General features: G+C 68.1%; 57 protein-coding genes, 2 tRNA genes, 1 other RNA gene and 1 pseudogene (2 of these 61 cut by a window edge). 27 read left to right on the forward strand and 34 right to left on the reverse strand.

The genetic code is table 11. The features are described from left to right. Positions 1–150, reverse strand: the start of a protein-coding gene (locus tag C9992_RS03870; RefSeq protein WP_106814233.1) for a hypothetical protein. Its footprint begins 156 nt before the window's first position; 150 of the gene's 306 nt are visible here — the first part of the coding sequence; its start codon is at positions 148–150; its stop codon lies beyond the left edge, outside the window. Between the two features lie 504 nt (positions 151–654). On the opposite strand from C9992_RS03870, the gene C9992_RS03875 reads away from it, so the two are divergent. From C9992_RS03875 to C9992_RS03890, 4 genes are all read left to right on the forward strand, one after another. Next, complete coding sequence (locus C9992_RS03875) at positions 655–1215, forward strand: hypothetical protein (RefSeq protein ID WP_146145288.1); 561 nt, start codon at positions 655–657, stop codon at positions 1213–1215. Between the two features lie 297 nt (positions 1216–1512). Continuing rightward, positions 1513–2019: a hypothetical protein gene (locus C9992_RS03880; RefSeq protein WP_146145289.1), complete on the forward strand. Its 507-nt coding sequence runs from the start codon at positions 1513–1515 to the stop codon at positions 2017–2019. 94 nt (positions 2020–2113) lie between these two features. Then, positions 2114–2199, forward strand: a tRNA-Asp gene (locus C9992_RS03885). Between the two features lie 101 nt (positions 2200–2300). Continuing rightward, positions 2301–3797 carry an ApeA N-terminal domain 1-containing protein gene (locus C9992_RS03890; RefSeq protein WP_146145290.1) on the forward strand — a complete coding sequence of 499 codons (1497 nt, stop codon included), beginning with the start codon at positions 2301–2303 and terminating at the stop codon, positions 3795–3797. Positions 3798–5243: 1446 nt separating this feature from the next. On the opposite strand, the gene C9992_RS03900 is transcribed toward C9992_RS03890, so the two are convergent. The 4 genes from C9992_RS03900 to C9992_RS03915 are packed head-to-tail and all read right to left on the reverse strand — an operon-like array spanning position 5244 to position 9809. Further along, positions 5244–6653: an aldehyde dehydrogenase family protein gene (locus C9992_RS03900; protein ID WP_106814238.1), complete on the reverse strand. Its 1410-nt coding sequence runs from the start codon at positions 6651–6653 to the stop codon at positions 5244–5246. A 21-nt stretch (positions 6654–6674) separates the two neighbouring features. Next, the gene (locus C9992_RS03905; protein ID WP_106814239.1) at positions 6675–8120 is read right to left on the reverse strand and encodes an APC family permease; all 1446 of its coding nucleotides are present in this window, start codon (positions 8118–8120) and stop codon (positions 6675–6677) included. A 34-nt stretch (positions 8121–8154) separates the two neighbouring features. Continuing rightward, the gene (locus tag C9992_RS03910; protein WP_106814240.1) at positions 8155–9459 is read right to left on the reverse strand and encodes a flavin monoamine oxidase family protein; all 1305 of its coding nucleotides are present in this window, start codon (positions 9457–9459) and stop codon (positions 8155–8157) included. A gap of 11 nt (positions 9460–9470) precedes the next feature. Beyond that, positions 9471–9809 (reverse strand): cupin domain-containing protein, encoded by a 339-nt coding sequence (locus tag C9992_RS03915; RefSeq protein WP_106814241.1) that lies wholly within the window; start codon positions 9807–9809, stop codon positions 9471–9473. 102 nt (positions 9810–9911) lie between these two features. Here C9992_RS03915 and C9992_RS03920 point away from each other — a divergent pair, with 102 nt between their 5' ends. Next, entirely contained in the window at positions 9912–10484 is a 573-nt protein-coding gene (locus C9992_RS03920; protein WP_106814242.1) for a TetR/AcrR family transcriptional regulator, read from the forward strand. Positions 10485–10657: 173 nt separating this feature from the next. Next, positions 10658–11854: a site-specific integrase gene (locus tag C9992_RS03925; RefSeq protein ID WP_327316788.1), complete on the forward strand. Its 1197-nt coding sequence runs from the start codon at positions 10658–10660 to the stop codon at positions 11852–11854. A gap of 133 nt (positions 11855–11987) precedes the next feature. Here the strand turns inward: C9992_RS03925 and ssrA are convergent. Further along, positions 11988–12358: a transfer-messenger RNA gene (ssrA, locus tag C9992_RS03930) on the reverse strand. A gap of 316 nt (positions 12359–12674) precedes the next feature. Between ssrA and C9992_RS03935 the strand changes: the two genes are divergently transcribed. Next, a complete protein-coding gene (locus C9992_RS03935) occupies positions 12675–13181 on the forward strand; it encodes a DUF2231 domain-containing protein (protein WP_106814243.1) in 507 nt (168 codons plus the stop codon). Positions 13182–13201: 20 nt separating this feature from the next. On the opposite strand, the gene C9992_RS03940 is transcribed toward C9992_RS03935, so the two are convergent. The 4 genes and pseudogenes from C9992_RS03940 to C9992_RS03955 form a co-directional block, all read right to left on the reverse strand. Further along, positions 13202–14155 carry an SDR family NAD(P)-dependent oxidoreductase gene (locus C9992_RS03940; RefSeq protein WP_106814244.1) on the reverse strand — a complete coding sequence of 318 codons (954 nt, stop codon included), beginning with the start codon at positions 14153–14155 and terminating at the stop codon, positions 13202–13204. Further along, the gene (locus C9992_RS03945) at positions 14152–14442 is read right to left on the reverse strand and encodes a hypothetical protein (protein ID WP_235007963.1); all 291 of its coding nucleotides are present in this window, start codon (positions 14440–14442) and stop codon (positions 14152–14154) included. Before C9992_RS03945 ends, C9992_RS03940 begins: the two co-directional genes overlap by 4 nt. A gap of 89 nt (positions 14443–14531) precedes the next feature. Next, the gene (locus C9992_RS03950) at positions 14532–16010 is read right to left on the reverse strand and encodes a phytoene desaturase family protein (RefSeq protein WP_106814245.1); all 1479 of its coding nucleotides are present in this window, start codon (positions 16008–16010) and stop codon (positions 14532–14534) included. Positions 16011–16195: 185 nt separating this feature from the next. Beyond that, positions 16196–16642 (reverse strand): annotated as a pseudogene (locus C9992_RS03955) (SRPBCC family protein); the annotation flags it as partial. Between the two features lie 189 nt (positions 16643–16831). Between C9992_RS03955 and C9992_RS03960 the strand changes: the two are divergent. Further along, positions 16832–17506, forward strand: a complete 675-nt coding sequence (locus C9992_RS03960) for an SIMPL domain-containing protein (protein ID WP_106814247.1) — start codon at positions 16832–16834, stop codon at positions 17504–17506. Positions 17507–17557: 51 nt separating this feature from the next. On the opposite strand, the gene smpB is transcribed toward C9992_RS03960, so the two are convergent. From smpB to prfB, 5 genes are all read right to left on the reverse strand, one after another. Continuing rightward, complete coding sequence (gene smpB / locus C9992_RS03965; RefSeq protein ID WP_106814248.1) at positions 17558–18034, reverse strand: SsrA-binding protein SmpB; 477 nt, start codon at positions 18032–18034, stop codon at positions 17558–17560. A gap of 99 nt (positions 18035–18133) precedes the next feature. Then, complete coding sequence (ftsX, locus tag C9992_RS03970) at positions 18134–19048, reverse strand: permease-like cell division protein FtsX (protein ID WP_106814249.1); 915 nt, start codon at positions 19046–19048, stop codon at positions 18134–18136. Then, the gene (gene ftsE / locus C9992_RS03975) at positions 19045–20187 is read right to left on the reverse strand and encodes a cell division ATP-binding protein FtsE (RefSeq protein ID WP_106814250.1); all 1143 of its coding nucleotides are present in this window, start codon (positions 20185–20187) and stop codon (positions 19045–19047) included. Before ftsE ends, ftsX begins: the two co-directional genes overlap by 4 nt. A 458-nt stretch (positions 20188–20645) precedes the next feature. After that, positions 20646–21089 (reverse strand): GNAT family N-acetyltransferase, encoded by a 444-nt coding sequence (locus C9992_RS03980; protein WP_106814251.1) that lies wholly within the window; start codon positions 21087–21089, stop codon positions 20646–20648. A 98-nt stretch (positions 21090–21187) separates the two neighbouring features. Beyond that, the gene (gene prfB, locus C9992_RS03985) at positions 21188–22297 is read right to left on the reverse strand and encodes a peptide chain release factor 2 (protein ID WP_106814252.1); all 1110 of its coding nucleotides are present in this window, start codon (positions 22295–22297) and stop codon (positions 21188–21190) included. A 25-nt stretch (positions 22298–22322) separates the two neighbouring features. Here prfB and C9992_RS03990 point away from each other — a divergent pair, with 25 nt between their 5' ends. Further along, entirely contained in the window at positions 22323–23672 is a 1350-nt protein-coding gene (locus C9992_RS03990) for an MFS transporter (RefSeq protein WP_106814253.1), read from the forward strand. Then, positions 23669–24001: a hypothetical protein gene (locus C9992_RS03995; protein ID WP_106814625.1), complete on the forward strand. Its 333-nt coding sequence runs from the start codon at positions 23669–23671 to the stop codon at positions 23999–24001. The genes C9992_RS03990 and C9992_RS03995 overlap by 4 nt, the downstream gene beginning before the upstream one ends. A 48-nt stretch (positions 24002–24049) precedes the next feature. Here the strand turns inward: C9992_RS03995 and C9992_RS04000 are convergent, their stop codons facing one another. Continuing rightward, on the reverse strand, positions 24050–25009 hold the full coding sequence (locus C9992_RS04000) for a helix-turn-helix domain-containing protein (RefSeq protein WP_106814254.1): 960 nt from the start codon (positions 25007–25009) through the stop codon (positions 24050–24052). A gap of 129 nt (positions 25010–25138) precedes the next feature. Here C9992_RS04000 and C9992_RS04005 point away from each other — a divergent pair, with 129 nt between their 5' ends. Then, positions 25139–28987, forward strand: coding sequence for a S8 family serine peptidase (locus C9992_RS04005; RefSeq protein ID WP_106814255.1), 3849 nt, complete (start codon positions 25139–25141; stop codon positions 28985–28987). Between the two features lie 504 nt (positions 28988–29491). On the opposite strand, the gene C9992_RS04010 is transcribed toward C9992_RS04005, so the two are convergent. The 4 genes from C9992_RS04010 to C9992_RS04025 form a co-directional block, all read right to left on the reverse strand. Next, entirely contained in the window at positions 29492–29872 is a 381-nt protein-coding gene (locus tag C9992_RS04010; RefSeq protein ID WP_106814256.1) for a pilus assembly protein TadG-related protein, read from the reverse strand. Positions 29873–29994: 122 nt separating this feature from the next. Further along, complete coding sequence (locus C9992_RS04015) at positions 29995–30465, reverse strand: TadE family protein (RefSeq protein ID WP_106814257.1); 471 nt, start codon at positions 30463–30465, stop codon at positions 29995–29997. Beyond that, on the reverse strand, positions 30440–30850 hold the full coding sequence (locus C9992_RS04020; protein WP_106814626.1) for a TadE/TadG family type IV pilus assembly protein: 411 nt from the start codon (positions 30848–30850) through the stop codon (positions 30440–30442). The genes C9992_RS04015 and C9992_RS04020 overlap by 26 nt, the downstream gene beginning before the upstream one ends. Before the next feature lie 28 nt (positions 30851–30878). Continuing rightward, a complete protein-coding gene (locus tag C9992_RS04025) occupies positions 30879–31067 on the reverse strand; it encodes a hypothetical protein (protein ID WP_200826236.1) in 189 nt (62 codons plus the stop codon). 142 nt (positions 31068–31209) lie between these two features. Here C9992_RS04025 and C9992_RS04030 point away from each other — a divergent pair, with 142 nt between their 5' ends. From C9992_RS04030 to C9992_RS04055, 9 genes are all read left to right on the forward strand, one after another. Further along, on the forward strand, positions 31210–32592 hold the full coding sequence (locus C9992_RS04030; protein ID WP_106814259.1) for a recombinase family protein: 1383 nt from the start codon (positions 31210–31212) through the stop codon (positions 32590–32592). Between the two features lie 85 nt (positions 32593–32677). Further along, complete coding sequence (locus C9992_RS04035) at positions 32678–32977, forward strand: hypothetical protein (protein ID WP_106814260.1); 300 nt, start codon at positions 32678–32680, stop codon at positions 32975–32977. Between the two features lie 56 nt (positions 32978–33033). Beyond that, positions 33034–33444: a hypothetical protein gene (locus C9992_RS17910; RefSeq protein WP_146145291.1), complete on the forward strand. Its 411-nt coding sequence runs from the start codon at positions 33034–33036 to the stop codon at positions 33442–33444. Positions 33445–33571: 127 nt separating this feature from the next. Beyond that, positions 33572–33775 carry a hypothetical protein gene (locus C9992_RS17915; RefSeq protein WP_146145292.1) on the forward strand — a complete coding sequence of 68 codons (204 nt, stop codon included), beginning with the start codon at positions 33572–33574 and terminating at the stop codon, positions 33773–33775. A 102-nt stretch (positions 33776–33877) separates the two neighbouring features. After that, positions 33878–34558 carry a hypothetical protein gene (locus C9992_RS17920; RefSeq protein ID WP_146145293.1) on the forward strand — a complete coding sequence of 227 codons (681 nt, stop codon included), beginning with the start codon at positions 33878–33880 and terminating at the stop codon, positions 34556–34558. A gap of 166 nt (positions 34559–34724) precedes the next feature. Further along, a complete protein-coding gene (locus C9992_RS04040; RefSeq protein ID WP_106814261.1) occupies positions 34725–35006 on the forward strand; it encodes a hypothetical protein in 282 nt (93 codons plus the stop codon). Between the two features lie 181 nt (positions 35007–35187). Continuing rightward, positions 35188–35430 carry a hypothetical protein gene (locus C9992_RS04045; protein ID WP_106814262.1) on the forward strand — a complete coding sequence of 81 codons (243 nt, stop codon included), beginning with the start codon at positions 35188–35190 and terminating at the stop codon, positions 35428–35430. 9 nt (positions 35431–35439) lie between these two features. Further along, positions 35440–36159 (forward strand): hypothetical protein, encoded by a 720-nt coding sequence (locus tag C9992_RS04050; RefSeq protein WP_106814263.1) that lies wholly within the window; start codon positions 35440–35442, stop codon positions 36157–36159. Positions 36160–36902: 743 nt separating this feature from the next. Then, positions 36903–38546, forward strand: a complete 1644-nt coding sequence (locus tag C9992_RS04055; RefSeq protein ID WP_106814264.1) for a phage tail protein — start codon at positions 36903–36905, stop codon at positions 38544–38546. Between the two features lie 49 nt (positions 38547–38595). Here the strand turns inward: C9992_RS04055 and C9992_RS04060 are convergent, their stop codons facing one another. From C9992_RS04060 to C9992_RS04070, 3 genes are read right to left on the reverse strand one after another with little or no spacing between them, the layout of a single operon-like run. Further along, the gene (locus tag C9992_RS04060) at positions 38596–38853 is read right to left on the reverse strand and encodes a hypothetical protein (protein WP_106814265.1); all 258 of its coding nucleotides are present in this window, start codon (positions 38851–38853) and stop codon (positions 38596–38598) included. Positions 38854–38873: 20 nt separating this feature from the next. Then, positions 38874–39341 carry a hypothetical protein gene (locus C9992_RS04065; protein WP_106814266.1) on the reverse strand — a complete coding sequence of 156 codons (468 nt, stop codon included), beginning with the start codon at positions 39339–39341 and terminating at the stop codon, positions 38874–38876. A 4-nt stretch (positions 39342–39345) separates the two neighbouring features. After that, positions 39346–39666 (reverse strand): hypothetical protein, encoded by a 321-nt coding sequence (locus tag C9992_RS04070; RefSeq protein WP_235007965.1) that lies wholly within the window; start codon positions 39664–39666, stop codon positions 39346–39348. Between the two features lie 43 nt (positions 39667–39709). Here C9992_RS04070 and C9992_RS04075 point away from each other — a divergent pair, with 43 nt between their 5' ends. Then, positions 39710–40138, forward strand: a complete 429-nt coding sequence (locus tag C9992_RS04075) for a helix-turn-helix domain-containing protein (protein ID WP_160150823.1) — start codon at positions 39710–39712, stop codon at positions 40136–40138. 3 nt (positions 40139–40141) lie between these two features. Here C9992_RS04075 and C9992_RS04080 read toward each other — a convergent pair whose 3' ends face one another. The 4 genes from C9992_RS04080 to C9992_RS04095 form a co-directional block, all read right to left on the reverse strand. Continuing rightward, positions 40142–40600, reverse strand: coding sequence for a hypothetical protein (locus C9992_RS04080; RefSeq protein ID WP_200826214.1), 459 nt, complete (start codon positions 40598–40600; stop codon positions 40142–40144). 67 nt (positions 40601–40667) lie between these two features. Beyond that, the gene (locus C9992_RS04085; RefSeq protein WP_106814270.1) at positions 40668–41534 is read right to left on the reverse strand and encodes a type II secretion system F family protein; all 867 of its coding nucleotides are present in this window, start codon (positions 41532–41534) and stop codon (positions 40668–40670) included. Then, positions 41531–42391, reverse strand: coding sequence for a type II secretion system F family protein (locus C9992_RS04090; protein WP_106814271.1), 861 nt, complete (start codon positions 42389–42391; stop codon positions 41531–41533). Before C9992_RS04090 ends, C9992_RS04085 begins: the two co-directional genes overlap by 4 nt. Next, the gene (locus C9992_RS04095) at positions 42388–43536 is read right to left on the reverse strand and encodes a CpaF family protein (RefSeq protein ID WP_106814272.1); all 1149 of its coding nucleotides are present in this window, start codon (positions 43534–43536) and stop codon (positions 42388–42390) included. The genes C9992_RS04090 and C9992_RS04095 overlap by 4 nt, the downstream gene beginning before the upstream one ends. Positions 43537–43644: 108 nt before the next feature. Between C9992_RS04095 and C9992_RS04100 the strand changes: the two genes are divergently transcribed. From C9992_RS04100 to C9992_RS04110, 3 genes are all read left to right on the forward strand, one after another. Then, positions 43645–43851, forward strand: a complete 207-nt coding sequence (locus C9992_RS04100) for a PLDc N-terminal domain-containing protein (RefSeq protein WP_106814273.1) — start codon at positions 43645–43647, stop codon at positions 43849–43851. Positions 43852–43941: 90 nt separating this feature from the next. Next, positions 43942–44023: transfer RNA gene (locus C9992_RS04105), tRNA-Leu, on the forward strand. Positions 44024–44059: 36 nt separating this feature from the next. Beyond that, positions 44060–44848 (forward strand): DedA family protein, encoded by a 789-nt coding sequence (locus C9992_RS04110; protein ID WP_407662208.1) that lies wholly within the window; start codon positions 44060–44062, stop codon positions 44846–44848. Between the two features lie 14 nt (positions 44849–44862). Here C9992_RS04110 and ku read toward each other — a convergent pair whose 3' ends face one another. After that, a complete protein-coding gene (gene ku, locus C9992_RS04115; RefSeq protein WP_106814628.1) occupies positions 44863–45798 on the reverse strand; it encodes a non-homologous end joining protein Ku in 936 nt (311 codons plus the stop codon). A 46-nt stretch (positions 45799–45844) separates the two neighbouring features. Between ku and C9992_RS04120 the strand changes: the two genes are divergently transcribed. Beyond that, complete coding sequence (locus C9992_RS04120; protein WP_106814274.1) at positions 45845–48433, forward strand: ATP-dependent DNA ligase; 2589 nt, start codon at positions 45845–45847, stop codon at positions 48431–48433. A gap of 6 nt (positions 48434–48439) precedes the next feature. Here C9992_RS04120 and C9992_RS04125 read toward each other — a convergent pair whose 3' ends face one another. Next, positions 48440–49351 (reverse strand): cation diffusion facilitator family transporter, encoded by a 912-nt coding sequence (locus C9992_RS04125; protein ID WP_106814275.1) that lies wholly within the window; start codon positions 49349–49351, stop codon positions 48440–48442. A 104-nt stretch (positions 49352–49455) separates the two neighbouring features. Between C9992_RS04125 and C9992_RS04130 the strand changes: the two genes are divergently transcribed. Then, positions 49456–51072 (forward strand): CocE/NonD family hydrolase, encoded by a 1617-nt coding sequence (locus C9992_RS04130; RefSeq protein ID WP_106814276.1) that lies wholly within the window; start codon positions 49456–49458, stop codon positions 51070–51072. Between the two features lie 9 nt (positions 51073–51081). Here the strand turns inward: C9992_RS04130 and rdgB are convergent, their stop codons facing one another. From rdgB to murI, 3 genes are all read right to left on the reverse strand, one after another. Continuing rightward, entirely contained in the window at positions 51082–51732 is a 651-nt protein-coding gene (gene rdgB, locus C9992_RS04135) for an RdgB/HAM1 family non-canonical purine NTP pyrophosphatase (RefSeq protein ID WP_106814277.1), read from the reverse strand. Next, the gene (rph, locus tag C9992_RS04140; protein ID WP_106814278.1) at positions 51729–52472 is read right to left on the reverse strand and encodes a ribonuclease PH; all 744 of its coding nucleotides are present in this window, start codon (positions 52470–52472) and stop codon (positions 51729–51731) included. Before rph ends, rdgB begins: the two co-directional genes overlap by 4 nt. Positions 52473–52573: 101 nt before the next feature. Next, the gene (gene murI, locus C9992_RS04145) at positions 52574–53425 is read right to left on the reverse strand and encodes a glutamate racemase (protein ID WP_106814279.1); all 852 of its coding nucleotides are present in this window, start codon (positions 53423–53425) and stop codon (positions 52574–52576) included. Positions 53426–53466: 41 nt separating this feature from the next. On the opposite strand from murI, the gene C9992_RS04150 reads away from it, so the two are divergent. Continuing rightward, entirely contained in the window at positions 53467–54819 is a 1353-nt protein-coding gene (locus C9992_RS04150) for a nicotinate phosphoribosyltransferase (protein WP_106814280.1), read from the forward strand. A 34-nt stretch (positions 54820–54853) separates the two neighbouring features. On the opposite strand, the gene C9992_RS04155 is transcribed toward C9992_RS04150, so the two are convergent. Further along, positions 54854–55120: a DUF3039 domain-containing protein gene (locus tag C9992_RS04155; protein WP_106814281.1), complete on the reverse strand. Its 267-nt coding sequence runs from the start codon at positions 55118–55120 to the stop codon at positions 54854–54856. Positions 55121–55179: 59 nt separating this feature from the next. Beyond that, positions 55180–56136 carry the 3' portion of a hypothetical protein gene (locus C9992_RS04160; RefSeq protein ID WP_106814282.1) on the reverse strand. It continues 609 nt past the right edge of the window, so only the last 957 of its 1566 coding nucleotides appear in the window; the start codon falls outside the window, past its right edge; the stop codon is at positions 55180–55182.

Consider the following 56136-nt stretch of genomic DNA (forward strand, 5'->3'; position numbering starts at 1 on the left):
GGCACTCAGCCTGTTGAGCGCATCTCGCTCTCCGCCCCACCGGTCGGCGAGACGCTTCGCGGCACGCGCGACCGTAGCGTCACGCTCTCGCTGGTCGATCTGCCTCTTGAGGGCCGCTTCCCGCTTAGCACTTCGACGTCCCCGCGTCATGTAACCAGGTTGTCACGCGATCCCAGTGCTTTCAACGCATTCGAAAGTGCCCACAGAAAGTGCCTGCGTGCATTGCAGTCTCTTCCCTTGGTCTATCTGCTCATATTCGTCAGCGTCGCCGGTGCCGCGTGACGGCAGTCGGCGCTGCATCAGTTGACCTAGCCTGGCGTGCGGAGTGCCCGGGCGGGCTAAACGTGCATCCCGCAAATCGCGCGGAGGTGCTGCGTGGCTCTCCACCCACAGCCGGCGCGGTGCCCGTCAGCTCGGCACGCGATCCCGGCCATGTGCGGTTCCGATATGGGCGGTTTGTCTCCCGAACCGGCAGTTCCGGTTGCGAAGGTCATCGCGATCCGAAACGCTCGGAGCATGCAGATCGTCGGAGTGCCGCCTGAGGATGCCCCCGACCCTCGTGTGGAAGCCGGTCGGCGATTGCTCGGCCTCCCATTCCCGCTTCTGGGACTCGCACCGCAACCGACGATCGAGGACGCTGACCGTCCGGCCATCATGGAGGCGACGGACTCCGAAGGGCGATCGCAGTTCGCGGTGAGTTTCTCGTACACCCTCTGGCGTAACCCCGACGATCATGCCGACCCCGTGAATCTGAAGCACCTCGAACCGGACGAGCAAGCAGCCATCGAAACCGTTCCGCCGTGGCCTCGCCCTGCCTGGCTGATCGAGACGCTAGAGATGATGCGGTATCCCCAACTTTGGGAAGCAGTTCGCACGTGCTGGAGCAGGGACCACTCCGAATACACCAACCTGGACCGGCAACTTGTCGATCATGCGAACCACATCCTCGTGAACCAGTTCCGGCAGGAGCTGGGGCTCGCTCCCGGACCCACCGAGGATGGTGCATGGAAGATCCGTCCATCGTCGGTCAACTCCGCCGCCACACTCGAGATCGACGGTGAGCATGTAGCGGCTTTCGAGATCAACACCGACCCCTTCGTCTACGCGGTCGGCGCCCAGCTGCGAGCTGACGTCGTCACGACAGTCGTCGTCGCACGGGATCACCTTCCCTACCTACGCTTGGCGCTACACACTCGCACGCCGGCAGCGTCCTAGGACGCACGCTCGAGGACCGGTATCCGTGCGCCCTGAACTAGCTGGGCTGGGAGCAGTGGCCGTCAATGACTACGGCCCTCTGCAAGCGATAGTCGTGGTCGGGTGGGTCCGCGGCACGGCATTCAAGTAGTGCCCGGGGTCGTTTTTCGTGGCGTCACGCGGGCATGCAACCGCGCTCCACAGAGCTACGCCGACCAAGCTCGGTTGGGCCTCGGAGACTCGTGGCACTACCTCAAACCCCACTGATATGCTTAGGGTAGTGGGATCCAGAACCCAGATCCACAACTTTTGGTATACTTGAGGGGTAAGGAGTTGATTATGCCCATCACCGAGGAAGTGCTTGCCGAACTGGTGCAGGACACGGTTGCCGCTCGACGCGTCGTTGAGCAGCGCATCCGCGACCTCGAATCGCAGATCGCCGACCTCGACCGCGAACGCGACGAACTTCTCAAGGAGGAGGAGGGACACAAGCTCGCGCTCGCCCGCCTGTTCCCGCATGCAGCCTCTGCCACATCTCCGAGCGGTGAGTCCAGCGGACAGAGCCCCCTCTTCCCCATCGATGAGGATCTGTCCCGGATCAGCCGCACCGACGCGATCGAGAAGGCTGTGCACGCGATCAATGCCGCTGAGGGTCGCCCGGCCAGCCCCGCAGAGATCGAGGATTACCTCAGCAACCACCACCGAAGCGACACCCGCGACCAGATCGGTGCGGCTCTGTCGTATCTGAGGGTCTCGGATCGCATCCAGCGAGTCGGGCGCGGCCAGTGGGCGCCCCTGTCGAACGCTGCGGAGGAGGCCTCATGAAGTGAGAAGGCCCGCCCCTCGCTGTCAACGATTAGGGGCGGGCCAAGGACTCAGTCCAGATGATCCCTGAGGTTGCACCCTCAGTGATCACTAGCCCCGTGTGGCGAAATGGCAAACGCACTGCACTGTCAATGCAGCTCCTGCGACGGATTGCGGGTTCGACTCCCGCCACGGGGACCATGTAGTTGCGGTAGCAGTTTACCGCGGACTACTCGACCTGACTAGCAAATCGATGGTGTTTCGTCGGTGTACACGTGACGATGGTTCGCCATGATGATTGCGTGGATGAAGCTCTTCTCAGCGAGCGGCGCGAGTGGACAGGGCATTGGTGGGCCCCGGAAACTCCAGAACAGCAGGTCCCGGGAATCCTGACCTTCGATCCGAAAAAAGGCGTGAGTCTCCGACTAATCGGCGGTTGGGAGTATCGCGTGATGGAGGGCTCTAACGGAGTCACGACTCTCGCGAACGAGTTCAAGACCTGGCCCATGCTCCACGGGATCGTGGACAAGAAGGGGGATGACCAGTTCGTCACGCTTCTTGGGGTGTGGTTCAAGACGGCGAGTTCGTTCAGCCCGTTCAACTGGTTTGAGCCGCCGAGGTGGATGGAACTTCGCGCACAGACGGCAGTTGTCGGGTGCCACTTGGTCGAGCCCCGGGAGGCGTGCTTCATCGCCTCGATGGGCACCATAGAGAATATGACGCAGTGGTCTCGGCACTCGGGTACAGCAATGCAGTACTTCAAGCCGGAAGTGGGAACTGTCGGCGGTCGCATCGAGATCACGCAACTGGCGCCGCTCGTGGCAGAACTGCCGACGGTGACAGCGAAGCTTCATCAGGTCTACTGGAGCCCATACGCCGATCAGCGTCGATCAGGGACGGTTGCGCGAATCCGCGAGAGTGCCACGATCGAGTTCTCATCGGCCGACGGTAAGCCGCTAGATGAATGGATTGACCTTCTCGCCGCGACCGGCGACTTGGTCTCGATGTCGACGCTCTCGCCCTGCGGGCTTATGTCCATCCGCATGTACCTACCGCCGACGCCCGAGATGTTTCCGGAGGATCACCCCCTTCGAGACCAACGCCACGAGGTGGAGATCTACACCGTGCGAGTCGTACGGCCCAAGCCCGAGGAGGAAGCTCACGAAACGTGGCAGATGGTCCTGACGCCTGACGATCTCGACTTCGCGCAGCTTCTCCCAAAGTGGATGGAAGTGCATGAGAGGTTTGCTTCTGCCCGAGGGATGATTCTCGGCCTCAGGTACGTCACGGGCGGATACGTCGAGACCCAGGTCGTGACGGCCGTTGCAGCAGCCGAGTCATTTCATCGGGCCCTCGAGTCGCCCCCGCCCATCCCGCCGGATGAGTTCGCGTCGTTGCGGAAGGGTCTGCTTGAGGACGTGCCACCCAAGTTCAAGAGTTGGTTGGCCGCACGGATAGTGCGCAACGAGCCGACTCTGAAGCAGCGGCTCACCGATCTTGCGACGAGACCCGGTGAGTTCATGAAGCACCTGGTACCTAACCCGGAGGCGTGGGCGAAGGCCGCAGGTGACGCGCGCAACGCGTTGGCGCACCTCGGCGCTTCAGGAGATCATGACCGGAACCACCTATACGCGCTGGTGCGCGTTACTGACGCGGTGGTCATCTTGAACCTGCTCTTCGAGCTGGGTATCCCCACGGCGCGTCTCGAGCAGGCGCTAAGCAGCCACCGCCAGCTGTCCCATGCAGCTTCGCTTGGCCGCGAACACTTCCCGGCTGCTCCGGCGACCGACGCCGGCTAGGCCGACGCTATGCGGCCGGGGTGAGGAGCAAGGCGATCCGGGGTTCACTTCGTGCCCCTCCGCGCCTGAGGCACGACCTCGACGCGCAGCGCCGATGCCAGCACCGCACACTGCACGTCGATGGGGCGGCGAGGAACGCCGCTCCGGGGTCTCCGGCGCTCAGGACGGACGAGGAGGCCGACTGGCGCAGCGTCTTCGCGAGGCGGGCGTCGACGGTGGAAAGATCGCGCGTACGTTGTTGCAGATGTTGCCTCGCCGCCCGCAGCGGGCCTAGCGCGACCGCAAATGCGATCAACGAACGAGATAGTGTCACGCACGTGCGCGTTATTCCATTCCTGCAGTCCATGGACGCGTGGGTGGTCGTCAGCCGGGTCGGCGATGTTGCGACACTAGTCGCGACAGCGATCGCCGTCGCCGGTATAATCACGGCGTTTCTGGTTCGACCGAGACTCAGGGTCTTTGCCGAGGTCCAAGCCGGCGATCGCCTGATGGTGTTCGTGTGGCATGAGAACGGATCTTCTCCTGCTTACAGCGTCTCGTGGCGTTGGGCGTCGCTGCGCGAGGACGGGACGACACTCGCGGCCGAGAGCGGGAGCACCTGGGGGGATAGTCCCAGCACCGTGTTTCTGGACGAGTATCGGCACATTGAGTTCGTCATCAACATCGAGCCGCTCATGGTCGAATCTTCGACGCTCCACCGGGTCGAGCTCCGCGCGCCTCTTGGGGTCCTATGTGAGGTGAGTTGGCGTCGGCCGCTACTACCGTGGTTACGGGCGCGTCGTGTCATCCGATGGTCACACCAAGATCGCATTGCCGGGCGCGCGCCCGTCGAACTAACCAAGAAGGCCGCGAGAGACGCGCTCCGGGCAGCGTTTCCGCACACGCCACCGCGAATCCCGCCCATGCAGAAGTTCTAGCCGGGGAGGTCTTTAGACGGTTTCATTGGCACGAGCATGTAGGTCTCATTGCGACCGGCGCGTTCGGCCAGTGTGCGCTTCATCGAGCGAGCCGGTGCCCTCCCGATGCTGTTCGATCTTGTGCGCGCATGACGAAGATCACCGCGCGGACAGGCTGGCACCCGCGTCCCGATCGGGGGCTACTCGGAGGGGACGGCCTGATCGGCGCCGCGCACGTCGTCAGAGTGACGACAGCCGCGGGCGCTCGCGGACCGTCTGGCGAGGCTACCAAGCACGGCGTACGCGAGTGGGTACCAGAGGACGACCGATCGAGCCGATGACGAGGACTCGCGGCTCCTTGATGCTCGGATCGGTCCCCTGTCCGAGCCTCGCACGGAAAGGGATCCGGCGCGGAGCGCAACCGATACCGAGGCGCTGGACTTCGTGCCGATAGCCCTGTTGCCGCTGCGACGGCAAGGAGTGAGGGGCCGCGGTCCCCACCGCGGCCCCTCTGGCCAACCCGGGAGTCACTCGGGTCGGACGTGTGTGTTCAGCGGCTGATGACCTTGGGGGCCGCGACCGCCTTGAGGCCGGCGACGCCGAACTCCTGGCCGTACCCGGACTGCTTGGTGCCGCCGAACGGCACGGCCGGGTTGAGGGCGCCGTGCTGGTTGATCCACACCGTGCCCGCCTGCAGTCGCTTGGCGACCTCGACAGCGGCGTCGGTGTCGCTGGCCCAGACGGACGCGCCGAGGCCCTGCTCCGACGCGTTTGCGCGGCGGATGGCGTCCTCGACGTCGGTGTATCTGATCACGGGAATGGCGGGGCCGAACTGTTCTTCGTCGACGAGTCGTGCACCGTCTTCGATGTCGGCGACGACCGTGGTGCGGTAGAAGAGGGGGCCGAGGTCGCCGGCAGGTTCGCCGCCCGTGACGATGCGGGCGCCGCGTTCGCGGGCGTCGTCGACCAGGTCGCGGACGATGTCGAACTGGCTCTGGTTCTGAAGCGGCCCCAGCAGGTTGCCTTCGTCGAGGCCGCGTCCCATCGGCATGGCCTGTGCCAGACCGGCGAGGGCGTCCACAACCTCGTCGTAGACCGAGTCGTGCACATAGAGGCGCTTCAGCGCTGCGCAGGTCTGCCCGGTGTTGATGAAGCATCCCCAGAACAGATTCTCTGCGATCGCGGACACATCGGCGCCCGGCAAGACGATCCCGGGATCGTTGCCGCCGAGTTCGAGAGTGAGGCGTGCGAGATTGCGCGCCGACGACTCGACGATGCGACGGCCTGCCTCGGTAGAGCCGGTGAACATGATCTTGTCGAGGCCCGGGTGCGATGCCATCACCGCACCCACCTCGCGGTTGCCGGAGACCACCGTGAGCACGCCGTCGGGCAGGTGCCGGTTGAACACCTCGACGAGCGCGAGGACGGAGAGCGGGGTGTAGCTGCTCGGCTTCACGACCACGGTGTTGCCCATCCGCAGCGACGGGGCGATCTGCCACACCGAGATCATCATCGGCCAGTTCCATGGCCCGATCGCACCGACGACACCGAGCGCGTCGTAGTGGACTTCGGCGCGGGCCGGTCCGTCCTCGAACACCACTTCCGGCTCGAGGACCGTGTCGGCGGCGTTGCGGGTCCAGGCCGCGCAGGCGCCCACTTCGAAGCGTGCGTTCGGGCCGTCCAGCGGCTTGCCCTGCTCGCGGGAGAGGATGGCGGCCAGCTCCTCGCTGTTCGCTTCGAGGTCATCGGCGATCGCGTGGAGGATGCGGGCGCGTTCTGCGTGGCCAAGCGCGTTCCACGCCGGCTGGGCGGCGCGTGCGGCGGCGATGATCGCCTCGAGGTCGGCCACGGTGTGGACGGGCGCGTACCCGATGGTGTCGCGGGTGGCGGCGTCGGGGATCGCCCGCCCCTCGGCTTCAGGGACGGTGATCGATTCGAGGATGGTCGCGGTGGCAGTCATGACGGATGCTCCGTTCTCGGGTTATTCGGCGGTGACGAACTGGTCGGGTCGGCGTTCGGTGATGAAGCCGGCCAGTAAGGCGATCGGCACGAACGCCAGGAGGATCACGGCGGTGATGACCTCGCCGCCGATCAGTGAGGTGAAGTTGGCGACGACGAGCGCCAGTACCCCGACGAGCAGCAGAGCCGCGATGGCCGGCGCGATGCGGGTCTGCCACGGGTCGGTGGCGTGGGTACGTACCGCGTAGACGACGACGGCGATCGAGCAGAGGACGTACAGCGTCACGAGCGCCGCGACGGCCAGGCCGCTGAACCAGGAGAACAGGGTCAGGATCGGGTCGAGGTTCAGGATCGCGAACGGGGCGATGAGCAACACGGCGGTGATGGACTGCACCCAGGCGGCGGCGTGCGGCGCCTGGTGCCGGTTGGTGTGCGAGAGCCGCTGCGGCAGCGACTTCTGGCTGCCGAGGGCGTGCAGGTACCGGTTGATGCCGTTGTGGAACGCCAATATGCCGGCGAACAGCGAAGTGACGAGAAGGATGTTCGCGACCACCCCGGACCAGCTGCCCAGGACGCCATCGAGGGCCTGGAACACGAACTGCGTCGAGTCGCCCGACATGACCGCGGTCTCGGCCGCCGCGACGGCGTTGTCCGAGCCGTAGTAGGAGATGAACATCCACGACACGAACGAGAAGAAGATCGCGATCACGCCGACCGAGAGGTAGGTGGCGCGAGGGACGGTGCGCTTCGGGTCCTTCGCCTCTCCCGAATAGATGGCGGTGGACTCGAAGCCGAACATCGACGCGACCGCGAACATCAGCGCGACACCGGGGGCGCCGGCCATGATGGCGCTGGGAGAGAAGCTCGCGGCGAAGTTGATGCTGCCATCTGGGCCGCCACCACTCGTGAACAGGGCGCCGAGCGCGAAGGCCAGGAGGATCGCGACCTCGAGCCCGACCAGCACCGCGAGCACCTTCGCGCCGAGCTCGATGTTGAGCGAGCCGAGCAACTGGACGACGGCGATCGTGATGATGACCGGCACCCACCAGGAGATGCTGACGCCGAGCGCGGCGAGGAGCCCGCTGACGCTCGCGCCGTATAACCCGTACATCGCGGCCTGCACGGTGCCGTAGGCGACCAGGGCCAGCCAGGCCGACCCGGTGCCGGTCCGCTTTCCCAGACCGGCGCCGACATAGGCGTAGAAGGCGCCCTTGCCGTCGACACGGCGGCTCATGGCGATGAACCCGATCGCGAAGATGACGATGATGACGCCGATCACCAGGTAGGCGCCGGGCGCCCCTGCTCCGTTGCCGAGCAGGATCGTGAGGGGGAGCGCACCGGCGATGCCGGTGAGCGGGGCCTGCGCCGACAGCACGAAGAAGAGGATGCCGAGCACCCCGACCGCGCCCTTGCGCAGGTCCGTGGATGCGGTGGTGGTCGGGACGGGGCTGGATTGCTTGAGCGACATGAGGATCGTCCTTGATCTCGTGCGGTGGTGAAGGTCAGACCGCGACGGGTTGCGCGGCGATGAGGATGGCGCGGGCGGCTTTGAGGGCGCTGTCGATCGCGCCGTCGATGAAGCCGCCCCAGCCGTCGGCGACGTCGGATCCGGCGATGCGGATCCGGCCGTGCGGCTGCTGGAGGGCCGGGAGAGACTCGGTGAGGAACCCGATGCGGTGCATCGGCCAGGTCTCCTGGGCGTATTCGTCGTCGACCCAGCTGTGGCCGACGCTTTCGAGCACCTTCGCGTCCGGAACGAGCCGATTGAGGATCCGCTGGACCGCGGCGGTGTCTGCGGGGTCGATGGCGTGGGCGTCGGGTCCGAAGCCGATCACGAACGTCTTGCCGTCGGCGACGTATTCGGACTGGAAGAAGTTGAGCGGCCAGTCCGCGCCGCCGAGTGCGACGAACGCGGGGTGCTCGCCCTCGATGGTGAACCACACCTTGGTGCCCAGACCGAGCTGTCCCTGTTCGGCTGCGGACTCCACGGCGACGGGGAGCGCGGGGGTGAACGCAATTCGCGGAAGTGTCTGGATCGGGACGGCCAGCACCACGCTCTCCGCCCGGTATTCGGCGCCGTCGGCGGTGGTGACGACCGCACCGTCGCCGTCCTGGTCGATACTGCGAACATCGGCGCCGAAGCGGAAGTCCGCGGCGGTGTCGGCCTGGATGGCCTCCGCGAGCGCCTTGGTGCCGCCCGCGATCTTGTAGGTCGCACAGGCCTCGAACATGACCTTCCAGTCGCCGTTGGTGATGGCGACCCAGCGCAGCGCCTGGGTGAATGCGGCATCCTCTATCCGGCCGTTGAAGTTCAACGTCCAGAACGACTCGAGCAGCGCGCGCTGCTCGGCGGGGATAGGCAGGAGGTCGATTTCGTCGAGGAGCGAAACGCCGTCGAAGTCGGCGAGGAGCGTGGAGTCCAGTGGCGCGAACGGCTGCGGGAACACCTCGCGCGAGCGGGCTGCGAGCAGCTCGTTGGGGCGATCGAGGAGCTCGAAGAGTTCGTCGGGGCTGCCCGCGACGGCGCGCGTACCGTTCCACCAGTACGCGTTCTGCGGCGTGGGACTGGGTGCCAGGCCGATGCCGTACCGGCGCAGCTCGGCCCAGACGTGCGGCTGGGTCCAGTGCACCCAGGTGCCGCCGAGCTCGAGGTTTAGTCCCATCCGCTCGTCGAGCCAAGTGCGGCCGCCGATCCGGTCGCGGGCCTCGAGCACTGCCACCCGCTTGCCGGCGTGGGCGAGCTCGCGGGCTGCGGTGAGACCGGCGAAGCCGGCGCCGATGACGATGACGTCGTGGATGTTGTCCATCTTCCGTCCGCTCAGGAATAGACGAAGAACTCGACGGTCGGCTCGAGCACGGTCCAGGTCGCCGGGACACCCTTGTTGAGCGACGCGGAGCCGCCGGCCGTGAGCTCGATCGGCTCGCCGCCCTCCGGCTCGATACGCACCCGGCCCTCGACGATGTGCACGGTCTCGTCGGCGTGGCCGACGACGAGCATCGGGCCGGGTGTCTCGTCGGGCGAGATGAACCAGTAGCCGGCGGAGAGGTCCTGCCGGTCGCCATCTCCGGGGCGTCGGATCCACTGGACCACTCCGACCTCGAAGGGCTCGGCGGCGGCGCGGTCGATCGAGCCCGCGATCGTGAACTGCTCAGACATCAATGTCCTCCTCGACATGGGCGCTGCGGTGCGCCGGGACACATTTAAGCAAATGCTTAGTTCTTTGCGCAAGAGACGATTTCCGCTGGGTAGCATGAGGACATGGCACGTGTCGCGTATGGCGAAGGGCGGGACCTGTTGGTCGCCGCGACCGTCGACGTCGTCGCGGAGAAGGGGCTGCGCGGCCTGACCTTCCGCGCTATCGCTGAACGAGCGGGCGTGAACAACTCCCTGATCGCTCACCACTTCGGCACGCGGGAGGCGCTCCTCGCCGCGGCCTTGGACTGGGCCGTCGAACAGTCGATCGAAACCACCGACCTGCTGGAGCTGGCATCCGAGAAGGCGTTCGCGGACACGCTTCTGGAAGCGATCTCGGTGCGACCCGAACTGCAGGCGTTCCAGTACGAGATGATCCTCGAGGCCCGGCGGAACGAGCTGTACCGGGCGCCCGTGACCCGGCTGTACACCCGCTATCACGAGGTGGTAGCGGAGAGTCTTCGGCACTATGGCGTCGAAGGGGACACGGATGCGATCGCGCAAGCCACCTTCGCGGCACTTGATGGCATCGTGCTGCAGTACATGGCCGGTGTCGACCCGGCCGATCTGCGGGGGGCCCTTGAGCAAGTCTGGGCCGGCATCCGGCCAAGGCTTGCCACGCCCGTATCGGGCGACTAACGCGCCAACCCGACTATCAGCGATCAGCAGTCGGTTCGCGGGCTACGAACGAAGAGCGAGCCGAATGCGCGCTCGGGTGCCGCTTCCGTTCGTCGCCCGGTTGGGGATCCGCTTGCGCGCCGTACCGGAGTGACCCGGACGCAAGTGCATCCACTGCGGGTCGCGTCGGCGCCGTGGGCTACTCTGACTTCGAGGTCAGCATGGGAAGCATCGCGGCGGATCAGGCAGCGGCGGGCCGCCGGTACCGAGTCCGCTGGCGCGACGACACCACGCACCGCCAGGTCGAGAAGCGCGGCTTCAAGACGAAGCGCGACGCAGAGCTCTTCCTCGCTCGCACCGAGGTCGCCCGCTCCGACGGTTCCTACACGAACCCGGCCGCGGCCAAGGCGACCGTCCGCGAGCTCGGCACCGAATGGCTGCGCAACAAGCGGCACTCGCTCAAAGCCTCGTCGTACAGCTCGCTGGAGACGTCGTGGCGCGTGTATGTACTCCCCCGCTGGTCCGACACCCGCATCGGAGACATCCGCGCGTCACAGGTCGAGCAGTGGATCCGCGAGCTCTCCGAGGGCACGGCCCCCACGAGCCGCACCAAGAGCAGCGGCGTGGCCGGGAGTCCGCGATCGGCAACGGTCGTCTACCGCGCCCTTGGGGTCCTCGCCGGCATCCTCGACACCGCCGTCCGCGACGGACGCATCCCCCGCAACGTCGCTCGCGGCGCGCAGAACCTGCCGACGAAACGATCCGAGAAGCCGCGACGGTATCTGACGCACGAAGAGGTCGTGAGCCTCGCTGAAGCGGCGTCGACGCCGACCTATCGAACGCTGATCCTGGTGCTCGCATACTGCGGCCTCCGATGGAGCGAAGCGATCGGCATGCACGTGCGCGACGTCAACTTCGAGCGCGACCGCATCCAGGTCAATCGCGCGGCCGTCGAGGTCGAAGGACGCATCGTCGTCGGAGCGCCGAAGAACTGGGAACGGCGGATCGTCCCGTTCCCGGAGTTCCTGGAGGCGCCGCTTCGCGAGCTCTGCGATGGCAAGGGGCCGGACGACCTCGTGTTCACCGACCCGGACGGCAATCACCTCCGGCGCGCGAAGACCAGCGTCGGCACGACGTCATGGTTCAGCGCCGCCCTCGAGCGATCGGGTATCGAGCGGCTGACGCCGCACGACCTTCGCCACACCGCCGCGAGCCTCGCGATCTCGTCGGGCGCAAACGTCAAGGCGGTGCAGCGGATGCTCGGCCACAAGTCTGCGGCGATGACCCTCGACACGTACGCCGATATGTTCGAGGACGACCTGGCCGACGTCGCAGCCCGGATGAACCAAGGCGGACTCGACGCCGATGTGACTCGGCTGTGGTCGGTCTGACCGGGCCGCGATCCTCCTCAACTGTGGGCAAATTGTGGGCAAGCGCCCTCGCGGGCCCACACTCCACGCCAACGAAAAGGGCCCGAGATCCGCGGAATTCCGCGGCTCTCGGGCCCTCTTCTGTGACAGCGGTTGGTGGAGATGGGGGGAATCGAACCCCCGTCCATCGCTGAGATACTGCGGATTCTCCGGGCGCAGTCTGTGAAAGCGTTCTACTCGGCTCCGACCTTTGTCACAGACACCTAAGTCGACAAGCCCATCCTGAAGAGAGTCCCGCGTGGCGCTCAGGCGACGTCACGCAGCAAGATCCCTAAATGACGCCAAGAACCGTGACGGGATCAGTCACGGATTGACGGACTCGGGCTCGCTGCTCAGGCAGCGAGGGCGAAGTCAGACTGCTTCTGTTCGGCAGTTATTGGTTTGCAGGGAGCGTTCACGAGATAACCCTGCATCCTCGGCCCGCTTCACGCAGATTCGCAGGCGATGTCGAAACCGATCATCCCCGTGCCGAGATCGACCACACGATCGATCCCTGGTTCCTTCTATCGAAGGGCCGCTGTCACTCTGTGGAGTTGTCAATCGCTCGGGCGCCGAAGCTTCCGAGCACATCAGAATACAACGGATGCCGCTCCCCCGCCATTCCCGGAGCCATCGAGACTGGACGGCCGCACCCGCTGTGGGTCATCCCCCTGCTCGAACCTCTGTGCACGACCCGGCCCGACGGGTGCGGGCAGGCATCCTCATTGGCGGCATGTCAAGGCCCATGCGCGACCGTCTCGTTGCTGGTCGGATGGTGCGACCCCACACAAGGAGCTGAGACATGTCGCAGAACACCCCGCAGCAGCGCGCGAAACGCCCGGCGTCGGCGATCGCCGGTCCGTACGGGCACCCGTTCCATCCCATCCTCGTCACGATCCCGATCGGATCGTGGGTCGCGAGCCTCGTCTTCGACATCATCGGGCTCGTCTCCGACGACCCCGAGCCGTACGTCCGTGCCGCGTGGATCCTCATCGTGATCGGATTGATCGGCGCCGTGCTGGCGGCCATCTGGGGCTTCATCGACTACCTCCAGCTCGGCCGCAGCACGGTCGCTCGGCGCACGGCGACGATCCACATGTCGCTGAACCTCGGCGTCACGGTGCTGTTCATCATCAACCTGCTCGTACGGCTCTCGGCTGATGAGGACGATGTGAGCATCGTCGGCTTCATCCTCAGCATCGTCGGGCTGGCGGCGCTCGGCGTCTCGGGATGGTTGGGCGGCAAGCTCGCCTACCGCTACGGCGTGCGAGTCGCGGACGAGCGGACCCAGATGGAGGGATACCGCTGAGCGGTTGCCCTCGCCCCGCGTCAGCGTGTACGGCGCGAGGCGAGGAGCACCGACAGGGCGGCGGCGACGGCCGCGCCCAGCAACAGGCGGATCGGCGTCGATCGCCACCCACCGGTGATGCCGCCGGCGTACTCCGGTGCTGCCAGTACCGTCCCCGACGACGTCTCGACGTCACGCCCGTGAAGCTCGAGGTGGTCCATGAGCCATCTCGCCACCGCGTCATACACGCCGGGCGCCAGATCGTGGACGGGCAGCACCGCCATCTGGATCCGGCCGACGTAAGTGGCGAAGCGTCGCCGCCGCGGTGCTCGAACGATGGCACGCGCGACCCGCTGGGGCCCTGACGCGGGGGGCAAGGGACGCACATGGCGTCCTGTGACGTTGGCGGCGTGCTGGTAGATCGGCGTGTCGATCGTGCCGGGAAGGATGACGCGGAGTCGGATGCCGGTGCCCCGCAGCTCCTGGCGGAGGCTCTCGGCGAAGCCGAGCACACCGAACTTGCTGGTGACGTACGGCGAGATCGCCGGCGACGCCACCCGTGAGTACAACGACCCGACGAGGACCAGCGTTCCCGATCCCTGTCGCCGGAACTGCGGCAGCGCCGCCCGCGCGCCGTGCACCTGGCCCATGAGGTTCGTCTCGACCACCTGCCGGAAGATCTGCGATGGCAGATCCTCGAACGCCCCGTACGCGAACACGCCGGCATTGCCCACCCAGACGTCGATGCGGCCGAACTCGGTGACCGCGGCAGCGGCGAGGGCGCGCACGGCCTGCTCGTCCGACACGTCGGTGGGGATCACGAGCGCCTGCCCGCCCAGTTCACGACATTCGCGCGCCACCGTGAGCAGTGCCTGCTCGCTCCGCGAGGCGAGCACCACTCGGGCGCCTCGTCGGGCGTACTCCTGCGCCGTGGCCCGGCCGATGCCGCTGGAGGCACCGGTCACGACGACGACGAGTCCCTGCTCGGTGCTCATCGCGCGCCCTGCGGCGGGCCGGGCAGATTCAGGTCCTCGGGGTCGACGTCCACATCGCCCACGTCGTCGGGACCTCCGGTCCCGGGAACCGCGCGCACATCATCCCGGTCGATGTCGGAGTCGACCGTGTCGGGCAGTGGATCAGCCTGCTTCGAAGCCGTCTCCGTCTCACTGGCGGGCGAGTAGCTCATGTCTTTGCGCAGCGATTGCTGCTCGGAGAGCGCGCCGTGCGACGCCTCCTGCTCCGAAGCGTTGGCGGCGTCGGGATTCTGGCGTTGCGGTTCCATGGGTCGACGGTAGGCGGCGCGACACGGTCGGTCCGCCCCCTTGACAGCGCACGAGCGACGTGCCGAGCGTTGGATGCCGGGGTCGCGTGTCAGCGCCGGGGCGAAAGGTCCGGGAGCGTGCTGGTCCCGAACTCATGACGCAGCGCGCTGGTCGCGGCGAACCACCCGGGCATGCCGGTCACCCCAGGCCCGGGCGCCGTGGAGGCGGACGCGAGGTACACCCCCGGGATCGGGGTCCGCCACGGGTCGGGGTGGAGCACGGGGCGACGCACCAGCTGCCACAGATCCGGTGCACCCGCCGCGATGTCCCCACCGTGGTAGTTCGGATTGTGCCGCTCCACGTCACGCGCGCTTCGGGAGCTGACGGCGAGGATCGTGTCGCGGAAGCCGGGCGCGAAGCGCTCGATCTGCTTCACGACCGCCTCGCGACGGTCGACGGGGCTGCCGGCGGGCACGTGGGTGTACGTCCACAGCGTGTGCTTGCCGGTCGGCGCGCGCGTCGGATCAAACAACGAGGGCTGAGAGACGAGCACGTACGGGTTCTCAGGAACCCGGCCGCGGTGGACCTGGTTCTCGGCATCCGCCACCTCGGCGCGCGTGCCGCCGACGTGCACCGTGCCGGCGCGACGGAGTTCGGGGTGCGTCCACGGCACCGGATCGCTGAGCGCGAAGTCGACCTTCGCGACGCCGTCGCCGTAGCGGAACCGCTGCAAGGCGCGCCGGTACCGGGAAGGCATGGCCGCACCCGCCAGGCGGATGAGCGCTTTCGGAGTGACGTCCAGGAGCGTCGCCGTCGCATCGGGCAGCGCCTCCAGGGCGGTCACCTCGTGGCCGAGCATCAGCTCACCGCCATGCGCCTCGAAATCCTCGACCATCGCGTCGATGATCGCCTGGCTGCCCCCGACCGGGATGGGCCATCCACGCGCGTGCGCATAGGCGGTCAGTGCGAGGCCCGCGCCGGCTGCCGCGAGGCTCGGCTGCGCGAGGATCGTATGTGCTGCGACACCGGTGAGCATCGCGGGCGCGACGTCCTCGCGGAAGCGCGCGTTCCAGGACGCCGTCCCCTGCTCCAGTGCGCGAAGTCCGAACCGGATGACGGTGCCCGGATGGTCAGGGAGGCGCAGAAGCGACGACCCGGTGAACTCCGCGACCTCCGTCGACCGCGCCACCAGTGGGCGCAGCAATCGCTCGTAGGCGCGACCATCGGCCCCGAGTGCGTCGCGGGTCTGGGCGAGATCGCGATAGGCGATCCCGGCCCGGCCCATGCTGAGCGGTTGCGCGAACGACACGTCGGGCGTGACGAACCGCACCCTCTTGCGGAGCCCGAACTCGCGGAAGAACCGCGACTCGAAGGCCATGGGGTGCACCGCCGAGCAGACATCGTGCCGGAAACCCGGCAACGTCAGCTCCCGTGTGGCCGCGCCCCCGCCGGCCCGCTCCCCCCGCTCGTACACGCGGACCCGCAGACCGGCTCGCGCGAGCGTCACCGCAGCGGCCAGACCGTTGGGTCCGGCGCCGACGACGACGGCGTCGAGGTCCGCACCGCCGCGCCGACGACGACCGTTCACGGGCGGGGCGCCTCGGTGTCACCGGCGCTCGAGGTGGCGGCATCCGGTGAGACGGATGTCTCGGATGCCTCGGCCACCCTGCTGACCTCCGGCACGGGCTCCGACTCGCCGGCGCCTGATGCGGCGCTCCACGAGTCGCCGGCGCCGCCCGCTTCGCCGGACATCTCGCGCTGTGCGCTCGACGCCTGGTTTCGTCCCGACGCGCGCCCCTCGGCCAGATACGCCAGACGATGCAGGGTCTCGGCGTTGCGCCAATGCAGCATGACGTCCATCAGCTGGCGGGGCACGAACCTGCCCGGGCCGGCGATCGCCTCTTCCTGGATGCGCACGACCGACTCGTCACCGCGCGTCTTGACCTCGATCGTCACGCGTGCCTCGCCGACCGGCCATCCGCGCGCGCGCATGACCATCGATCGGGAGGGCACGAACTCCTCGACGACCGTCTTGTCGTTGATAAGCGCGGGCCACACCCCGAACGAATGATGCAGCTCGGCGCCCGCCATCGGCCATGTCTCGTCGACCTCGCGCATGCGCGATGCGCCCACGACCCACGACGGGTACAGCCAGCCGTCGCCCAGCACTTCGAACACATCCTCGGGAGTGCAGTGCAGCACCCTCACATTGCGCGACATCGCTTCGCTCCTCCACCCTCGGGTCGTCCGGGCGCCATGGGCGACCCGGTTCCCGAGACGATAATCCCCCGCCGCGCCACGATGGACCGGGTTGCGCGGTGGTGCGGCATGTGGCAGGTGGTCCCGCGAGGTGCGCCGCAGCGGTGAGCGGTCTCGGCTGACGCGGTCAGGTCACGTAGAGTCGGCGTCATGAGCGACGTCGTCATCACGGTCCGCGGTGAGCACGAGACGCGCCTCGCGCCCGAACGCGCGGTCGCCCACCTCACCATCCGCGCCGAGGGGCCGGAACGCGGCGCCGTGGTCGAGCGGATGGCGGCTCTCACCGAGCCGGTGCGCGACGACCTGGCCGCCCGCCGGTCCGCCGGCACCGTCACGGAATGGACGAGTCAGCGCGTCGCCGTGTGGTCTGAGCGACCGTGGAACAACGAAGGTCGCCGCTTGGCTCCAGTGCACTACGCGACCGTCGACTTCGCCGTCACCTTCACCGACTTCGCCGTGCTGTCATGGTGGGCCGGCGAGGTCGCCGAACGCGAAGGTGTGCAACTGACGTGGATCGAGTGGAAGCTCACGCCCGAGACGCGCAGCCGCGTCGAGCGTGAGGTCGCGACGGAGGCCGTCGGCGTCGCCGTCGCCCGGGCGGAGGCATACGCCGCCGCGCTCGGCCTGGCGACTGTGACGCCGCTCGAGCTCGCCGATGTCGGTCTGCTGACCTCTCACGACGGAGCGGAGGCTGCCCCGGCGCCCCGGATGCTGATGGCGAAGGCGTCTTTCGCGGCCGACGGCGGCGGTGGCCCCTCGGTGCAGCTCCAGCCGGAGGACATCGTCATCTCCTCGGGGGTCGAGGCCCGGTTCGTTGCACGGTGAGCGCCGCGACGCGCTCGGCGACGGACCTTATCGACGGGAACGTCCGCGCGGTTACTCGCCGAGGCGATTGCGCGTGCGCATCGCGCGCTCGGCCTCGCGCTTGTCTTCCCGCTCTCGGATGGTCTGACGCTTCTCGTACTCGCGCTTGCCCTTCGCGACGGCGATCTCGACCTTCGCGCGCCCATCGGAGAAGTAGAGCTTCAGGGGCACCAGCGTGTACCCGCCCGCCGAGACGGCGTGCGAGAGCTTGACGATCTCGTCCTTGTGCAGAAGGAGCTTGCGGGTGCGCTTGGCGGAGTGATTCGTCCAGTGCCCCTGCGAGTACTCCGGAATGTGCACGGCGTCCAGGTACGCCTCGCCGCCGTCGATGTACGCATAGCCGTCGGTCAGGTTCGCTCGCCCTTCCCGCAGTGACTTCACTTCCGTGCCGGTGAGCACGAGACCGGCCTCGTACGTCTTCTCGATGGCGTACTCGTGGCGCGCGCGTCGATTGGTCGCCACGACCTTCTCCCCGCGTTCCCTGGGCATGATGTCTCCTCGCTGATGCCGCACGAAAGGACGGTTCCCACAGGGGCGCACGGCAGCCTGTCAGTCTACCCCGTCCGCCGCGCCGCGATGGCCGCCCGCTCAGGCACGAAGCCAGCGCCGGATGGCGAAGCCCGCGGAAAGGGCGGCCAGCACCACGCCCACCAGGATCAGGATCGGCACCACGACCCATGCGTCGCCCATGTCGACCCAGGTGGTGACGAAGTCGACGCGGTTGCGCAGATATCGGTCGACGCCGAAGTGCACGCCCGCGATGACGGCGCCGCTGGCCAGCAGCGACCCGATGAGCGCCGCGAACACGCCCTCGAGGATGAACGGCGTCTGGATGAAGCGATTGGATGCCCCGACCAGGCGCATGATGCCCAGCTCGCGCCTTCGCGCGTAGGCCGAGAGCCGGATCGTCGTGGCGATCAGCAGCACAGCGGCGATCAGCATGAGCACGGCGATCCCCACGGCGATGTAGGTTGCGATGGTGAGCGCGGAGAACAGCGGTTCGAGGTACTGGAGCTGATCCTGGACCTGTTCCACGCCGGCGCTGCCGGAGAACGCCTCGATCATCACGTCGGACTGGGTCGGGTCGACGAGCGTGATCCGGAACGTCTCGTTCACCTGCTCCGGCGAAAGCACGCTGGCATCCTCGTCCCCGACGAGATCGAGCAGCTCCTGGTAGGCCTGTTCGTGGTCGAGGAACACCATGTTGCGGATCAAGGGCGACAGCGCGCTGCCCTCGAGCTTGCCGCGCACCTCCTCGATCTGGTCGGGGGTCGCCGCACCGTCGGCACAGGTGGCCGCCAGAGAGATGTCGGTGCACATGTAGATCGCCACCTGCGCGCGATCGACCCAGAAGTCGCGCATCGTCCCGATCTGCATCTGCATCAGGATCGCCGCGCCCACGAAGGTGAGCGACACGAACGTCACCAGCACCACGGAGACGACCATCGAGACGTTGCGCCGCAGGCCGGTGAACGCCTCCGACATGATGAGTCCGAACCTCATGAGGTGGGCCCCACTTCGTCGTCGGGATCGGTGTCGGCAAGACCCAGGCGATCGGCGAGCCCGAGTTCGGCGACGTCGATGTCGGGCAGGTCGACCACGGGGATGGACTGCGTGGGCGCTGGTGCGGGTGCCGGAGCGGCCGGGGCCGTGGACGGCGCCGTGGCGGAGGACTGCTCGCCGGCGCGGTCGTCACCGGCGTCCGGTTGGGCGTACGCGGGGGTGTCCTGTGTCGCGGCGACATCGGCGCTCGCGGGCGCGGCCGGTGGTGTCGCGGCCGGGCGCGCGGCATCCGTCACGGGCGCGTCGATCTCGTCGTCCTCGATAGGAAGAGCCGTCGGGTCGAGACCTGCCGCCGCCGCGATCGCCGCCTCTCGCTGCACTTCGAGCACGGCCGTCAGGGCAGCCACCGCCGCGGCGCCCCGCTCCGGCTCGGGTGCGAGGCTCGGCAGTGCGGAGCGGTCGCCGTAGCCGCCGTGACGCTCGTCGCGCACGATCTCCCCGTGCCGCAGCTCGATCACGCGACGCTGCATCTGGTCGACGAAGCCGGCTTCATGCGTGGCCATCACGACGGTCGTGCCGCCGGCGTTGATCCGCGCGAGCAGCTGCATGATGTCCACCGAGGTGGCCGGGTCGAGGTTTCCCGTCGGCTCGTCGGCGAGGAGGATCTGCGGGCGGTTGACGAGGGCCCGGGCGATCGCGACCCGCTGCTGCTCACCGCCGGACAACTCGTGCGGGAAACGCTTCTCCTTGCCGGCCAGCCCGACGAGCGCGAGCACTTCGGGTACCGCCTGCTGGATGAAGCCCCGCGACGATCCGATCACCTGCAGTGTGAACGCGACATTCTGGAACACGGTCTTCGTCGGCAGCAGCCGGAAGTCCTGGAACACCGCGCCAACATGACGCCGGAAGTACGGCACCTTGCGGTTCGACAGCGTGCGCAGGTCGCGCCCCAGCACGACCACCCGACCGTCTGTCGGCGTCTCCTCACGAAGGATGAGGCGCAGGCAGGAGGACTTGCCCGACCCGGATGCCCCGACCAGGAAGACGAACTCTCCGCGCTGCACTTCGAAGTCGACATCGCTGAGGGCGGGTTTGGAAGTGCCGCGAAAGCGCTTCGTGACGTTCTCGAACCGGATCATGGCCTAACGAGCCTATGCGGATGCCCCGGGCGGCAGCCCAGCGACACTCGTCGATTGCGCATTGGTTTCACCGCACCGGGTGTGCGCGGGGCCGGGGGCGTTTCGTCTCGCTCGTTCCTCGCTCGCTCAACGACCGGGAGCCCAGGTACCGGTCGTTGAGCGAAGGGCGCTCTGGCGCCCGAAGACGAAACGCGATCAGACTGACGGACGCCCCGGGCGCGGAGCGTTTCGTCTCGCTCGTTCCTCGCTCGCTCAACGACCGGGACCCAGGTACCGGTCGTTGAGCGAAGGGCGCCCTGGCGCCCGAAGACGAAACGCGATCAGACTGACGGACGCCCCGGGCGCGGGGCGTTTCGTCTCGCTCGTTCCTCGCTCGCTCAACGACCGGGACCCCAAGTACCGGTCGTTGAGCGAAGGGCGCTCTGGCGCCCGGCTGCGGCACCTGGCCACGACCCGTGTCAGAGGTCCAGCACGCCGACGGTCTCGCCGCCCAGCTCACCCTGCTTGCGGAAGCCCATCTTGAGGTAGAACTGCTCGGGACCATCGGACGCCGGATCCCACAACACCGTGATCTGGTCATAGCCTCGGCGACGCGCCTCGGCCGCCACCTGCTCCACCGCGAAGCGACCGACGCCGCGCCCCTTCGCCTCGTCGGCAATGTTGATGCGCCATATGCCGCCGCGGAACTCGGGGATCTCGTTGTCGGGATCCCAGTTGGCCATCACGAACCCCACCACGGTGTCGTCATCCATGATGACGCGTGGCCAGGCGGACGGGGTCACGTATGCCAGGGCGATCGAGTGGAGGACGGGCGCCACGTACGCCTTCTCCCCCACGGCCGGAGGAATGGCGATGACGGCGGGCAGGTTCTCTTCGCTGAGCTCGGCCAGTCGCAGGGTCATGGCGCGACTCTAGTCACGGCTTCCGACCTACGACAGGCTCACTCAGTCGGGTGGAGCAGCGGCCGGGATCCGGGATGCCTCGAGCCGAGGCATCCGTGTCAGTCGTCGTCCTTGCGCTTGCGCCAGCGGATGCCCGCCGAGATGAAGCCGTCGAGATCGCCGTCGAACACGATCGCCGGGTTGCCGACCTCGTAGCCGGTGCGCAGGTCCTTCACGAGCTGCTGGCCGTAGAGGAAGTAGGAGCGCATCTGGTCGCCCCAGCTCGCGGTGATGGTGCCGGCGAGCTCCTTCTTCTTGGCGGCCTCTTCCTCGCGCTTGAGCAGCAGGAGGCGGGTCTGCAGCACCCGCATCGCCGCCGCCCGGTTCTGGATCTGCGACTTCTCGTTCTGCATCGACACCACGATGCCGGTCGGGATGTGCGTGATGCGCACGGCGGAGTCGGTGGTGTTCACGGACTGGCCGCCGGGCCCGGAGGACCGGAACACGTCGACGCGGATGTCGCCCTCGGGGATGTCGACCTCTTGGGCCTCTTCCATCACCGGGATCACTTCCACGGCAGCGAAGGACGTCTGTCGTTTGTCGGCCGAGCCGAAGGGACTGATGCGTGCCAGTCGGTGGGTGCCGGCCTCGACCGAGAGCGTCCCGTAGGCGTACGGAGCGTCGACCTCGAAGGTGGCCGACTTGATGCCCGCCCCCTCGGCGTACGAGGTGTCCATGACCTTCACGAGGTACTTGTGGCGCTCGGCCCAGCGCAGGTACATGCGCATGAGCATCTCGGCGAAGTCGGTCGCGTCGTCGCCGCCCGCCCCGGAGCGGATCGTGACGACAGCGGAGCGCTCGTCGTACTCGCCGTCCAGGAGCGTCTGCACCTCGAGCTGGCTGATGATGTCTTCGAGCTCGGCGATCTCGCGGCGGGCCTCCTCGGCGGAGTCCTCATCGTCCATCTCGTTCGCGAGCTCCACCAGCACGTCGAGGTCGTCGAGGCGCTGCTCGACATCGGTGATGCGCTTGAGCTCGGCCTGACGATGGCTGAGGGCGCTCGTCACCTTCTGCGCCTTCTCGACGTCGTCCCAGAGGTCGGGGGCGCCCGCCTCCTCGCTCAGGCGTGCGATGTCGGCGTTGAGTGCCTCGACGTCGACCACGGCCTTGATGTCGGCGAACGTGGAGCGCAGGGCCTGGATGTCGGCGGAGGGATCGAAGTCGAGCATGACACTCCAGACTAACGTGGAAGCGATGACCGATCATGCCGACTCCCCCACCGCTCGGGACGTGCTGTGGCGCTTCGGTCCGATGGTCTACGGCCCGACGGTGCTGTTCGCGCTCGGTGAGGGAGCCGTCATCCCGCTGGTGCCGGTCATCGCGGCGCAGCTGGGAGCGGATGTCGCCACCGCGGCGCTCGTCGCCTCGGCGCTCGTCGTCGGTCAGCTCTGCGGCAACATCCCCGCCGGATGGGCCGTCGCCCGCATCGGCGAGCGCCTCACCATGGCGATCGCGGGCCTGGTGTCCCTTGCCGGAATCCTGGGCATGGCGCTCGCGCCGTCGCTGGGCATCTTCGCCATCGCGGTCTTCCTGATCGGCTTCTGCGCCGCCTCCTTCGGCCTGGCACGGCACTCGTTCATGACCACGCGCGTGCCGCTGTCGTTCCGGGCGCGTGCGCTGTCGCTGCTGGGCGGCACGTTCCGCCTCGGCATGTTCGTGGGTCCCTTCATCGCTGCCGGCCTGCTCGCCGTCTTCGGCGACGAGCACGCCACCATCTGGTTCTTCGGCGGATGCCTGGTCGCCACCGTTCTTCTCGTGCTGCTCGGCCCGGACCCCGAGTCGCAGTTCACTGCGCCCACGCCCGCGACGCCGCGGCTGGATGCGGTGGAGACGGAGGACACCGGAGAGCCGGTCACCGGGTCGATCCCCCTCCGACCTGCTCAGCGGACGGGAGGACGCACCGGCGGCGATGCGCGCACCGGTGCCGGCACCGGGCCGGGAACCGGCGTCCTGCGCACGATGTGGCGGCACCGGCGCGTGCTGTCGACGCTGGGGCTGGCTGCGGCATCCCTTTCGGCGGTCCGCTCGGCACGGCAGGTCGTGCTTCCGCTCTGGGGCGTCTCGATCGGACTCGACGCACAGACCATCGCGCTGGTCGTCGGTATCTCAGGCGCGATCGACTTCGCGCTGTTCTATGCGAGCGGCCAGGTGATGGACCGGTTCGGGCGCCTGTGGGCAGCGCTCCCGGCCATGCTCCTGATGGGTGCCGGATTCGTCGCCCTGGCGTTCACCCACGACCTGACGCAGGCTGCCATGTGGTACGCGATGTTCGCCGCCGTGCTCGGCGTCGGCAACGGCCTTTCCAGCGGCATCCTGCTCACCCTCGGCGCCGACGTCGCCCCGAAGACGGATCCTGCGCCGTTCCTCGGGTCATGGCGCACCCTCACCGATGCGGGCGGGGCGGTGGCGCCGCTGGTCGTCTCGGGGATCGCGGCAGCGGTCTCTCTGGCGGCCGCGACGGCCGTGATGGGTGCCGTCGGGCTCATCGGCGCGCTGGGATTCGTGCGGTGGGTGCCGCGATACGTTCCCCGGGGGCCGCGGTGAGCGAGGTCGTTCAGTTCTGCCGCAGCCGCAACGGGGGCCGACGGTGTACCCGCCCGCTCGGGCACGCGGGCTTGCACCGGCACCGCTCCATCATGTGGACGGATGCCGGAGCCGACCCCGCGCGGTGCGCCGGGTCCGGCTCGCCCGGCGAACCGGCGCGCCCGCTTGCCGACGGGTACCCCGAGGGGCGCGCACTGTGCGGGGTCTGCCTGCGGTTCGTGAAGCTCGATGAGGATTCGACCCTGACCGAGCACGAGACAGCGGACCCGGACGAGACCGAGAGCGAGGCGGTCCACCGTCAGGAGTGGTTCAACACCTACGGCTGGTGAAGGGCTCACCTCGTCCGCGACACCGGGGAGATCAGCGCCGCGGGGTGGTCATACCCAGGAGCGGCGGACGGCTTCGGCGCCCAGCTGCATGCGCGTCGTGACGCCGGCGGTCTCCATGAGGTCGGCCACACGGCGCTGCACCGTCCGCAGTGAGATTCCCAGCTGCGCGGCGGCCGCGGCATCCGTCACTCCCAGCAGCAGCAGCCGCAGCAGGTCGCGGTCGACTTCTTCGGCGGTGGGAGTCGCCGCGATGGGCAGGAACTCGGTAGCAGCCGTCCAGTACTGCTCGAAGATCGAGATCACGAGGTCCAGCAGCCCGCTCGGGTGGATCAGCAGCGCACCGAAGCCCTGGTCCGCCCCCTGTGCATGCATGGGAACGAGCGCCATCTGGTCGTCGGCGACGAACATGCGGGTGGGCAGGGTGGGAAGCACACGCACCTCCTCGCCGAGTTGCGCCATCTCGCGCGCCGCCGCGAGGAATCCCGGACGCTCCAGCACCGCACTCTCGACGATCACGCGATACCGCACGCCGCGAGCGAGAGCGCGGTCCTCCTCGATGTTGTCCTCGCCGCTGAGCAGCGCGATCTCGTGCAGCACGAGCACGCGAACCTGCTCGGTCGATGCCGCCTGCAGCTGGGCGATGCGCTGGCGCACCGCGTCATCGCCGATCACCACGTCCACCACGTCGGCGACGCTCCGCTGCTCGGCAGAACGCCGATACAGATCGCTCAGTTCCGCGAGCGCTCCGTGCGCGCGGGTCAGTTCGCGCTCCCGCTCCAGAAGCAGGGGGCGCAGCGAGATGGACGGCGGGGATGCCACGAACCGGTCGCTCCGGGAGGCCTGGCGGGCGAGCAGCCCGAGCCGCTCGAGCTCGGCGACCATGGGCCGTACGCGTGGCAGCGACATGCTCAGCGCCGACGCGATCTCGCGCATCGAGGCCGAGGGCTGCTGCAACACGCACCGGTACACCGCGGTGTGGGCCTCGTCGAGGCCGAGGGCGTCGAGCACGTCTTCTCCTCCACGTCACGACCGCTCGCGGTGGCGGATGGTGGCCATGGCGTTTCTCCGCCACCCACTTTAGGTGGCCGGGCCGCGAAGGTTGGGGGTACGGATCCCCTGACCCCGAGAGGCTCGCGCATGTCACGACCCCAGCCCTTCGGCCGTCGCCTGCGCCCGATCGTCGCCGCCACGAGCGGTCTGGCGATCGGCATCGCAGGCATCGGCCTCTCTGCCCTGCCGGCGGCCGCCGTCCCCGACGTTCCCCCCGCATCGGGCGCGACCGCCGGCAGCTCGCGCACCGTCACCCTCATCACCGGCGACCGCATCACCGTCACCGATCTCTCCGACGGCACCCACACCGTCTCCGTCGACACCGCCGTCGACGGTGCAGGCGTGCAGACGTACGAGGCCGGGGGCGAGCTGCATGTCGTCCCTGCGAGCGCGATGCCCTACCTCGCGACCGGAGCGTTGGACGGCGATCTGTTCAACGTCTCCCTCCTCCTCGAGTTCGGCTACGACGACGCGTCCGTCGATGCCACCCCGGTCATCGTCGAGCAGGATGACGCGGCAGCGCGCGCCTTCGCCGCTCCCCTGCCGGGCCTCGAGGTGCAGGCATCGCTGGACAGCATCGGTGGCGCCGCCGCGACGCTCCGCCACGATGACGCGGCCGCAGCATGGCAGGCGCTCACCGCTGCGTCGGCGCGCAGCTTCTCGTCCACGCCCGCGCTGGCAGGCGGGATCGCGGCCATCCATCTCGACGGCAAGGTCCGGGCGACGCTCGACTCGAGCGTGCCGTACATCGACGCACCGGAGGCCTGGGCGCAGGGCTACACCGGCAAGGGCGTGACGGTCGCCGTGCTCGACACGGGTTACGACGACACGCATCCCGACCTGCAGGGCCGTGTGCTCGGCGACTCCCAGAGCTTCGTGCCCGGCGAGGCCGTCGACGCCGACCCGAACGGCCACGGCACACACGTCGCGTCCACCATCGCCGGCACCGGCGCTGCCAGTGGCGGTACGCACCGTGGCGTTGCCGACGGCGCGCAGCTCCTGGTCGGAAAGGTGCTCGGCGCCGACGGCTACGGACAGGACTCGTGGATCATCGAGGCCATGGAGTGGGCCGGTCAGCACGCTCCCATCGTGTCGATGAGCCTCGGCTCGACGGAAGCCTCCGACGGCAAGGATCTGATGGCGGAGTCTCTCAACCGCATCTCCGAGGAGACCGGCGCGCTCTTCGTCGTCGCCGCCGGCAACGCCGGAGCCCCTGAGACCATCGGCGCGCCCGGCTCCGCCGCCGAGGCACTCACGGTGGGATCGGTCGACGATCCCTCGGGGGACCTGTCGTACTTCACCAGCCAGGGTCCGCTCGCCCGTTCGGGGGCCATGAAGCCGGACGTCACGGGTCCGGGCAACGACGTCACGGCCGCACGCTCGGCCGACAGCGCGGGCGAGGGTGCGTACGTGGCGATGAGCGGCACCTCGATGGCGACGCCGCACGTCGCCGGCGCCGCCGCCATCCTGCTCGGCGCGCACCCGGAGTACACGGCCGACCAGCTCAAGGCGGCACTGTCCAGTACCGCTGTCGACCTCGGCTACACCCCCTACCAGGGCGGCACCGGCGTCATCAACGTCGCCGCGGCGCTGGATGCGCCTGTCGTCGCCTCGGGTTCCGGCGATTTCGGCATGCTGGCGTGGGGCGAGCAGCCGGCACCGGTGACCCGCACGGTCGAGTACACCAACCGCACCGACGCCGAGTTGACCGTCACGCTCGACGCGACGCTGAGCGACACCACTCCGCGCGACGGTGGCGGCGAGCCCGGCCCGCTGTCGGAGGGCATCGCGTTCGACGCGCTCACGATCGACGCCGACTCGCTCACCATTCCGGCCGGCGAGGCCCGCACGGTGACGATGACCGTCGATCCGGCCAAGGTTCCTGCCGGCACGCAGCTGTCGGGAGCGCTCGTGGGGTCCGTCGAGGGGAAGCCGGTCACGCGCACCGCGCTGGGAACCATCGCCGAGGCGGAGCGGTACGACCTCACGATCAGGGCGACCGACTTCGAGGGCAACCCGGCCGACACGTACGCGTACCTGTGGAACCCCGCGACGCAGTTCGCGGAGCCGATCCCGGTCAGCGGTGAGACGACGCTGCGGCTCATGAAGGGCGACTACTCGGTGGTCTCGTTCTTGGAGCTGCAGCGGAGGCCCGACGTCCTGGCCAGCGTGCTCGTCGGCGAGCCCACCCTCGAGCTCGACGGAGACAAGACGGTCGCCCTCGATGCGCGCACGGCGAAGAAGGTCACGGTCGACGTCGGGCAGCACGGCCTGGAGTCGGTGTTCCGGCGCATGGACATGAAGGTCGACGACTTCCTCGCCAGCGCGATGATGCCGATCCTCACGGATGAGATGTGGGCGCAGCCGATGAAGGTCGACGACGCCGACTTCGACTTCACGACGCGCTGGCGCCTGCAGACGCCGCTCCTCACGGTCAGCGCCGGCAAGAAGGCGCTCGACCTGATCGTTCCCGGCGGTTCCACTCTGCTCGACGGCGCGTTCAAGGCTCGGGCGGTCGACGCCGGTCACGGCAGCTCCGAGGAGCTCACCGCCGCCGGCGTCGGCGGGAATATCGCCGTGGTCACCCGCACCGCCGACGTGTCGGCATCCCGGCAGGCAGCCGCCGCCGCAGCGGCAGGAGCCAGGCTGCTGATCCTTGTGAACGACGACGACGCGGAATTCAACGAATGGGTCGGCTCCGAGACGGACTTCACGGATGTCGCCATCCCGGTCGCGCTCATCAGCGGGTCGGAGGGACGCGATCTGATCGCGCAGCTGAGCGGGAAGAAGAAGGTGACGCTGTCGGCCGTCGGTGTGCCCGCCACCGACGTCGTGTACGACATCGCCGAGTGGGGCGACGGCGAGATTCCCGCGAAGCTCGACTACAAGCACTCCGCGAAGGATCTCGCCCGCATCGACACGCGCTTCCACGGGCAGCAGGAGCAGCTCGGCGAATTCCGGTACGACTTCGTGCCGGGTGCGCAGTACGGCAGCGGGTTCCCGTTCCGCGCTCAGCGCGGGATGGACCGGACGGAATGGGTCAACACCGACCACCTGCGTTGGAATCAGTGGGTCGCGGTCATGTCGGTGATGTGGGAGATGCGAGACATCCAGCGCACTTACGATCGCGGCGAGCGCACCGCGGCGGAGTACTTCGGCGGTATCGTCCGCCCGTACGTCGCCACCGGATTCTGGGTGCCGTATCGCGTGTCGGACTACGCGCAGATCAACGTGCCGAGCTGGGCCGACGGCGGCGACCCGCAGCACACCGGCACGTTCGACACGTGGCTCGACCCGTCGACGGTCACGCAGACGACCGACATCTACCTCGACGGTCAGCTGATCAAGCAGGCAGAGCGTCAGGGTGCGAACGTGTTCGAGCTGCCGGACGGCGAGCAGGACTGGCGCGTCGTCAGCACCGCGACCCACGACGGTGCTCACCTGGCGGGCTCGACCCGCACGGTCAGCGATTGGACCTTCCGCTCGGAGGGCAAGCTCGGCGACTGGAACAACCGCCTGCTGCCGATGATCCAGGCCTACTACGACGTCGACGTCAACGTCGACAACCTCGTGGGCGAAGGTCGCCGCAAGGGCACCGGCATCCACCTCGGTCTGGAACTCGGTCACGTGGCCGGCACAGCACCCTCCGGTGCCATCACGGCGGCCACTCTGGAGGCGCGAGCCGAGAACGGTCAGTGGAAGCCGGTCGCCCTTCGGCCTGCGAAGACGGATGCCCCCACCGGCGCGGTGGAGGGCGACGGCGACATCTTCGTCAAGAGCCGCGCCTGGGTGAGCGGGTACTCCGCCGAGATCCCGGTGTCGGACAAGGGCGGATGGGTCGACCTGAGGGTGACAGCGAAGGATGCCGCGGGCAACACGTTCTCGCAGGAGATCGACCGCGCCTTCCGGGCGACGCCCGCCAAGGGCGCTCGCTGACACGGATCCCGAACCAGTGGCCCCGGCGCGTGAGCGTCGGGGCCACTGGTTCGCGGCGGCACGGCGCGCAGCGCCGGCGTCGGGGCCACTGGTTCGCGGCAGCACGGCGCGCCGCTTCAGGTGTCGCGACACGCCGTTTGCGCCCGCGCGTTACCGCGTGTCGTGACACCCGAACGCCCGGCAGGGCGACCCCAACACAGGCCCCTCCGCTCCAGGTGTCACAACACGCCGTTTGCGCCCGCGCGATACCGCGTGTCGTGACACCCGAACACCCCGGAGCGCGACCCCAACACAGGCCCCTCCGCTCCAGGTGTCACAACACGCCGTTTGCGCCCGCGCGATACCGCGTGTCGTGACACCCGAACACCTGGCAGGCGCGGGCGCCAACCCAGGCCCCTCCGCTCCAGGTGTCACAACACGCCGTTTGCGCCCGCGCGATACGGCGTGTCGTGACACCCGAACACCCGAGAGCACGAGCCCCCTGGACCGGTGCGTCGTCCGCGGTCAGCGCAGGGCTGTGCGGGTGGTCGCCGTCGCTTCCAAGGTCACGCCCGCGGGAACGAAGACCGTGACGATCGGCGGATGCCAGGTGCCGGCCACCGTCACGCGTGCCGAGACGCCATCCGGCGTGGTCGCGGCGACGAGGCGGGCATCGCCGCCGATCTCGGCCATCATCGCCTCGGCTTCGCGCCGCACCCCTGCGTCGGACAGCGTCGCGATCGGGTCTCCCTCGACGACGGAGAGCTCGAAGCCGTCGGCCGCGGCGAGGGCTGCGGCATCCGCGACGGCATCCAGTTGCTTCTGCGCGAGGTAGAGGCTCGTCGCTGCGGTGCAGACGAGAATCACCGCCAAGGCGAGGACGGCGTAGCCGAGCGTCAGGATCATGACGCTGCCCTCGTCATCGGCCGTGGGCTCCGCTCCTCGAGGGGAGTGCCCGGCTGCCAGAGGTCGGCGCAGGGCCGCTCGACGCCGGCGGTCGCCCCACGCCCCCCGGGTGCCGCGCGTGATCACTGCTCGCTCCAGAACCGCGAGACTTTGTGCGCCGCCTTTGCCTCCACGGGTATGGATGCGATGCGGTCGAGGCCGAGGACCGGCGGGACCAAGGGCAGAGCCACCGCCGTGCGAACCGTCACGTGGAGCGTCGCCCCGGCGCGCGGACAGCGGGCCCCCGCCGGCGTGCACACGAGCGACAGATCGATGTCCGACAGTCCGTACTCGTCGGCGACGGCGGCGAGGACCGCATCCGCGCGACCGCGTGCCTCGTCGGCATCGGCCGCCGTCGACACTGCTCGCGCGACATGACGCGCCGCAGCCTCGCCGCCCAGGCTCTGCCCTTGGATCAGCCCCAGCGTCACCACGAGGTAGACCAGCGGCACGAGGAGGAGCAGGCCCACGAGGATGAACTCCAGCACCGCCGCGCCGCGCTCTGGATCGTCGCCGGTCGCCGGCGGCTCACTCGAAGGACTCCGCGGGTGCATGCGCCGTCACCTCCAACGAGCGCGGGGCGCCGAGCAGCCCGACCAGCGGAAGCGTGGCGGCGACCCGTACCTCCACAGCGTCGTGACCGAGCGCGGATGTCTCGCGGACGGTGATCTCGGTCGCGAACTCCGCGCCGATCGTGCGGGTGACGATGTCGCGGGTGCGCCGCGCGCCGTCTTCCAGGGTCGTGTCGGCGAGGGCGGCGTGGTACGCGCCCTCGACGGCGGCGTCATGCACCACGTTGCGCACGTACACCGCCAGGCCGAACTGAAGCACGCCGAGCGTGAGCACCGTGAGGAGCGTCCCGACGAGCACGAACTCCACCGGGCTGGCGCCGCGGTCGTCGCTCAGTACCGCGAGGACGCGGGCGCGCAGCCTCGCCATCGCGCGCAGCGCCGCCGGGTGCACGGCCTCAGAGCCCGGAGACGCGCTGGATCGCCTGCTCGAACAGCTCCGCGAGCGCGGGCCCGGCCAGCGCCCAGATCACCACCACGAGTCCCGCCGTCATGAGCGTGATCAGAACCCAGCCGGGCACATCGCCGCGATCCTCGTCGGCGAGGTCGTGGATTTCGGCGCGCAGGCGGGCGGACAGCTGCCGCATCGTCGCTCTCATCATTTCTCCTTCCGGCTTTCAGCCGAGTCCGAGTCGAAGCATGAAGATCCCCGGGAACACCGCGAACAGCACGCTCAGCGGCAGGATCAGGAACACCAGCGGTGTCGGAGGCTAGTTATAACCTCTTACTGTGCGAGCCGCTATCTACACCCGAATCTCGAAGGACACCGAGGGAACCGAACTCGGCGTGCAGCGCCAGGAGTTGGACTGTCGGCGTGAAGCTGACCGCCGCGGGTGGAACGTGGTCCAGGTCTACACCGATAACGACGTCTCAGCGACCCGATCGAAGGTGCGCCCCGAGTATCAGCGCATGCTCCGCGACATCGAATCCGGCCACGTGCAGGCCGTCGTAGTGTGGGCGGTTGATCGCCTCACTCGCACGCCACGCGAGCTCGAGGACATCATCGACCTCGCCGACAAGCGCGGCCTCATGTTCGCGAACGTTGGAGGGACGATCGATCTCGGGACGCCGGAGGGTCGCGCCATGGCTCGACAGATGGGCACTTTCGCGAGACTCGAGGTCGAGAATCAGGCCAAGCGTCTCCGGCGCAAGTTTCAGGAGAAGGCCGAGAAGGGCGAGCCGCACGGTTACTCGCCCTACGGCTATCGTCGCGTCGATGGCCGCGACGTCCCCCACGAGGATGAAGCGGTGATCGTCAGAGAGTGTGCACGCCGCATTCTCGCTCGTGAGTCCCTGCGCTCGGTCTGTGCCGACCTCAACGGCCGCAGCGTCCCGGCTCCAAAGTCGGAGCGATGGAACACGACGATCCTCCGACAAATTCTGTTGCGACCGTCGAATGCGGGGCTTCGAACCCACCGCGGGGTTGTAGTAGGCCCAGCCACCACGCTCCCGATCATTGACCAAGACACGCATGCGCAGCTTGTTGCGTTGCTGACGGACCCCACGAGACGAGACAACCACGCTGGCCCCACCCCGAAGTACTTGCTGGCGGGGATCGCACTGTGCGGGCGTTGCAGTGGCCGTATGCGGCGAACGATCGGCCGCGTGGAGAAGGGGAAGCGTCAGCCGCCGGCATATCAGTGCTCTGAGTGCTTCCGGGTTCGCCGGCGCCAGGATCTCGTCGACGCCGTCGTTGAAGGTGTGATCGTCGCGCGACTGTCCCGGCCCGATGCCAGCGAACTGTTCGCATCGGGCGACTCGAGCGTGGTTGACGAATGCCGGCGCGAGATTGCCGCGATTGACGCGAAGCTCGAGACGGCTGCGGACCAGTTCGCCGCTGACGAGATCAACGCTGTCCAGTTGAGGCGGATCTCTGCGGGGCTGCGGGACCGCCGCGACAGCGCCGTGAAGCGGTTGGATGCGGCCAAGCCGCGGAGCATCCTGGCAGACGTCGCAGGACCCGACGCCGCAGCGCGGTGGTACGCGCTGCCTCTCGGCGCGAAACGCGAGGCGGTTGAGACGCTGCTGCGCGTCACGATCCTGCCTACCGGCCCGGGGCGGCCGTTCGCGCCGGAGTCCATTCGCATTGAGTGGTTGTCGGAGGACGGATAGAGACTTGTCGGCAATCGTCGACATGAAAAATGCCCCCGCCGTGCGGGAACACGACGAGGGCTGAACATCGAAGGGATGATCAACGATGTCCATCAATAACTCTACTGAGCGCCCAACGTGGGCAGTAGATACAGAAGAGACCGAAGACGATGTCTTCATCTACTACGGCCCCCTGTTCGAGGAGGTCGGCATGACTGCGCAGATCATGGGCGACAGCCTGAGCGTGAGCACCCCCCAGATTGAAGTCAAACTGGGGGTCGGGAGCACGCGGGAGCATTTCAGTGTGCCGGTTACACAGGTCGACGACCTCATTACGTTGTTGTCGCGAGTGCGAGGCTCAGTCGCCATCCGCCCGCACTCTGGCGAGATCGTGGGTCTTCGGTAATCACGGGCTTGGGTGCCGGGTTCCGGCTCGGCACCCTCGCGCAGAGAGGTCCTTACATGAACGAGATGCGCAGAATTTTCCCGGTGAACCGTCAACGCGCCCGCGAGTTTGATGCTTACGCGACGATGCCTGAAGTCCTCGCGGTTGTCCGGAGCGCCATTCGCCCCGGGCGGCGGCAGACGCCCGACGTCAAGTTTCTCCACGACGGTCACTTCACCGGGTACGCCGTAGCGCTGTCTGTCGACAACGATCGCGTCAGCATTGCATACCGCGTACTTGACGGAGTCGCTCAACCTCGCATCAAGGTCTTCGGTCACGGTGAAGGCGGAAGCCTTTGGATGCACTGCGAGGGGTGTGACATTGACCTTCCGGACGTCGGCCTAAGCCGGGTGCTTGAGCGCGCGGTCCAATCATTGGTTGACACGCCGCGGCGACGTTTTCGCGTGAATGTCGGGAGCATGACCTAGACTGTAGGTACGGGTAGCGGAATCCCTATGCACCGCAATTCATGGGCCACTCAATCCCGAGCGGAACAGCGTTACAGCTCCCAGGTGAAGCAGCAACTTCGGTTGCCTTCCCTCTGGGAGCTTTTGCATGTCGAACGCCGTACTCCGAGCCCGATCATTGAAGGGTGTCGCCGCGCGCCGCGGAGACGAAGCAGCACTCGTTGATGCGAGCCGCACCCTCGCGGCCGAGAAGATCGCCGCCTACATCGAGCGCGTCGTGTCTACCGCTCCCCCGCTGACGCCCGACCAGAGGTCTCGTCTCACTGCCCTCCTCACCAGCGAGGCCGCGTGAAAGGCGAAACCCCCGCAGTGCGGGGGCTCGAGAACTCTGCTGTGGCGGCGGGTTCCCTTTCAGTATACACCGCTGATCTGCGCTTTACAGGCGGTGACGACCATGACTGATGCACGACTTCCCGGTCATTGGCTGACCGAGGTCCGCTTCATGGACATGAGCGATCGCCTGTGGAGAATCTTCACCAACTCGCTGATGTGGTCTGCCGAGCAAGGCACGGACGGCGCGATCCAAAACCGTCACTTCAGGTTCCTCTATGCCGAAGAGATCACCGACGCCGACATCGACGCACTCGTTGCGGCCGAACTAGCGGATCGAACGGCAGACGGTATCCAGCTCCGAGGCTGGGCTGACAGGCATGGGCTGGGACAGTCTGAGGCGGCCACTGTGAAGGCTTACCGCGACCGCAAGCGCCAGAACCAAGCGGAGTATCGGGAACGTCTTAAATCGCGTTTGGAGAGTGGTGACGTTACCGGTCACGTTGCCGAACACGTAGGCCAAGGCCCTTCTTTTAATGATTCTTCTAAAGGGGCCTCTGCCTACGTGACCGGTAACGGAAGCCAGACGAGATGCACCAAACACCCAGACGGGAACTCCGACGCTCCGTGCTTCGGCTGCATGGAAGCGCGTAAAGCCGCAGCCGCAGCCTCCACGCCGAAGAAGATCTTCAACTCGCCCGAATCGCTCTGCGCCTCCGGCCGTCACAAGTGGCTCGCGGATGGAACCTGCAACTTCTGCACGCAGAAGAAGGTGCCCACACAAGAGGAGTGGATGCACAGATGAGCCGAGTCATTGTCGCCGCCGAATGCATCACCTGCCAGCCCTGGGCACGGATGTGGCGAAACCCAGCGACCGGAATCCACGTCCGACAAGTGCTTCACGAAGACACATGCGGCACCTACCCGAAATTCACCCGCGACGACCTCACAGCCCTCACAGGAGACTGACCATGCCCAACCCGCTTATCAATCCGACCGTCCGTGCCGTAGTCGTCGCACAGGAACTCGCGCAGATCCCCACCCAGACCGAACGACAGATGCGGATCGGCGCCGAACTCCTCGCCTTCGAGAAACACCCCGAACAGGCCGTGATCTTCGCCCAGGCGCTCCCTCTCGCCCTCCTGGCCCTACTGGACCAGACCGTGCGTCTCGCGGGCGAACGCGCTGCCTACGACCCGAGGAAGGCCGCACGCGTCGTCAAGCGGTCACTGCGACGGAAGGGACGCCGATGAAGAAGAACTACGTCGGCATGGTCGACCGGGCAATGGCCGACTGCCACCGTTGCCGTGGACTCACCCGGGAGGCACGGGAAGCACACCGCCGCCGCTCACTCGAAGAAGTCCTGCGAACCCAAACCCGCAACCTCGAACCCCTACCGGCCCACGTGTGGCCGAACGGAAGGACACCGAACCCATGACTCACCAGCTCAGCCGGGACGATCTCGCCGGCATGACACCCGCACAGATCACAGAGGCCCACGACGCCGGCCGATTCAACGACCTGATCGGGATCGACCCAGCAGACACTGCACTCGTCCAACGAGCCTCCGCACCAGACATCCGGCACACGTTCACCGCAACCGAAGTGCGACGCCTGCGAGCGCTCGGCCGCCACGACCTCGTCGCCAACATCACCATCGACCAGATCACCGAGTAAGGAACGACCATGAAGCACCGGCAGACCAACGGATTCATCAACTTCGCCCAGCGAGTCACCACGCCCGAGATCGGACGCAACACGCGACTCCTGCCCCGCGACCTCTTCGACGGGCACCCCGAGATCCTCGACCTGTACGACCGTCTCACCGCACTCCGCGACGCCGAAGCCGAACACAGCCGCACCGCCAACCTGGAGCGCGACGCTGCCGCGAGAGCCACCGAGAAGTACAAGGCTGAGGTTCGCGAAGCCCTCGCCACCGGCAAGGACGCCTCCAAGATCAGGAACGACACGGACCGGCACACTGCTCAAGCGGAAGCGCACGCACAATTCGCACGTGACGCGGCCGTCGAAGCCGCACGCGTATCGCACCGTCTTGCACCGCTCATCGCCGCCGCAGCATCAAGCCTCACGAACCCGAGCGAACTCGTCATGGAACAAGCCGCGAAGCGCGTCAACGGTGCCATCGAGAACCTGCGCAAAGAGTGGGCGGCATGGTCCGACGCCTGGAAGGTCCGCACCATCCTGTCCCAGGCCGACCTCTTCGGCGGACAACTCGTCAACTACCAGCCCACCGGCAAACTGCCCGCCGACGTAGCGACCGCACTAGACACCCTCGCAGACAAGCTCCACGACCTCGAGCGGCTCAAAGAAGACGAGCAGAAGTACCGCGCATGGCGCGCCGAGGAAGAACGCGCACAAGCCGCAAACGCTCGCGCCCTGCGCTGACAGACCGGGGAGGGGTGGAGTCAGTCCCGCCCCTCCCCCCTTCACCGAAAGGAACACCATGGGCAACGGATTCACCGGGAGCACCCGAAGAGACCACCTCCCCCCTGATTGGGACACCCGGAGGGCACAAGTAGCCGCCCGGGCAGGGGGTCGCTGCGAAAACACACTTGCCAACGGGGAGCGGTGCAACAACCCCGGGAGGGACTGCGACCACATCCAACGCGGCGACAACCACAACCTCGACAACCTCCAGTGGCTATGCCCCCGCTGTCACCTCACCAAGACATCAGCCGAAGGCAACGCAACACGATGGGCAAACATCAGACGGTCGAGTCGATACCAACCCGAACAACACCCCGGACTCCGATGACGACCCCAGGTACCCACCCCCACCCCACCCCATCAACCCGACCGGGAGTGGCTGGCGTTTTCCTTCTGGACGGGTCTGGGGTTTCTGGCCGCATCACTTACGGAGCATCGTGAGCAGGGGTCTGGGGTCTGTGCAGAGGCAGATTCTCGAGCGCCTCGACGCGTATCCGGATAAGTGGGTGTGGGTTGGCGGGTCTTCCGCTGTTCGCCGCGGTGCGAACGCCCTGTATGAGCGCGGGCTGATCATCCTCCGCTACGCGCCGAGCGGTCGACTCTACGGCCGAAGAACTGTCAACGAGCGTTGACACCCTCACAACAATCAACTCAATAACCGCGCCGCTTCTCCCAGGCGCTCAAAGCAAGGGAGAAGTGTCATGGCATCTGATGCCTTCTACGAGGCCTACGTCGCTGTGGTCCCCACGGCGAAAGGCTTCGAAAAGAGCCTGAATCAGCAGATCGCGGGCGACGTCCGCGGCTCTGGAGCGACGGCTGGAACAACGTTCTTCGGTGGGATGCAGGGCTCGCTGAAGTCCCTCCTGCTCAAGACGGGTGGCGTCCTCGCGGGGATCGGCGGTGCGTCGCTCATCGCGGATGGGTTCGCGAACGCGATCAACGACGCGAGCACTTACCAGCAGGCCACAGAGGCTGTTGAGGACGTGTTCGGGAAGCTCGGCGCCGACGCGATTCAGGCGTTCGCTGAGGGTGGTGCGGAGACTGTCGGTCAGTCGATGAACGACATCCTCCAGTCGTCTTCGATCCTGGGTCTGATCGGTAAGAACGCTGGTCTGGCCGGCAAGGATCTCACCGAGTTCACGACGTCGCTGATCACGCTTGGTGCTGACCTGTCCGCATTCGCGAACACGACACCCGAGGACGCGGTAGCCGCGATCATGTCGGGGTTCCGTGGCGAGGCGGACCCGCTTGAAAAGTACGGCGTGTTCCTCAACGACGCTGCGTTGCGCCAGAAGGCCCTCGAGCTGGGCATCTATGACGGGAACGGGGCGCTGACGGCTCAGCAGCGGATCCTTGCCGCGTATGGGCTCATCATGGACTCGACGACGGCGCAGCAGGGCACGTTCGCAGCCCAGTCCGACACTCTCGCCGGCCAGCAGGCGAGCATGGCGGCGGGGTGGGAGAACATCTCCACCAAGATCGGGACAGCGTTTCTCCCGACGGCGGAGAAGCTGTCTGCATGGTTCCTTGAGGACGGCATCCCGGCCCTTGAGGACTTCTCGGAGTGGCTGAACAAACCCGAGACCCAGCAGGGTATCGAAGACCTCGGTGGGTTGCTCACCGAGCTCGGCAACTTTGTCCGCGACGCGGGTAAGGCGTTCATGGACACCTGGGGCATGGTGTCTGCTGCCGTTGACTTGTTCAACGGGGTTTCGTTCGACGAGATCATCGGGAAGGTCATCGCCCTCCCGGGGTTCTGGGGCATGGTGTACCGGGCCGTGCTCGACTTCGGTATCGGCATGCACCGGGTCATCCAGGAAGCCGGCATCAACGTGGCTGGGTTCGCGGTACAGGTGGGTCAGAGTGTCGCTCAGGTGGCGTTGTGGTTCGCGGCACTCCCGGGTCGTGTCGCTGCGGCTGTGGCCGGTGCGGGCATGTGGTTGTACAACACGGGCCGTCAGATCATCGAGGGTCTTGTTCTCGGTATCACGTCGATGGTGTACCGGATTCAGAAGGCGATCACGGACACGGTCGGTGGTGCGATCGAGTGGGCGAAGGATCTGTTGGGGATTCACTCGCCGTCGCGGGTGTTCGCTGAGATCGGTTCGAACACTGCCCGTGGGTTTGCTCAGGGTATCGAGGGTGAGTTCTCTCTGGTGCGCTCCGCGACGGCAGGGATGACATCCGCTGCGGCGCAGGGCATGTCTTTCGACGGTGCCCGTATCGGCGGGACTCTCGAGATCGGGGGTGATGGTCTTGGACGGATCATCGACGGCCGCATCTACCAGTACGACGCGCACCAGTCCCAAGTCGACAACGCCGGGAGACGCCGTCGCTTCGGGTAGCGAAGCTTTGAGGGGTGCGTGGGCAGCCTCCCGCGCACCCCAAACACGGTCACCGGACTGAAACCGCGATGCTGTGTTCCGCGTGGATCTCCTTGTGAGCGGGCGTGTACTCGAGGACTGCACTCAACCGGGTGTGGGCAGTGACCCGAAACGCACAGATGGTTGTGTACCCCTCGCGTTGAATGATGGCAAGGTTGACCGTCACCGGGTCGCCTCGATCTATGGCCGCGAAGACCTTCTCGTACGCAGCGGCGATACCGTCGACTTCGCCTTCGACCGTGACACCGTCGATCGTGATGCTGCTCATGCTCTCGCTCCCTCCAGCAGTCAGCGATTCGCCAGGTCCTCGAGGAACTGCGCGAGGGCTCGGGCGCGGTCGTCCTCTCCGCGGTACCAGCGGTCGAAACTGGCCGTGCCGAACGGGTACTCAACCTCGAATGCGAGTTGACCTGAGCCCGATAGCAACATGTGGTCGCTCGTTGCGAGAGGCGCGTTGAGGATGCGAACGTTGACGATCTCGCTGCGCGAGTGCACGTCGACGGACACCTTTCCGAACTCCCCGTATACCGCGATCACGAGTTTGGAAGTGAAAGCGTAGATCCGTATCGGGGACGCGGGCTCCTGGTTGTTGATCTCGCCAGTCACGTACTGGAGGTCGTCGCCAGCCGCCGCATGCACGCGCGATGCGATTCCATGGAAGTGTTTATGGACGTCATCGGTGTCGTATTGGACAGGGGCGTTTCCCCAGTCGGGCACCGCGTTGAAAGCGTTGAAGGTGTCGCGAGGTTCGGTCATGTGCTCACTGTATGGTGCTGTGCCGGGTATGCGACGCACCTTCGTGCTGGCGCCAACCGGGTCCTCCCCAGTCGGCCTTCGGGGACCCGCCCGGCCCGTGAGCGGCTAGGAATGCCACGTGGACGCGATAACAGGCCTCACGGAGCGTCGTGGCCCATCCGATCACGTCGCCGCGCCAGATCGCCTTGTAGCGCGTGTCAGTGCCGTTCATCACGCGGCGGATCTCAACGCGGCCGTACTCGGTTCCGTCCGGTGCGATCATCCGCCACACACCGGTCGGGCCTTCCATCGCGGCCATGATCGGGTGCCAGTCGGGTCTGTTCACAGGCCGGGTTCCTTCCTCCGGCCGAGCCATTACATTATCCGTCGTGCCCGACACTCACGCCATGACTGGTCCCGTGCTCACGTCGAAGGCTGCCGCCGAGTACTGCGGTATGGCCGTTCAGACGCTCTACAACCTGATCAGTCAGGGCGCCGGCCCGAAGCATTACAAGCAGGGAAGTCGCAGCGTCTTCTACGCCGCAGACCTCGACGACTGGAACCGTGCTCGGCTTCACCCCGTGCAGGCTGGCCACGCGACCAGCCATGAGTGCGCGGTCGACCTAGCGGACATGGCCCGCATTCTTGGCGTATCGACGGACACGGTCTACCGGATGGTGAGGACTGGCGACATCCCCGGCTTCAAGGTCGGTGGTGTGTGGCGGTTCTTCCCCTCCGAAGTGAGGGCGCATTTGAACCGCCCGAAAGACCCATGGGCACAGTCCGCACGATCCCGGGCAAGGAAACGCGTCGCCTGAGCCCTACTGGCGTTCCATCTCGACCGTCATCGTGACGCCCATGGCGGTCAGTTCGTAGCTCAGTACGCCGTCCGAGTAAGTGAACGTCTTCGTGTCGTCGCCCGAAGCCATCAGCGCGGTGTCGGTCTGAGCTTTGTCGTTCACCGAATCCCATTCGTAGTGAGTGGTGTCCTCGGTAGGTGGTTCGAACGTGCCGGCCCAATACAGCGCCCGGGCCGAGTCCTGCTCGTTGACCCAGTCGACTGTGATCGTGGAGTCAGTAATCGTGGCCGCCTGATAGCTGTCGGCGCTGTTGGAATTGGTCTGCTTCCACTCTCCTGTCAGGTCCAGGGGCTCCGCGGGCGCCTCTATGGGCTGGGACTCCGTGGGTCCACCAGTGCCTGACGAGGTGGTCTCGGTTTGAACAGCACAGCCCGTGAGCAAGATTCCCAGCAGGGCCAGCGAGGTAATAGCGGTACGCATCTTCACAACCTATGGTGAGTGCTCTCGACCGCCCGTTGATACACGCTGGCGACGCGGTTCGAAGAGATTACGATTCTTGCTTGACAGGGAAGAGCATGTAGATCTCCTTGCGCCCGGCACGTTCGATCAGGCTGCGCTTGGCGTCTTCGCGCGCATCGGAAGCCTGAGCCTGCAGCACGTGCGCGAGCGGCGCACCGCGCTCGAGCGCGGCCGCGATCTGATCGACGGCTCGCGAGAGCGCGGGGATCTCGAGTCCCGCCGCCATGCGGGTGAGCGACTCCGAGAGCGGCGAGCCCGTCCCCACCGCCACGACGACGCCTCGCAGCTCGGCCGTGAGCTCGCCGGCTCCGATGTCGCTGACCCGCCGGAGCGAATCGAGGATGCCTTCACCCGCCGACAGGCACAGCGCCAGGAACTCCAGGATCGTCGGCAGCTCCTCCTCGATCCGCGTCGCGCGCGCCCGAGAAGCGCGAGAGAGGCGGGCGTCGTAGCCGAGAGCGGCAGCGACCGCCGCGACGGGCGGCAGCAGACCGAGCGCCGGTGACCCGCGCCCGACCAGAACCAGAAGCACAACGAGGAGGCCGCCGGCGCCGAGCCCCGCGATCGCCCACCCGAGCTGGCGCCCACGGAAGGTGGAACCGTCGATCGACCAGCCGGCGCGATGCAGGCGCCGGGTGAGGATGTCGTCACCGGCGGCCCATCGCACCCATCGGCCCGGCGCGAGCGCGGACCACGCCAAGTTGCCTAGGAGGCGCGACGATCCGACATCCAGCCCTTGCGGACCGGTGACATCGCGGATGTATGGGGCGATGCGCCTGGCCAGCGTCGGGGCACCCCAGCGGGGCGCCAGCGAGATGAGCAGGCAGATGCCGACCCCGAGGGCCGAGCCGAGGACGACGGCATAGGCGGCGTCGCTCGCCGCGAACCCCGTCATCCGAACCACCGCCGTGGGTCGGGCAACCTGCCCAGGCGCAGCATCAGCCGATACGCGATGACCGACACCGCGGCGCCCACGACGATGAGCGCCACCCCGGTCGGGCTCGCATACGCCCGCGCACCCTCGGGCCGCATCGCCAGCAGCGCCAGGATCACCCACGGCGCGACGACGCCGAGCACCGCGGCGCCCCGGATCCACGACTGCCGGGACTCCACCTCACCGCGCAGAGCTGCATCCGCCCGCACCGACGCCGCGAGTGCGCGCAGCACAGAGGTGAGCTCGGTGCCGCCGACCTGGCGCGCCATCCGGAGAGTCTCGACGATGCGGTCGGCGACCGGATCTGCCAGCTGGGACTTGAGCCGCTGGATGCTGGAGTCGAAATGTCCCGACGCGGCGACGTCGCGGGCGAAGGTGGCGAATGCGGGCCGCAGCTCCGCGGGAGCGGAGTGAGCCAGGCTGGCGACGGCGTCGGGAAGCGACATGCCCGCACGCACGGACGCGATGAGCAGGTCGCAGACGTCCGGCCAGAGCCCTCGCCGTGTGCGGAGGAGTTTGGACCGCCGCGCGCGGAGCCACGTGAAGGGCAGGGCGCCACCCGCAGCAGCCGCGACGAGGGCGAGGGCGCCCACCGGGGCGATCAGCCACGCCACCGCGGCTGCCAGCAGCGCCGCGGCGCCCGCGACGACGATCAGTGATGTGACCGAGACCCGCGGCATTCCGGCCTCCTCGAGGAGGCGAGCGATCCGTCCGCGGCGTGCGGTTCGATCACGCGGCTGGGTTCGGGCGGGCCAGAGCCACGGCGAGACGACGAGCAGGAGGCCCGCCGCGAGCACCGCTCCCCACACGAAGGTCATGCAGCTTCCGCCCGGTACAGGGTCTGCGCGGTGAAGCCGCCGTCGGTGAACCCGGTCGGCGCCACGATCTCGGTCACGCGGCGGATGCCGGTGGCGTCGCGCTCGCAGTGGGCGACGAGATGAACGGATGCCGCCACCGCCGGCTGCACGAACGTCGCGTCGATGTTCCGGCCCGCGAGCAACGGCAGGGCCGCCAGCTTGCCGAGCGCTTCGCGAGCCGAGTTCGCATGGATGGTGGCTGCGCCCGGAACGCCCGTGTTGAGCGCGAGAAGGAGATCGAGCGCCTCGGCATCGCGGACCTCACCGACGACCAGGCGATCGGGCCGCATGCGCAGCGCCTCCTTGACCAGACGCCGGAGCGTCACCTCGCCCGTACCCTCAAGACTCGGCTGGCGCCCCTGCAGGGCGACGATGTCGGGCGCCGCGACGGCGAGCTCGAAGGTCTCCTCGACGGTCACGATGCGGTGGTGCGGCGGGCATGCCGCGATGAGGGCGCCGAGCAACGTCGTCTTGCCCGCGTGGGTGGCCCCCGAAACGAGCACCGACTTGCCCGCGATCATCGCGTCGCGCAGGAGCGCCGCGCCCGCGGGAGCGATCGACCCCGCCGCGACCAGGCGTCCGAGGTCCCGGTATGCCGGGAGGAACTTGCGGATGTTGACCGCCCAATGACGTCGCGTGATGTCGGGGATCACCACGTGCAGCCGCGATCCATCCGGGAGCGAGGCGTCGACGAACGGCTGGCTGAGATCGACGCGGCGGCCGCTGGACTGCAGCATCCGCTCGACGAGATCGCGCACCGCGGTGTCGGTGAGGATCAATGGCGTGCGCTCGGGCACTCCGCCCCGCGCCACGAAGATGCGATCGGGCGCGTTGATCCAGACCTCCTCCACGGTCGGATCGTCGAGGTAGGCCTGCAGCGGACCGTACCCGGCGACGGCGGCCAGCACCTCGCGCACGCAGGCCGTCTCGTCATCCACCGGCGCCAGCCCCCTGGCCAGCGCGAAGTCGTTGTGGCGGCGCACCTCGGCGCGCGCGATCTGCGCCGCGAACTCCGGATCGCGCGTCGGGTCGGACCGTTCGGCGCGCAGCCTCTCGCGCACCCGCTCGGCCACCAGCGTGGCGACGGGAGCGGCGGGCGAGGTCACCGCAGCATCCTCGCAATTCCCTGCAGAGCCAGCCGAAAGTTATCCACAGGTGCCATCGAGCCGCTTCGCGGGGCAGGATGGGAAGAAGGACGGAAGGACGGCGACGACATGGCCAAGACGGAACTCTCCCCCACCGCGAAGACGGGGCTCGGACTGCTCGGCATCGTGCAGGCGGTCTTCGCGTTCCTCGCTTTCTGGGACCTCGCCCACCGCGACGCCGACGAAGTGCGCGGTCCCAAGGTCGCGTGGGTGCCCGCGATCCTCGTGAACTGGATCGGACCGGCCAGCTACTTCCTCTTCGGCATCCGTCGCTGAGACTCGCGGCCCGGCGACCGGTGCGCCGGGTCGATGCGGGGGTCTGCCCCACAGCAGGCGCCCAGCCGCCTCAGTAGACTGAGTCCACTCGCGGGAGTGGTGGAATTGGCAGACACGCAGGATTTAGGTTCCTGTGCCTCCGGGCGTGTGGGTTCAAGTCCCACCTTCCGCACGCGAAATCTCGCATGCTCCGCCGACTGACGACGGGATGACCATCGTGCACGCTGTTCCCACTGCCCTGATCCCGTGGCTCGATCCGGCCGCCATCATCGGATGGGCCGGCCCCTGGGCGCTGGCGGTGGTCTGCTTCATCGTGTTCGCCGAGACGGGCCTGCTGGTCGGGTTCCTGCTCCCCGGCGACACACTGCTTGTCATCTCAGGACTGCTTTCTCACCCGCAGGACTACGCGCCCCACGGCGTGTTCGGCCTCAGCGTATGGTGGGTCGCCCTGCTGATCGGGCTGGCCGCCTTCGTCGGCGGAGAGGTCGGCTACTACATCGGGCACAAGGGCGGGCCGGCGGTGTTCGAGCGCAAGGAGTCGGGCCTGTTCAGCGTCAAGAACGTCGAGCGCACCAACGCCTTCTTCGAGCGGTTCGGCGGGTTGACCATCATCCTCGCCCGCTTCGTGCCGATCGTGCGCACCTTCGCTCCCGTCGCCGCGGGCGTCGGCCACATGAACAAGTGGAAGTACACGCTGTACAACCTCGTCGGCGCGGTGCTCTGGGGCTTCGGCCTGACGATGTTCGGCTACCTCATCGGCTTCATCCCGCCGGTGGCGACCTTCGTCGAGAATTACATCGACCTCATCCTGCTCGCCGCCGTGGGCGGCACCGCCGTTGTCACCCTGTGGCACTACCTCCGCGAGCGCAGCAAGGCCAAGAAGGCCGCCGCCGCCGGCGCCGACGTCGTCACGGACCACGCCGAGGCGGAGGCGCTCGTGCTCGACCCCGAGGTGTTCGACCGCGGCCCTGAGCACGGCGAGGCCCCCAGGGCCTGACCGCGATCAGACGCTCAGGACGCCTTCTTCTTCGCGGCGGGCTTCTTCGCCGACGACTTCGCCGCCGGCTTCTTCGCGGATGCCTTGGAGTCGCTCTTGGCAGAGCCCTCGGCATCCTTCTTGCCTGAGGTCTTCCCCGCTGTCTTCGAGCCGTCGCCCTCACGGGCCGCCCGCGACTTCTCCACGCTCGCGCGGAGCGCCGCCATCAGGTCGATCACCTCGCCGCCGGCCTCCTCCTCCTGCTCACCGAAGGTCTCGGCGGTGTCGACGGCATCGCCCTTCTCGAGCTTGGCCTCGATCAGGGTGCGCAGCTCCTCCTGATACTCGTCGGTGAACTCCTCCGGGTCGAAGTCGCTCGAGAAGCTCTCGACGAGGGATGCCGACAGCTCCAACTCCTTCGCCGAGATCCGAACGCTCTCATCCAGCGACGGGAACGCCGCTTCACGCACCTCGTCGGCCCACAGCAGCGTCTGGAGCACCAGCACGTCGCCGCGCACGCGCAGCGCCGCCAGACGGGTCTTCTGGCGCAGCGAGAACCGCACGATGGCGGTGCGGTCCGTCTGCTCCAGCGTCTTGCGCAGCAGCACGTACGCCTTGGGCGAGGCGGAGTCCGGCTCGAGGTAGTAGGCGCGGTCCAGTGTGAGCAGGTCGATCTGCTCGCTCGGGACGAACTCGACGACGTCGATCTCCCGGCTCTTCTCGGCCGGCAGCGATGCCAGATCCTCCTTGGTGAGGATGACCGTCTTGTCGCCGTCGTCGTACGCCTTGTCGATGTCGGAGTACGGCACCACCTCGCCGTCGATCTCGCACACCCGTTGATAGCGGATGCGACCGCCGTCCTTGTTGTGCACCTGATGCAGCGACACGTCGTGGTCCTCGGTCGCGGAGTACACCTTGACCGGGACGTTGACGAGTCCGAACGTCAGCGCACCCTTCCAGATCGCCCTCATCACACCAGTACACACCGGTCACACCGTCCACGGCTAGCCTTGGCGCATGGCGCGTGACGAGCAGTTGGTGCGCATCGGCGGCCGCAGGCTGCGCATTACGAACCTCGACAAGGTGCTCTACCCCGAGACGGGCACCACCAAGGGCGAGGTCATCGACTACTACACGCGCGTGGCCGAAGTGCTCATCCCTCACGTCATCGGGCGTCCGGTGACCCGCAAGCGCTGGCCCGACGGCGTCGGCACCGAGGACGAGCCGGGCATGGTGTTCTTCGCGAAGGACCTCGAGCGCGGCGCCCCATCGTGGGTGAGACGGATGCCGATCCCCCACTCCAGCGGCCCGAAGGACTACCCGCTCGTCGGCGACGTGCCGACGCTCGTCTACCTGGCCCAGGTCGCCAGCCTCGAGCTGCACGTGCCGCAGTGGCGTTTCACTCCCGACGGCGAGCGCGGACCAGCCGACCGGCTGGTGCTGGACCTCGATCCCGGCCCGGGCGTCGGGCTGCCGGAGTGCGCCGTGGTCGCGGCGTGGGCGCGCACCATCCTGGAGGGGATGGGCCTGGAGCCCTTTCCGGTCACCAGCGGCAGCAAGGGCATCCACCTGTACGCGGCACTGCCGCCAGGCCAGTCGACCGAGCAGGCGTCGGCGCTGGCGAACGAGCTCGCCCGGGCGATCGAAGCCGACCACCCCGATCTTGTGGTCAGCAGCATGAAGAAGACCGAGCGCCACGGCAAGGTGCTCATCGACTGGAGCCAGAACAACGGCTCGAAGACGACGATCGCGCCGTACTCCCTGCGCGGCCGACTGCATCCCACGGTGGCCGCTCCTCGCACCTGGGACGAGCTGGAAGATCCGGGCCTGCGCCACCTGGACTTCCTCGAGGTGCTGGAGCGCATCGAGACGATCGGCGACCCGATGGCGCCGCTGGGGTTCCACGCCGGCGGCCGGGAGGCGGAGTCGGGGCCGCTGTCGGCGTACATCGCGAAGCGGAGCGCCGAGCGCACCCCTGAGCCCGTGCCGCGCAATCCGTTGGGCGCGACTCCGGGCGATGAGAAGCCCCGGTTCGTCATCCAGGAGCATCACGCCACGCGGCTGCACTGGGACTTCCGCCTGGAGCACGACGGGGTGCTGGTGAGCTGGGCCGTGCCGCGCGGGGTTCCGCATTCGACCAAACGCAACAACCTGGCCGTGCAGACCGAGGATCACCCGATGGAGTACGCCACGTTCGAGGGGACCATCCCGGCCGGTGAGTACGGCGGCGGCACCGTCACCATCTGGGACGACGGCCGTTACGACCTTGAGAAGTGGCGCGACGACGAGATCATCGCGACGCTCGAGGGCCGTCCGGGTGGACCCCTCGGTCGCGTCCGGCTGGCGCTGATCCGCACCGAGGGCGAGGGTGAGAAGTCGAGCTGGCTGCTGCATCGCATGAAGACGGATGCCGAGGGCCGCCCGCAAGCCGACGGCACGCCGGTCGAACCGAGCCCGCAGGCCGACGAGGTCCGGCGTCCGGCCGTGCGCCGCGCCGGCGCCTCGAACCGCGCAACCGCGGAACCGAAAAGCAGCCCCTCCGACGACAGCCGCGCCGCCGGTAGCCCCAGGGCGAAGGCCGGCGGCAGCCCCAGGGCGAAGAAGGATGCCGCCTGCCGCCCGGCGCTGGATCTCGAGGCGCTCCGGCCGATGCTGTCCACCTCCGCCACACCCGCCCAGGCACGGCAGGCGGCGCAGCGCTGGGGCGCGAGAGCGTGGGTGGAGATGAAGTGGGACGGCATCCGCGCGGTCGGGGCGTGGGACGGCGAACGTCTGCGGCTGTTCGCCCGCAGCGGCAACGAGGTCACGCACCGCTATCCCGAGCTCACCGCCGTCGATCCGGGGCTCGGCGCGGAGCCGGCGGTCGTCGACGGCGAGCTCGTGGCGCTGGAGCCTGACGGCAGACCCAGCTTTCCGCTTCTGCAGACACGCATGAACCTGGAGCGAGCCGGCGACATCACTCGGGAAGCGCGACGGACCCCGGTCCACTACTACCTGTTCGACGTGCTCACGCACGACGGTGACGACCTGACCGCGTTGCCGCTGCGGGAGCGTCGCGACGTGCTGGAGGCGATCACCTCCTCGACGATCGATCCGATCGCGGTGCCCCCGGTGTTCGACGATGTCGACGCCGCGCTGGACACCAGCGTGCAGCTGCGGCTGGAGGGGATCGTCGTGAAGGACCCCGCCTCGCACTACCTCCGCGCTTCACGCTCCGAGGCCTGGCTGAAGGTGAAGATCACCCGCACGCAAGAAGTGGTGATCGCCGGCATCCGCCCGGGCAAGGGTGCGCGCAGCAGCACGTTCGGCTCGCTGCTGCTCGGCATCCCCTCGCCCGAGGGCTTGCGCTACGCCGGCCGCGTGGGCACGGGGTTCAGCGATTCGACGCTGGCCGCGCTCATGAAGAAGCTCCTCCCCCTTCGCACCGACGAGAATCCCTTGAGCGGCGTGCCGCCCCTGGACGCCCGCGACGCACTGTGGGTGCGGCCCGAGCTCGTCGGCGAGGTGGAGTACGGCGAGTTCACGCCGGGCGGCATCCTCCGCCACCCTCGCTGGCGGGGTCTGCGGCCGGACAAGTCGCCCGGCGACGTGCGTCGCGAGGACTGACCCGCCTCAGGCGTGCGATTCATGCTCGACGTGTCCGGCCGGCTCGAGCTGGAACGTCGAGTGCTCCACATCGAAGTGCTGCGACAGGCAGGTCTGCAACTGGCTGAGGATGCCGCTGGCCTGACCGCTCCGCATCACGCGGTCGTCCACCACGACATGGGCGGTGAACACCGGCGCCCCGCGCGTGAGCTGCCACACGTGCACGTCGTGCACGTCCACCACCCCCGGTGTGCCGAGGATGTGGTCGCGGATCTCCTTCACGTGCGTGCCCTTGGGTGCCGACTCCGCGAGCACCGACACCACCTCGCGCAGCAGGCCGATGGCGCGTGGAATGATCATCGCGGCGATGAACAGCGACGCGATCGCGTCCGCCTGGTCCCAGCCGGTCATGACCACCACGATCGCCGCCACGATGACGGCGGCCGACCCGATGAGGTCGCCGAGCACTTCGAGGTACGCCCCGCGCACGTTGAGACTCCGCCGCTGCGCCGAGCTGAGCAGCCACATCGCCGCGGCGTTGGCGAGCAGGCCCACGATCGCCACGACCAGCATGAGACCGCCCTGCACCTCAGCCTCACCGGGATCGAGCAGCCTGTTCACACCCTCGAACGCGACCCACGCCGACAGGAGGATCAGGATGATGCCGTTGACGAGGGCGCCGAAGACCTCAGCGCGCTGATACCCGAAGGTGCGGCGGTCGTTGGCAGGCCGGGCCGCGACGGAGCTCGCGATGAGCGCGATGACGAGGGCTGCGGCATCCGTGAACATGTGCGTCGCATCGGCGAAGAGCGCGAGCGATCCAGAGAGCACGGCACCGACGATCTGCACCACCATGACGGTGGACGTGATCGCCAGCGAGATCGCGAGGAGCCGCCGATTGCCGGCCCCCCGGATCCCCGTCGGTGCGTGATCGTGCATGCGCCCAGGCTAATCCCGCGGCGCCCGCGAAGAGCGCTCCCAGCGCTACTCGGGAATGAGTGTGATTCTCAGTCGCGGCACCGGCGCGGTGATAGCGTCGCGCCGTGAAAGATCGATCCGCGCCGACGCCTGCGACCGACCGTCCTTGGAGGCGCGACGGCGCGTTCGCGTACGCGCGAGAGCGTGTGCGTCGCGCCCTCCGTCCGCCGGTCACCGTCACGCCGGCCGGACCCGAGGTGCAGATCCGGCGGGATGTAGAGATCCCGATGCGCGACGGGACGATCCTGCGTGCGAACGTCTACCTGCCGCGCGACGGCGGCCGACGGCCGGTGATCCTCTGCGCCCACCCGTACGGCAAGGACGCCGTGCCCCGACGCACGCGGCGCGGCTACCGGATCAATCCGCAGTTCCGCATTCTGCGGCAGACCGGCCCCGTGCACATCTCCGACCAGACGGGCTGGGAGGGGCCGGATCCCGCGTACTGGGTGCCATCCGGCTACGCCGTGGTCAACCTCGATGTGCGCGGTGCGGGGCGGTCCGACGGCGTAGGGTCGCTCTTCAGCGACGCGGAGGCGGAGGACATCTTCGACGCGATCGAGTGGATCGCGGGGCAGGACTGGTGCGACGGCGGGGTCGGCATGCTCGGCGTCTCCTACCTCGCGATCTCTCAGTACAAGGTGGCAGCGCTGCGCCCGCCGCACCTGCGTGCGATCGCGCCGTGGGAGGGATTCACCGACGCGTACCGGGACTTCTTCTACCCCGGAGGAGTCAGGGAGGTGGGCTTCGCACGGCTGTGGACGACCGTGATCCGGCGGGTGACACGTATGTCGCCCGATCTGGGACGGGAAGTCGCTGCGCGGCCGGACGACGACGCGTGGTGGCGTTCGCTGGCGCCGGATCTCGGCCGCATCGAGGTTCCGATGCTCGTCTGCGGCAGCTTCTCCGACGCGAACCTCCACACACGGGGCAGCTTCCGCGCTTTCGCCGAGACCGGCTCGTCCGTGCGTCATCTGTACACGCACCGCAGCGGGAAGTGGGCGACCTTCTACAGCGACGAGGCCGTGGCGGTGCAACGGGCCTTCCTCGACGCGCATCTCAAGGGGATCCCGGCGGAGCTTCCACGGGTCCGGCTGGAGGTGCGGGAGCGGGCTGACCGGATCCACGAGGTGCGCGAGGAGGCCGTTTGGCCTCCCGCCGGCACCCCGGTCCTGCTTCACCTCCACGAGGACGGCCGGCTGCGGACCGATCAGCCCGTCACATGGGGCACCGCCACCTTCGGCCGCCGGCACGCCGCAACGTTCTCGTGGCGCTTCGAGGAAGACGCCGAGATCACCGGAGACGTCGCGGTGCGTGTGTGGCTCAGTGCGGCATCCGTCGGGCCGGCATCGATCTTCGCCGGTGTATCGAAGTGGACGGATGGGCGGTTCGTGCCCTTCGAAGGCTCCTACGGGTTCGGACGCGACCTCGTGACGACCGGGTGCCGGCGCGTGCTGCTCGACGCCGAGCCGCGCGCGGTGGCGCTGCAGCTCGCCCCCTCGGCGACGTTCTTCCGGGCCGGCGACGAACTGCGGCTGCATCTCTCCGGCCGCCAGCTCTCGCCCCGCAACCCCCTGTGGGGCTCCTTCCCGGCGCTCTACCGGTCCAGCCCGCGGGTCACGTGCACGGTGCACACCGGACCCGGGCACGAGTCGGTTCTCGAGCTGCCGCTCGTCTCACGCTGACGTCGTCGGTCAGAGCTGCGCGAGCAGGGGTGAGAGCGCTGCGAAGGCGCGGGAGCGGTGGGATGCCGCGTTCTTCTCGTCGGGCGACCACTCCCCGACCGTCCGCTCGTAGCCGGGCTGCTGGCCGTCGGGGATGAAGATGGGGTCGTAACCGAACCCGCCGACGCCGGATGCGGCCACGGCGAGGCGTCCGGGCCAGACGCCTTCCACCACGTGCTCCGCGGCCTCCCCGTCCGCGGCGGGCACCACCAGCGCGATGGTGGAGACGAACTGCGCCGTGCGGTGCGGATCGCGGATATCCGAGAGCTGGTCCAGCAGCAGGCGCAGATTGGCCGCGGCATCCTTAGCGTGCCCTGCCCAGTACGCCGAGAACACGCCCGGTGCGCCGCCCAGCACGTCCACGCAGATGCCGGAGTCGTCGGCGAGCGCGGGAAATCCGGTGTGTGTCGCAGCGGCACGAGCCTTGATGAGGGCGTTGTCGGCGAACGTCACGCCGTCTTCGATGGGCTCGGGACCGGTGTAGCCGATCACCTCCACGTCGGGGCGCGTCGCCGCCACGATGGCCTGGAACTCCTCGACCTTGTGCGGATTGTGGGTGGCGAGGACGATCCGGCGTCTCGTCTCGCCTCGCTCGCTCAACGACCGGCTCTCGCCCGTCATGAGGCGGCCGGCGCGAGTGCGGCCTGCTGGTGCTCGCGCAGCTGGGCGCACCCGTTGACGCCGAGCTCCAGCAGCGCATCCAGCTCGCGCTTGTCGAACGGTGCCCCTTCGGCTGTCCCCTGCACCTCGACGAAGAGGCCTCGACCGGTGACCACGACGTTCATGTCGGTCTCGGCGCGCACGTCTTCGACGTAGGCGAGGTCGAGCATGGGCTCGCCGTCGATGATGCCGACCGACACGGCCGAGACCGAGTCGAAGAGCACCTGCGCCTTCTGACCGATGAACTTCCTGCCTCGGCCCCACTCGATCGCGTCGGCGAGTGCCACGTAGGCGCCGGTGATCGCCGCGGTACGTGTTCCGCCGTCGGCCTGCAGCACGTCGCAGTCGATCACGATGGTGTTCTCGCCGAGCGCCTTGGTGTCGACGACCGCGCGCAGGGCCCGGCCGATGAGGCGCGAGATCTCGTGCGTGCGCCCGCCTATCCGCCCCTTGACGCTCTCACGGTCGTTGCGCTCGTTCGTCGCGCGCGGGAGCATGGCGTACTCGGCCGTGACCCAGCCCTTGCCTTTGCCGGCGAGCCAGCGAGGTACGCCGTTGGTGAACGACGCCGTGCACAGCACCTTGGTGTTCCCGAAGGAGATGAGCGCGGAGCCTTCGGCCTGGGCGGACCAACCCCGCTCGATGGTGATGGGTCGCAGCTGGTCGACGGTGCGACCGTCGGCCCGGGTGATGTCGGTCATTTCTCTCCTCCTACGCTGAGCGTGTCCCGATTTCGGTCGCTAGGCGCTGCCGGAACGACCTGAATCGGGACATGCTTCGTGAAAAGTGGGACACGGATGCCTCAGCCGAGCGGCGCGGGAAGGTCGATGGCGCCGGTCTGAACAAGCCGGACCGAAGACACCTCCCGCCCCATCAGCCGGTGGGCGAGGTCGAGGAACTCGTCCGCGGATGCGCCCGTGGCCTCGTAGACGTGCCGCGGCTCGGCATCCGGGCCCGCCAGCAGGTCGCGCGACACGAGCTGACGGTAGACGTCTTTCGCGGTCTCGGTGTCGCTGGAGACGAGGCTGACGTCCGGTCCCATGACGTAGCTGATCGCCCCCTCGAGGAACGGATAGTGCGTGCACCCGAGAACGAGGGTGTCGACGCCGGCGTGCCGGAGCGGGGCGAGGTACTCCTCTGCCACGGCGAGCACCTCGGGCGAGTCGGTGACGCCCGCCTCGACGAACTCGACGAAGCGTGGGCATGCCTGCGCGAAGACGGTGAGGCGCTCGTTGACACCGAGCATGTCCTGATAGGCGCCCGAGCTGATGGTGCCGGCCGTGCCGATGACACCCACCCGGCCGTTCCGCGTGGTGGACATGGCGGTGCGCACGGCCGGGCCGATGACCTCGACCACCGGGACGTCGTAGCGCTCGCGCGCGTCACGCAGCATGGCGGCGGACGCGGTGTTGCACGCGATCACGAGCATCTTCACGCCCTGCGCCACGAGGTCATCGAGCACCTCGAGCGCGTAGCGGCGGACATCGGCGATCGGTTTCGGCCCGTACGGGGAGCGTGCGGTGTCGCCGACGTAGAGGATCGACTCACGCGGCAGCAGCGCCGAGACCGCCCGCGCGACGGTGAGTCCTCCCACTCCGGAGTCGAAGATCCCGATGGGCGCATCCGCGCCGTCCTGAGCCTGCCGAAGGGTCACGATGCCCCAGCCTACGCCAGCCGCTCAGTAGGCTGGCCCGCATGACCCACGGGGACGCGCCGCGAGAGAGCACCGCACTGCTCACCGACCGCTACGAGCTCACGATGGTCGATGCGGCGCTGCGTGACGGCACCGCGCAGCGGCGCTGCGTGTTCGAGCTGTTCGGCAGGCGACTTCCCGGCGGCCGCCGCTTCGGGGTCGTCGCCGGCACGGGCCGCCTGCTCTCGCTCCTGCGCGATTTCCGCTTCCGCGAGGCAGAACTGCGGTACCTGCGGGACGAGAGGGTGGTGGATGCCGCGACGCTCGACTTCCTCGAGAACTACCGGTTCACCGGGTCGATCACCGGGTACCGCGAGGGCGAGCTGTACTTCCCCGGCTCCCCCATCCTGACGATCGAGGGCACGTTCGCCGAGGCCGTGGTCCTCGAGACGCTGGCCCTCAGCGTCCTGAACCACGACTCCGCGGTGGCGACCGCCGCTGCGCGCATGAGCGTGGCCGCCGGTGACCGGCCCCTGGCCGAGATGGGATCGCGACGGGCCGCCGAGCGCTCTGCCGTCGCCGCCTCGCGGGCGGCATACATCGCCGGCTTCCGTGCGACCTCCAACCTGGAGGCCGGCCGCGTGTGGGGCATCCCGACGATGGGCACCGCCGCGCACTCGTGGACGCTCCTGCACGACAGCGAGGAGGACGCGTTCCGCGCGCAGATCCAGGCGCTGGGCGTGGACACCACGCTCCTCGTCGACACGTATGACATCCGCACCGGCGTCGAGACCGCGATACGCGTCGCCGGCACCGGACTCGGCGGCGTGCGCATCGACTCCGGCGACCTTCCGACGGTCGCCGCCCAAGTGCGTGCGCAGCTGGACGAACTGGGCGCGACCGGCACGCGCATCACCGTGACGAGCGACCTCGACGAGTACGCGATCGCCGCGCTCGCGGCATCCCCGGTGGACGCGTACGGCGTGGGCACGTCGGTCGTCACGGGGTCGGGAACACCGACGGCGGGCATGGTGTACAAGCTCGTCGCCCGTCAGGACGCCGACGGCGGCTGGGTCGCGGTGGCGAAGGCGTCGACGGACAAGGGGTCCAAGGGCGGTCGCAAGGCGGCCTTCCGGACGCTGGACGACGGCACCGCCACGAGCGAGCTGATCGTCGTGTCGGACGGCTTCGAGGCCCTCGACACCGTGGCTGCGCACCCGGGCGCACGGGCGCTGCAGGTTCCGCTGGTCGTCGACGGGGAGCCGGATGCCGCGTACGAGGGCCCTGCGGGTGTCCACGAAGCCCGCGCCCACCACGCGCGCGTGCGCGAGGAGCTGCCGGTGCGCGCCCTCGCGCTCAGCAGGTCAGACCCGGCGATTCCGACCGTCTACACCGACGCCCCGCCGGTGCCCTGACGCCACCGCGGCTGGTGCGCGGCTCGTCGACGGCTCAGCCGCCCAGCGACTCGTAGATCTCTTTGCAGGTGGGGCAGACCGGGAACTTCTCCGGGTCGCGGCCGGGCGTCCACTTCTTGCCGCACAGCGCGCGTACCGGCTTGCCGGTGAGCGCCGACTCGAGGATCTTGTCCTTCTTCACGTAGTGCGAGAAGCGCTCGTGGTCCCCCGGCTCGATGGTCTCTTCGCGAAGAAGCTCTTCGAGCTCGCGATCGAGGGTCGCGACGCCTCCCTGGTCGGGGCTGTCAAGGGGGGTGCTCATGGTCTGCCAGTGTAGTCGCGGACGGTCGCGATGGGGCGGGCGATCGTGCGCGCATGCGCTCAGGTCGACTCGGCGAACTCCATGATGCGACCGCCACGGCGTTCGAAGGCGATCGACCCGATCGTCACCCCGACGACCAGCACGCCCAGACCGATCCCCAGCCCGCTCCACATGGCGGTGGTCGCGGCATCCATGTCGCCCTGCAGGGCCAGCCACCCGCACCACAGCACGGGCGCCGAGAGGATCAGCGCGCCGAGCATGACAGCACCCTGGGCCAGCGCACCGCCGGAGCCTGTGCGCTGCGGCTGCTGGAACGGACTCTCCCCCGGACGCGACACCGCGTACGGCGCGACCACGGAGGAGATGCTGGAGAGCCCCAGACCGGTGAGGAACAGCGATGCGCACGCGCCCGTCATCGCGGGCAGGATCGCCCACCGCCCGTGCAGCGACACCGCGATGGGAACAGCCACCGCCAGCAGCGGCACACCGACCAGCAGCACCGGCACCAGGCGACCTACGCGATCGGACACACCCCGCACACCGCTGGCGATGTGCATCCACACCGCCGTGGAGTCGTACGCCACGTCGTCGTGCGGAAGCCATCCGAGGAACAGGGCGGCGAACGGCACGGGAACGAGCACGACGAGCTCCGGCGGCACGCCCGCGATCAGGAGGGGCACGGTCGTGATCGCGGCGGCGACCGGGATGACGAGCGCGTTGACGACGTAGCGTCGATCGCCGAACCAGTAGACGAGGCTGCGCGCAGCCACCGCGCCGCCGGGCGTTCCGGGTGCCACCGCGAACCAGCCGAGTCCGCCGCGCTCGCGACCGACACCGGGTCGTTCGGTGGTGGTGAGCACGCGCCGCACGACCCACACCCACACCAGCCCCAGCACCAGCACGGTGGCGACCGCGACGGCCACAGGCAACCACACCTGTTCACCGGATGCCACCACGCCGGGAAGGGCCCACGCGGCGCCGAGCGGCGTCGCCGCCAGCGCTCCCACGGCATCCAG

Origin of the sequence: Microbacterium timonense (genome assembly GCF_900292075.1) — a bacterium.
Lineage (GTDB): Bacteria > Actinomycetota > Actinomycetes > Actinomycetales > Microbacteriaceae > Microbacterium > Microbacterium timonense.

Coding starts and splice junctions, on each gene's coding strand:
- C9992_RS03875 (WP_146145288.1), top strand. CDS start 655: ATGGAGGCGACGGACTCCGAAGGGCGATCGCAGTTCGCGGTGAGTTTC.
- C9992_RS03900 (WP_106814238.1), bottom strand. CDS start 6,653: ATGACTGCCACCGCGACCATCCTCGAATCGATCACCGTCCCTGAAGCC.
- C9992_RS03905 (WP_106814239.1), bottom strand. CDS start 8,120: ATGTCGCTCAAGCAATCCAGCCCCGTCCCGACCACCACCGCATCCACG.
- C9992_RS03910 (WP_106814240.1), bottom strand. CDS start 9,459: ATGGACAACATCCACGACGTCATCGTCATCGGCGCCGGCTTCGCCGGT.
- C9992_RS03915 (WP_106814241.1), bottom strand. CDS start 9,809: ATGTCTGAGCAGTTCACGATCGCGGGCTCGATCGACCGCGCCGCCGCC.
- C9992_RS03920 (WP_106814242.1), top strand. CDS start 9,912: ATGGCACGTGTCGCGTATGGCGAAGGGCGGGACCTGTTGGTCGCCGCG.
- C9992_RS03935 (WP_106814243.1), top strand. CDS start 12,675: ATGTCGCAGAACACCCCGCAGCAGCGCGCGAAACGCCCGGCGTCGGCG.
- C9992_RS03940 (WP_106814244.1), bottom strand. CDS start 14,155: ATGAGCACCGAGCAGGGACTCGTCGTCGTCGTGACCGGTGCCTCCAGC.
- C9992_RS03945 (WP_235007963.1), bottom strand. CDS start 14,442: ATGGAACCGCAACGCCAGAATCCCGACGCCGCCAACGCTTCGGAGCAG.
- C9992_RS03960 (WP_106814247.1), top strand. CDS start 16,832: ATGAGCGACGTCGTCATCACGGTCCGCGGTGAGCACGAGACGCGCCTC.
- smpB (WP_106814248.1), bottom strand. CDS start 18,034: ATGCCCAGGGAACGCGGGGAGAAGGTCGTGGCGACCAATCGACGCGCG.
- ftsX (WP_106814249.1), bottom strand. CDS start 19,048: ATGAGGTTCGGACTCATCATGTCGGAGGCGTTCACCGGCCTGCGGCGC.
- ftsE (WP_106814250.1), bottom strand. CDS start 20,187: ATGATCCGGTTCGAGAACGTCACGAAGCGCTTTCGCGGCACTTCCAAA.
- C9992_RS03980 (WP_106814251.1), bottom strand. CDS start 21,089: ATGACCCTGCGACTGGCCGAGCTCAGCGAAGAGAACCTGCCCGCCGTC.
- prfB (WP_106814252.1), bottom strand. CDS start 22,297: ATGCTCGACTTCGATCCCTCCGCCGACATCCAGGCCCTGCGCTCCACG.
- C9992_RS03990 (WP_106814253.1), top strand. CDS start 22,323: ATGACCGATCATGCCGACTCCCCCACCGCTCGGGACGTGCTGTGGCGC.
- C9992_RS04005 (WP_106814255.1), top strand. CDS start 25,139: ATGTCACGACCCCAGCCCTTCGGCCGTCGCCTGCGCCCGATCGTCGCC.
- C9992_RS04010 (WP_106814256.1), bottom strand. CDS start 29,872: ATGATCCTGACGCTCGGCTACGCCGTCCTCGCCTTGGCGGTGATTCTC.
- C9992_RS04015 (WP_106814257.1), bottom strand. CDS start 30,465: ATGCACCCGCGGAGTCCTTCGAGTGAGCCGCCGGCGACCGGCGACGAT.
- C9992_RS04020 (WP_106814626.1), bottom strand. CDS start 30,850: ATGGCGAGGCTGCGCGCCCGCGTCCTCGCGGTACTGAGCGACGACCGC.
- C9992_RS04025 (WP_200826236.1), bottom strand. CDS start 31,067: ATGCGGCAGCTGTCCGCCCGCCTGCGCGCCGAAATCCACGACCTCGCC.
- C9992_RS04035 (WP_106814260.1), top strand. CDS start 32,678: ATGTCCATCAATAACTCTACTGAGCGCCCAACGTGGGCAGTAGATACA.
- C9992_RS17910 (WP_146145291.1), top strand. CDS start 33,034: ATGAACGAGATGCGCAGAATTTTCCCGGTGAACCGTCAACGCGCCCGC.
- C9992_RS17915 (WP_146145292.1), top strand. CDS start 33,572: ATGTCGAACGCCGTACTCCGAGCCCGATCATTGAAGGGTGTCGCCGCG.
- C9992_RS17920 (WP_146145293.1), top strand. CDS start 33,878: ATGACTGATGCACGACTTCCCGGTCATTGGCTGACCGAGGTCCGCTTC.
- C9992_RS04040 (WP_106814261.1), top strand. CDS start 34,725: ATGCCCAACCCGCTTATCAATCCGACCGTCCGTGCCGTAGTCGTCGCA.
- C9992_RS04045 (WP_106814262.1), top strand. CDS start 35,188: ATGACTCACCAGCTCAGCCGGGACGATCTCGCCGGCATGACACCCGCA.
- C9992_RS04050 (WP_106814263.1), top strand. CDS start 35,440: ATGAAGCACCGGCAGACCAACGGATTCATCAACTTCGCCCAGCGAGTC.
- C9992_RS04055 (WP_106814264.1), top strand. CDS start 36,903: ATGGCATCTGATGCCTTCTACGAGGCCTACGTCGCTGTGGTCCCCACG.
- C9992_RS04060 (WP_106814265.1), bottom strand. CDS start 38,853: ATGAGCAGCATCACGATCGACGGTGTCACGGTCGAAGGCGAAGTCGAC.
- C9992_RS04065 (WP_106814266.1), bottom strand. CDS start 39,341: ATGACCGAACCTCGCGACACCTTCAACGCTTTCAACGCGGTGCCCGAC.
- C9992_RS04080 (WP_200826214.1), bottom strand. CDS start 40,600: ATGCGTACCGCTATTACCTCGCTGGCCCTGCTGGGAATCTTGCTCACG.
- C9992_RS04085 (WP_106814270.1), bottom strand. CDS start 41,534: ATGACGGGGTTCGCGGCGAGCGACGCCGCCTATGCCGTCGTCCTCGGC.
- C9992_RS04090 (WP_106814271.1), bottom strand. CDS start 42,391: ATGACCTTCGTGTGGGGAGCGGTGCTCGCGGCGGGCCTCCTGCTCGTC.
- C9992_RS04100 (WP_106814273.1), top strand. CDS start 43,645: ATGGCCAAGACGGAACTCTCCCCCACCGCGAAGACGGGGCTCGGACTG.
- C9992_RS04110 (WP_407662208.1), top strand. CDS start 44,060: ATGACCATCGTGCACGCTGTTCCCACTGCCCTGATCCCGTGGCTCGAT.
- ku (WP_106814628.1), bottom strand. CDS start 45,798: ATGAGGGCGATCTGGAAGGGTGCGCTGACGTTCGGACTCGTCAACGTC.
- C9992_RS04120 (WP_106814274.1), top strand. CDS start 45,845: ATGGCGCGTGACGAGCAGTTGGTGCGCATCGGCGGCCGCAGGCTGCGC.
- C9992_RS04125 (WP_106814275.1), bottom strand. CDS start 49,351: ATGCACGATCACGCACCGACGGGGATCCGGGGGGCCGGCAATCGGCGG.
- rdgB (WP_106814277.1), bottom strand. CDS start 51,732: ATGACGGGCGAGAGCCGGTCGTTGAGCGAGCGAGGCGAGACGAGACGC.
- rph (WP_106814278.1), bottom strand. CDS start 52,472: ATGACCGACATCACCCGGGCCGACGGTCGCACCGTCGACCAGCTGCGA.
- C9992_RS04150 (WP_106814280.1), top strand. CDS start 53,467: ATGACCCACGGGGACGCGCCGCGAGAGAGCACCGCACTGCTCACCGAC.
- C9992_RS04155 (WP_106814281.1), bottom strand. CDS start 55,120: ATGAGCACCCCCCTTGACAGCCCCGACCAGGGAGGCGTCGCGACCCTC.